This window comes from Extensimonas perlucida (genome assembly GCF_007655255.1).
Lineage (GTDB): Bacteria > Pseudomonadota > Gammaproteobacteria > Burkholderiales > Burkholderiaceae_C > Extensimonas > Extensimonas perlucida.
In genome coordinates this window covers 1-57,011 of the sequence record NZ_VMYE01000012.1, presented here as the reverse complement: position 1 = coordinate 57,011, position 57,011 = coordinate 1, and the positions used below count along the sequence as shown (strand labels likewise).

The following is a 57,011-nucleotide window of genomic DNA, read 5'->3' as shown; positions in this document are numbered from 1 at the left end:
GGCTGCAGCCGCGTGTTGAACAGCGTCCACAGCTCGGGCCGCTGCGCTTTGGGCTGCCACTGGCCGAAGCTGTCGCGGTGGCTGAAGATGCGCTCCTTGGCGCGCGCCTTTTCTTCGTCGCGCCGTGCGCCGCCGAGCAGCGCGTCGAAGCGGAACTCTTCGATGGCTTCGAGCAGCGTGACCGATTGGTGCGCGTTGCGGCTCTCGCCCGGGTGCGCCAGGCGCACGGTGCCGCGCGCCATGCTGTCCTCGACGCTGCGCACGATCAGCGTGGCCTGCAGCTCGGCGGCGCGCCGGTCGCGAAAATCGGTGACCTCGGGGAAGTTGTGCCCCGTGTCTATCATCAATAGCGGAAACGGGATGCGGCTTGCCCCAAAGGCTTTTTCGGCGCAGCGCAGCATCACGAGCGAATCCTTGCCGCCCGAAAACAGCAGCGCGGGGCGCTCGAACGCCGCGGCGGCCTCGCGCAGGATGAAAATGGTTTCTTCCTCGAGCGCGTCCAGGTGCGCGTTGCTCAATGGATGCAGCGCGGGCTGGGTGACGGTTTGCAGCAATTCGGTGTCGGTGCGGGCGTTCATGCTTTGGCTTCCCCTTGTTTCACGTGCAGGCCGCATTCCTTGGCCTGTTCATCCTCCCACCACCAGCGGCCCGCGCGAAAGTCCTCGCCCACGGCAATGGGGCGTGTGCACGGGGCGCAGCCTATGCTGGGGTAAAAGCGGTCGTGCAGCACGTTGGTGGGCACGCCGTGGCTGGCGATGTAGTGCCACACGTCGCCCCAGCTCCAGCCTGCGAGCGGGTTGAACTTGGTCAGGCCCTTGCTGGGCACTTCGGTTTCGTCGATCAGAGCAACGTCGGCGCGCGCGCCCGACTGCTCGCGGCGCAAGCCGGTGATCCAGCCCTTTTGCCCCGCGAGCGCGCGCGCCAGCGGCTCGAGCTTGCGCATGGCGCAGCAGGCTTTGCGCAGCGCGATGCTGCGGTACATGGCGTCCTGCCCTTCGCGTTGCACGAAGGCGGCCACGGCCTGGGCGGCGGGGCGATAGACCGTGAGCGGCGCGTGCGGGTGGCGGGCCTGCTGCGCCTTGAGCTGCGCGAGCAGCGCGAGCGTTTCGGCGTGCAGCGCCCCCGTGTCGAGCACGAAAACGCCCACGGCGAGCGCGTGGCGGTTGATGAGGTCGGTGATGACCATGTCCTCGGCGCCCAGGCTGTTGGCCTGCACCACCGGGCCCTGCGCCGCGGCGCGCTGCAGCGTGCGCACGGCTTCACCCAGCTTGGCGGCAAAGTCGGGCGAGGGGCGCGCGTAGAGCGCGATGGCGCTGCCCGCGGCTTGCGTTTCTTGCACCTCCTGCGTTCCCTGCGTGTGCAAGGGTGCAATCGGAGCAGACGCTATGGAAGAAAAAGCATTGTTCATGCGGCCTCCGTCGTGCTGACACGCGCAAAGCGTGGCGTGGGCGTGCGCGCGTCGGCTTGGTAGAAGCCGGCAAAGCGGCGCAATTGGCGCTCGGCCGCGGCCCAGTCGGTGTCGTCTGGCAGCACCGCGCTGCTGAAGCCGCAGCGCGCCATTTGCAGCAACTGGTCGATCAGCACCTCGCCCGTGGCGCACAAGTCGCCCGCGAAGCGGTAGCGCCGGCGCAACAGCATGGCCTGGCTGAAGGCGCGGCCATCGGTGAATTTGGGGAAATGCAGATCGATGCACTCCACGCCTTCGAACGCGCCCGCCGCGGCCAGTTCGGCGAGCTCGGCGTCGTTCGCGATTTGCAAGGTTTTTAGGCCGTTTGCGCCCGTCTGGTGGGCGCTGGCAGCTATCAATTTGATCATTTTGAGGCTCTGGTCGAGGTTCAATCCAGATGGTTCATCAAGACGCCGGATGATGGCGACGCGGCTGGCGAAGCAGTTTGGCCGTCACACAGACCCTCGTCATTGCGAGCCCCGCAGGGGCGCGGCAATCCAGTGCTGGCTCGGCAAGAGGCGCAGGCGCCGAATCGAAGGCCGCATGGATTGCCACGGGCCTTGCGGCCCTCGCAATGACGGGAAATGTTCATTGCACACATCGCGAAGCGCCACCTTAGGGGCGATTGGGGTTCGGGATTCATGCGGCGCTGGTTTCTGCGGCATGTGCAGCGTGCGTGGCGCGGTGCTCGCCCAAGCGCGCGCCGTTCGCCGCGGCCTTGAAGGGCTCGTGGCCCACGCGGCGCAGCGTGGCGATGAAGGGCTCGGCCGCATGCAGGCGCAGCGCGCGGTAGCTGTCCAAAATCGCCTCGACCACGCCCGGCACCTCGGCCGCGCTGAACGACGGCCCCACCACCTTGCCCGGCGTCGCCGGCCCCGAGAGCGCCGAGCCGTCCGAGCCGCCCAGCGTCACCTGGTACCACTCCTTGCCGTCCTTGTCCACTCCCAGAATGCCGATGTGCCCGCTGTGGTGGTGCCCGCAACTGTTGATGCAGCCGCTGATGTGCAGATCGATGGGCCCGAGGTCGCTGACCTCGTCGATGTCGGCAAACAGTTCGGTGAGCGCCGCGGCGATCGGGATGGCGCGCGCGTTCGCGAGCGAACAAAAATCCCCGCCGGGGCACGCGATCATGTCGGTGAGCAGCCCGATGTTGGGCTGCGCCAGGCCCAGCGCGCGCGCCTCCTCGTACAGCGCGGGCAAATCACTCTGGTGCACCCAGGGCAGCAGCAGGTTTTGCGCGTGCGTGACGCGCGCCTCGCCCGCGCTGAAGCGCTCGGCAAGGTCGGCCAGCGCCGCCAGCGTGTCCGCATCCGCGTCGCCCGGCGCCCAGCCCGCGCGCTTGAACGACAGCGTCACCGCGGCCAGCTGCGGCAGCCGGTGCGCGCGCACGTTTTGCGTGAGCCAGCGCTGGTAGGCGGTGCTGGCCGTGTCGGTGCTGGCCGTGTCGGTGCCGCTGGGCAGATTGGCGGGCGCGAGCGGCGGCACGGCAAAGCCCGCCTGCATGCGCGCGAGCTCGGCGTCCGTGATGGTGTGCGGCGCGCCGTCGCGCGTGACGATGGCTTGGTATTCGGCCTCCACCGCGTCGATGAAGCGCTGGCCCTCGGCCTTGACCAGCATCTTGATGCGCGCCTTCCACTTGTTGTCGCGCCGCCCGTACTGGTTATAGACACGCACCACGGCCTCGGTGTAGTTGAGCAGCTCGCGCCAGGGCAAAAATTCGCGCACCACGGTGCCGATCACGGGCGTGCGCCCCATGCCGCCGCCCACGCTCACCGCAAAGCCCACGCCGCCCGCGTCGCTTTGCACCACACGCAGGCCGATGTCGTACCAGCCGGTTGCGGCGCGGTCTTCGGCGGCGCCGCTGAAGGCGATCTTGAACTTGCGCGGCAAAAAGGCGAACTCGGGGTGCAGCGTGCTCCACTGGCGCAAAATTTCCGCAAACGGCCGCGTGTCGAGGACCTCGTCGGGCGCAATGCCCGCGAGCGCGTCGCAGGTGATGTTGCGAATGGCGTTGCCGCTGGTCTGTATGCCGTGCATCTGCACGCTCGCGAGCAAGTCCATCACGTCGGCCGCGCGCGCCAGGGGAATCCAGTTGAACTGCACGTTGGTGCGCGTGGTGAAGTGCGCGTAGCCCCACTTCAAGGGCGGCGCCGCGAGCGTGAGCCCCGGCTGCGAAGCCTGCAGCGCATCCTGCGTGGCCTGCGCCTGCGCGAGCAAATCCGCATCGGGCTGGTCGAACTCGCGTGCAATGCGTGCCAGCATACGCAGCTGCGTACTGCTGATCTCGCCATATGGCACGGCCACGCGCAGCATGGGCGCATGGCGCTGCACGTACCAGCCGTTTTGCAGGCGCAGCGGCAAAAACTGCTCGTCGCTGAGCTGCCCGGCCTGCCAACGCTGCAACTGGTCGCGAAACTGCGCGGCGCGCAGGCGGATGAATTCTTGGTCGAAAGCGGTGTATGGATACATGGAACGTCTGCACGAAAGCACGGGCTGCGCACGCACGCTGCGGCAGACGCGGGGGCCAAGGCACCCACGACAGGCTCCTAGCTGCGCTGCATCGGGTATGACAGCGAATGTAGGCGGGCTTTTTATGAAAACAAACTACAGTTTTTTCTTGCGTTTATGCGGATAAGCTTATTTCACCGTGAAACATTACGATGGCAATCCCTTGCCACCACCCTCTTCTTAGAACCTGTTCATGCCCTTCACCGCCCTGCCCCTACCCCCTTGCGAACTTGGCGAGTCTCCTTTTTGGCACCCGCTGGAAAAGCGCCTTTACTGGTGCGACATCCATGGGTTTGCCGTGCATGCCTGGGAGCCGCAGACGGGCCGGCATTGGCGCTGGAGCACGCCGTCCGAGCCCGGCTGCTGTGCGCCCATGCTGGGCGGGGGCGTGGCGCTGGGCTTGCGTGACGGCTTTTACGCGCTCGATGTGCAGACCGGCGCGATCACCTGCATCGCCAAGCTGCCGCCAGAGTCGCACGACCCGCAGCGGCTGCGCCTCAACGACGGGCGTTGCGACCGTGCGGGGCGTTTTTGGGCCGGCTCCGTGGTGAGCCCGCGCACGCAGCCCGACGCGGCGCTGTGGCGTCTGGACTGCCGCAGCGCAGCGTGCAGCCTGCGGCGCATGGCGGGCGACAACTACACCGCCAACGGCCTGGCTTTCAGCCCCGACGAGCGCTGGCTCTACTGGGCCAACACGCCCGCGCACCGCATAGACCGCTTTGCCTTCGACGCCGCGAGCGGCAGCCTGGGCGCGCGCACGCCCTGGGTGCAATTTGCGCTGCCGCAAGACGGCGTGCCCTACGGCGGGCGGCCCGACGGCGCAAGTGTGGATGCGCAGGGCAACTACTGGGTGGCGATGTTCGAAGGCGCCTGCGTGCTGCAGCTCTCACCCGCAGGCGAGGTGCTGCAGCGCCTGGCCACGCCTGTGCAGTGCCCCACCATGGTGTGCTTTGGCGACGAAGACCTGCGCACGCTGTACGTGACCTCGGCGCGGCGCGGGCGCCCGCCTGAGGAATGCGCCGCCCCCGTGCCCGCTGGCGCGCTGCTGCGCCTGCGCGTGCGGGTGCCGGGGCTGCCGGTGAATTTTTTTCACCGCGCACCCGCGGCGGCGATGTGACGCGCCGGCCGCTTCACTCGCCCAGGTACGCCGCGCGCACGCGTGCGTCGTCGAGCAGTTCCTTCCCCGGCCCGTGCATGGTGATCAGGCCAGAGTCCATGACGTAGCCGCGGTCGGCCAGCGCGAGCGCGCGGCTCGCGTTTTGTTCGACGAGCAGGATCGTCACGCCGAGCGCATACACGTCGCGCACGACTTCGAAAATCTTGTCCACCATGATGGGCGACAGGCCCATCGAAGGCTCGTCGAGCAGCAGCAGTTTGGGCTGGCTCATGAGCGCGCGCGCCATCGCGAGCATCTGCTGCTCGCCGCCCGACATGGTGCCCGCGAGCTGGTCCTTGCGCTCGCGCAGGCGCGGGAAGATGCTGAACATGCGCTCGATGTCGGCCTTGATGCCGGCCTTGTCCTTGCGCGTGTAGGCGCCCATTTGCAGATTCTCAAGGATGGTCATGCGTGCGAACACGCCGCGCCCCTCGGGCACCATCACCAGGCCTTTGTGCACCAAGTCCCAGGCGCCCTTGCCGCGGATGCTCTCGCCAAGATAGCGGATTTCGCCGTCGAAGGGCAGCGTGCCCGTGACGGCCTTCATGGTGGTGGTCTTGCCCGCGCCGTTGGAGCCGATCAGCGACACCAGTTCGCCCGCGCGCACCTCCAGGTCCACGCCTTTGACGGCCTCGATGCCGCCGTAGGCCACCTTGAGCCCTTGCACCTGCAGCAGGATTTCGTTCGATGGTTCAGCCATGCTCAATGTCCTCCGGTGCCCAGATAGGCTGCTATCACTTTTTCATTCTTCTGCACCATATCGGGCGTGCCTTCGGCGATCTGCTTGCCATAGTCGAGCACCGTGACGCGATCGCACAAGCCCATCACGAGCTTCACGTCGTGCTCGATGAGCAAGATCGTGCGATTGTCCTTGCGGATGCGGTCTATGAGCGCGCGCAGCTGCAGCTTTTCGGTGGCGTTCATGCCCGCAGCGGGCTCGTCGAGCGCAATGAGCTGCGGGTCGGTGGCGAGCGCACGCGCGATCTCGAGGCGCCGCTGGTCGCCGTAGCTCAGCGTGCGCGCCTTGAAGTCGGCGAGCTGCCCAATGCCCACGTAGTCGAGCAGTTCCTGCGCGCGCCGCGCAATCGCGGCCTCTTCGGCCTTGAAGCCCTTGGTGCGCAGCACCGCACCGAGCAAGCCCGAGCGCGTGCGCACGTGGCGGCCGACCATGACGTTTTCAAGCGCGGTCATGTCGGCAAAGAGGCGGATGTTTTGAAAAGTGCGCGCGATGCCGGCCTTGGCGACTTCGTGAACCGCCGTGGGCTCGTAGGGCTTGCCGGCCAGTTCGAACGTGCCGCTGTCGGGCGTGTAAAGCCCGGTGATGACGTTGAAGAAGGTGGTTTTGCCGGCGCCGTTGGGGCCGATCAGGCCGTACACCTGGCCACGGCAAATGGTGATGCCTACGTCCGAGAGCGCCTGCAGGCCGCCGAAGCGCTTGGACACGCCCGTGACTTTGAGCACCACGTCGTTCGATGTTGGTTCCGTCATAGGGGAAATTCTCTTGTGCGGTCGGGTGGGCTCAGGTCTTGTGCAACTGGCTCTTGCCGTGCTCGGGCGCAGGCCACAGGCCGCGCGGGCGCAGCAGCATGACGATGATCATGGCCAGCGCGATCAGCAGCTGGCGCAAAATGGCCGAATCCAGGCGCCCGTCGGTCATGCCTTGCAGCGGGCCTGCCACGTAACGCAGCACTTCAGGCAGGGCCGCGAGCAGCACCGCGCCCAGCACCACACCCGGAATGTGCCCGATGCCGCCGAGCACCACCATGGCGACGATCATCACCGACTCCATCAGGCTGAACGACTCGGGCGAAACGAAGCCCTGAAAGCCCGCGAACATCACCCCCGCCACGCCGCCGAACGAGGCGCCCATGCCAAAGGCCAGCAGTTTCATGTTGCGCGTGTTGATGCCCATGGCCTTGGCGGCGATCTCGTCCTCGCGGATGGCCATCCAGGCACGGCCTATGCGCGAATCCTGCAGGCGGTAGCTCACGATCACGCTGAACACCACGAGCACGAGGAACAGGTAGTAGTACAGCGTGACCGAGGAGATGTCGAAGCCGAACAGCTCCAGGCGCTTGCCCAGGTTCAGGCCAAAGAGCTGGATCGAATCGATCTGGCCCATGCCCTTGGGGCCGTTGGTCAGGTTGATGGGGTGATCGAGGTTGTTCAGGAAGATTCGGATGATCTCGCCGAAGCCCAGCGTCACGATGGCCAGGTAGTCACCGCGCAATTTCAGCGTGGGCGCGCCCAGCAGCACGCCAAACAGCGCCGCAACCAGCGCCGCGAGCGGCACCGCGACCCAGACGGAAAAGTGCAGTCCATTGGGAAACAGCGCCGCGAAGTAGGCGAAGTTGTCGCTGAGCTGCGGCGAGGCGAGGAAGCCGAACAGATAGGCGCCCACGGCATAAAAGGCCACGTAGCCCAGATCGAGCAGGCCGGCGTAGCCGACCACGATATTCAGGCCCAGCGCGAGCATGACGTAGAGCAGCGCCAGATCGGCAATGCGCACCCAGGCATTACCGAAATACTGCAGCACCAAGGGCAGCACCAACACGACGATGGCACCGATGATCCAGTGTGCGGTTTTGCGGTTGTGGTTGTGCATGGCAAGCCTCTCACGCCCGGTCGGCCACGCGCTCGCCCAGCAGGCCCGAGGGGCGCAGCGTGAGGATGATGATGAGCACGATGAAGGCGAAGATGTCGGCATAGTTGCTGCCCAGGATGCCGCCCGTGAACGTGCCTATGTAGCCCGAGCCAATGGCCTCGATCAGGCCGAGCAGGATGCCGCCGACCACGGCGCCGGCAAGGTTGCCTATGCCGCCGAACACCGCCGCCGTGAAGGCCTTGAGCCCCGGCAAAAAGCCCATGGTGTGCTGCGCCGTGCCGTAGTTGGAGGCGTACATGATGCCCGCAATGGCCGCGAGCACCGCGCCGATGATGAAGGTGGCCGAAATCACCATATCGGGCTTCACGCCCATGAGCGCCGCCACGCGCGGGTTCTCGGCCGTGGCGCGCATGGCGCGGCCCAGTTTGGTGTAGTTCACGAGATACACCATGGCCGCGAGCGCGACCACGGTCACGCCCAGGATCAGTATTTGCATGGAGGTGATCACGGCGCCGCCCAGTTCCACGGGCTGCGCAGGCAGCAGCATGGGATAGGGCTTGTAGTTAGGCTTCCAGAGGATCATGGCCAGCGTTTGCAGCAGGATGGACATGCCTATGGCCGTGATCAGCGGCGCCAGCCGCGGGCTGTTGCGCAAGGGGCGGTAGGCCACCTTTTCGATCACGAAATTGAGCAGCGCCGCCACGGTGCAGGCGATCAGCGTCGCCAGCAGCAGGATGAGCCAGCCGGGCGCGTCGGGCATGGCCTGCTGCATCCAGCCGATGCAGCTCCAACTCGTAAGCGCGCCCACCATGAGCACCTCGCCGTGCGCGAAGTTGATGAGCTGGATGATGCCGTACACCATGGTATAGCCCAGGGCTATCAAGGCGTACATGCTGCCCAGAACCAGACCGTTGATGATCTGCTGCAGCAAGATGTCCATAAAGAGTCCTTCGTTGGTAACGTGGGGTGGTCTTGCACCAGGCGCGGGATAGGCGCCTGGGTTCGCAAAAGCTAGCAAAAAACCCGCCAGGTAGGATGCTGCGCGGGTTTGGGTGGGGGCGATTGTAGTCAGAGCGGCGGGGCTGTTACAGCACCATGACACGGGGTTTTCCCCCGCTACGGGCAGTCCCAAAGAAGGGCGCTCACAATTCTTCGCCGCTCTGCGCAGTGCCTTGCGCCTGTGCGGCTGCATCGCGTGCGGCGGTGTTGCGCACGCGCAAGTCGCGCAGCTTGTGTGCGATCTTGATCTCGAGCCCGCGCTCCACGGGCGCGTAAAAATGCGGCTCGGCCATGCCTTCAGGCAGGTAGCGCTCGCCCGCGGCGAAAGCGCCCTCCTCGTCGTGCGCGTAGCGATAGTCCTTGCCGTAATCGAGCTGCTTCATGAGCTTGGTGGGCGCGTTGCGCAAATGCAGCGGCACGGGGCGCGTGCCGTCTTTTTGCACCCAGGCGCGCGCCGCGTTGTAGGCGCGGTACACCGCGTTCGACTTGGGCGCCACGGCCAGGTAGAGCACGCATTCGGCCAGCGCCAGTTCACCCTCGGGGCTGCCCAGGCGCTCATAGACCTCGGTGGCGTCGAGCGCGAGGCGCAGCGCGCGCGGGTCGGCCAGGCCGATGTCCTCGCTTGCCATGCGCACCATGCGCCGCGCGATGTAGCGCGGATCGACGCCGCCGTCGAGCATGCGCACGAGCCAGTACAGCGCCGCGTCGGGGTCGGAGCCGCGCACCGCCTTGTGCAGCGCACTGATGGTGTCGTAGAACTGCTCGCCGCCCTTGTCGTAGCGGCGCAGCTGCTGACCCAGCACCTGCAAGAGCCAGGCGTCGGTGATCTGCGCGCGCTGCTCCTGCGCGGCTGCGATGGCGAGCGTCTCGACCGTGTTGAGCAGACGGCGTGCATCGCCGTCGGCGTAGGCGACGAGACGCTCGATTGCTTCTTCTTCGATAGCTGGTAGCGCTTGCTGCGCCTGGGCTAGGGCCAGAATTTGCTTCAAATCGGCGGGCGTGAGCGGCTGCAGCACATAGACCGTGGCGCGCGACAGCAGCGCCGAGTTGACCTCGAACGAGGGGTTTTCGGTGGTCGCGCCAATGAAGGTGAAGAGGCCGCTTTCGACATGCGGCAAGAAGGCGTCCTGCTGGCTTTTGTTAAAGCGGTGCACCTCATCGACGAACACGATGGTGGCGCGCGGCAGCAGGCCCGCGCGTGCCGCTTCGGCCTGCTGCACGGCGTCGCGGATGTCCTTTACGCCACCGAGCACCGCGCTGATGCTGATGAACTGCGCGTCGAACGCCTCGGCCATGAGCCGCGCGATGGTGGTCTTGCCCACGCCCGGCGGCCCCCAGAAGATGCAGCTGTGCGGCCGCCCCGACTCGAACGCCAGGCGCAGCGGCATGCCCGGCCCGAGCACATGCTGCTGCCCGATCACGTCGGCGAGCCGGCGCGGGCGCAGGCGCTCGGCCAGCGGCTGGTGCATGCGGGGGGCGGCGGCAGGGTGAACGGGAGTGTTGGCAGAAGGGGCGCTCATGGCCTCATCCAGGCGGGCAGTGAACGGCGTTGCGCGGCCTCACTGCCGCAGCACGTCGGCGCCCGCAGGCGGCTTGAAGGCGAAGGTGCCCGGCGGCAGCGCAGGCAGGGTCTGCACGTGGCTGAAGCGGATCAGCGAGCGCTGACCGAAGCTGTCGAGGATGTCCAGCGCCGCGAGTTGCTCGCCCGCGAAACCCACGCGCACGCGCTGCAGCTGCCCGTCCTGGGTTTTGGGCGTGGCCTGCACCCATTCGAGCCCGTCCTGTGCGGGCACGTCTTCGAGCGTGAACTGCGCGCGCAGCGCACCGAGGTCGGCCGCAGACGCCAGCAAAGCCGCGGGCGTGCTGCCCAGCGCGTCGGCCTGCTTGCGCTGCGTGACCTGGTTCAAGTCTGCGTCGTAGAGCCACAGCGTCTGCCCGTCGGCCACGATGGTTTGCGCAAACGGCTTTTGGTAGATGAACTTGAAGCGCCCCGGGCGCTGGAAGGTGAAGCTGCCGCTCGAGGTCTTGCTGCGCGCAGCCTGCCCTTCTTTTGCGGGCATGGTCACGACCTGCGTGAATTCGGCCTGGCCGGCCTGCGTGCCTTGCAGGAATTTTTCCAGGCTTTTGAGGCCGCTAGCGCCCGCCAATTGGGCGCTTGCAGCTATCAAAACAGTAACTATCGCTCTTTTCAACACATCACTCCTCGCGCCCGGGCACGAGCACGTCGCGCTGGCCGCTCGTGGTCAGGCTGCTCACCAGGCCGGCTTTTTCCATGTCTTCGAGCAAGCGCGCCGCGCGGTTGTAGCCTATGCGCAGCTTGCGCTGCACGTACGAGATGCTGGCCTTGCGGTCCTTGAGCACGATGGCCACGGCCTGGTCGTACATGGGGTCTTTTTCGTCGCTTTCACCCCCTTCGCCAAAGGCATCCGCCTCGCCCTCGGCGGCGGCGCCCTCGAGCACGCCGTCGATGTAGTCGGGCTCGCCCTGGCTTTTGAGGTAGCTGACCACGCGGTGCACCTCCTCGTCGCTCACAAAGGCGCCGTGCACGCGGATCGGCAGGCCCGTGCCGCTGGCCATGTAGAGCATGTCGCCCATGCCCAGCAGCGCTTCGGCGCCCATCTGGTCGAGGATGGTGCGGCTGTCGATCTTGCTGCTCACCTGGAAGGCGATGCGCGTGGGGATGTTGGCCTTGATCAGGCCCGTGATCACATCGACGCTGGGGCGCTGCGTGGCCAAAATCAAATGGATACCCGCGGCGCGCGCCTTTTGCGCGAGGCGCGCGATCAGCTCCTCGATCTTCTTGCCCACCACCATCATCAGGTCGGCGAGCTCGTCGATCACCACCACGATGTAAGGCAGGCGCTGCAGCGGCTCGGGCTCCTCGGGCGTGAGGCTGAAAGGGTTGGCAATGGCCTCGCCGCGCGCCTTGGCCTCGTCGATCTTGGCGTTGTAGCCCGCGAGGTTGCGCACGCCCAGCTTGCTCATGAGTTTGTAGCGCCGCTCCATCTCGCCCACGCACCAGTTCAGGCCCTGCGCGGCCTGCTTCATGTCGGTGACCACGGGCGCGAGCAGGTGCGGGATGCCCTCGTACACCGACATTTCGAGCATCTTCGGGTCGATCAGCAGCAGACGCACGTCGCGCGCCTCGGCCTTGTAGAGCAGCGACAGAATCATGGCGTTGAGCCCGACCGACTTGCCCGAGCCCGTGGTGCCGGCCACGAGCACGTGCGGCATTTTGGCCAGATCGGCCACCACGGGCTTGCCCACGATGTCCTTGCCCAGCCCCATGGTGAGCAGCGACTTGGCCTCGTGATAGACCTGCGAGCCCAGAATTTCCGCGAGCCGGATCGACTGGCGCTTGGCATTGGGCAGCTCCAGCGCCATGTAGTTCTTGCCCGGAATCGTCTCGATCACGCGGATCGACACCAGGCTCAGCGAACGCGCCAAGTCCTTGGCCAGACCGACGATCTGCGCGCCCTTCACGCCCGTGGCGGGCTCTATCTCGTAGCGCGTGATCACGGGCCCCGGCATGGCCGCGACCACCTGCACCTCGACGCCAAAGTCGCGCAGCTTTTTCTCGATCAGGCGGCTGGTCATCTCCAGCGTCTCGGGCGCGACGGTTTCCTGGCGCTGCAAGGGCGCATCGAGCAAATCGACCTGCGGCAGCGGGCTGTCGGGCAACTCGGTGAACAAGGGCTTTTGCCGCTCTTTCACCACACGCGCGCTGGGTGGCGCCTGTTCCTGTACGGGCTCGATGATCTGCACGGGCTGCGGATGCGCCCCCTCGACTTCGCTACGCTCTTCGCGCACCACCTCCTCGCGCTCGCGCGCGGCACGCCGGCCCTCGGCCATGTCCTGCGCGGCCTCGCGCGAGCTGCGGCGCGATTGCACCAGGGCATCGATGCGCGCACCCAGTGCCTCGGCCACCGAGCCCCAAGAAAAATCCAGCACCAGCGTCACACAGAGCACCACGGCCACGATGCCCAGCAGTGCCGAGCCCGTGGCGCCGAACCACTGCATCGCCAGCGGGCCGACCACGGCCCCGAGCACGCCGCCGGCGCTCCCCGGCAGCCAGTGCTCCAGCCGGTACAGGCGCGACCACTCGAGCGCCGTGCTCGCGCCCAGCAGCAGTGCCAGCCCGCCCCAAAACACTACGCGGCGCTGCCACGCAGGCGCCTCGCCGGGCGCCGGCGCGCCGCCGCGCATCCAGCGCGCGAGCGCCGCCATCCAGGCGCGCAGCGCAGCGAGCGCGCACCACCAGACCGAAACACCCAGCAAAAAATAGCTGCCATCGGCCAGCCACGCGCCCACGCGCCCGCCCCAATTCGCCACCATGCCATTGCTGCCAGAGCCCGAAGTGGACCAGGCGGCGTCCTGCTGCGAATAGCTCAGCAGCGCCAGCAACCAGAACACCAGCAGCACAAAGCCCACGAAAAGGCCGAATTCGTAACCGAAGCGCGCAGCCCCCGAGCGCGGGGCCGGCCCAGTGCGGGACGAGGCATTCAAGGTGTTGAGCGAGTACGTCATAGGCAGGCAATCAGCAGGCGATGAGCTTACCCGATGCGCAGGCGCCGCCGGTAGCGCCTGGTAACGACGCGGACGGCATCGCCGCGCGCTGCTGCGCAAAGCCCGCCCGCCGGTTTTTACAATCACTGCGATAGGCAAATCTTGCCCCCACGACGCGCACCGCGCCCGCTTTTTGGCCGATACTGGCGCGCATACCATCCACCCCAATTCCACCGCACACACCATGTCCAGCACCCCACACGCACAAGTTCTGATCCTCGGCTCGGGCCCGGCGGGCTACACGGCGGCGATCTATGCCGCGCGCGCCAATCTGCGCCCCATGCTGATCACGGGCATCGCCCAGGGTGGCCAGCTCATGACCACGACCGAGGTGGACAACTGGCCCGCCGACGTGAACGGCGTGCAAGGGCCCGAGCTGATGCAGCGCTTTCAGGCGCACGCCGAGCGCTTTGGCACGCAGATCGTGTTCGACCATATCCACAAGGTCGATTTCAGCCGGCGCCCGTTCACGCTCACGGGCGACAGCGGCACTTACACCTGCGACACACTGGTCATCGCCACGGGCGCCTCGGCCAAGTACCTGGGGCTGCCTTCGGAGCAGGCCTTCATGGGCAAGGGCGTGTCGGGCTGCGCGACCTGCGACGGCTTTTTCTACCGCGACCAGGATGTGTGTGTGGTGGGCGGCGGCAACACCGCCGTCGAAGAGGCCCTGTACCTCTCGAACATCGCGCGCAAGGTCACCGTGGTGCACCGGCGCGACAAGTTCCGTGCCGAGCCCATCATGGTGGACAAGCTGATGGAAAAAGTCGCCGCGGGCAAGATCGAGCTCAAGCTCTTTCACACCCTGGACGAAGTGCTGGGCGACGACAGCGGCGTGACGGGCATTCGCATCAGGAACGTGCAAAACGGCAGCACCGAGGAGATCGCACTGCAAGGCTGCTTCATCGCGATCGGCCACGCGCCCAACACCGGCATTTTCGAGGGCCAGCTCGCCATGGAAAACGGCTACATCCTCACGCAGGGCGGGCACAAGGGCTTTGCCACACAAACCAGCGTGCCCGGCATTTTTGCCGCCGGCGACGTGCAGGACCACGTCTATCGCCAGGCCATCACGAGTGCCGGCACGGGCTGCATGGCGGCGCTCGATGCGCAGCGCTTTCTGGAGCAGCAGGGCTGACAGGGCGGAAAAAAGGCGAGCACCGTGTTTTTGCTGCTACAATTGCGGTTTCCCGAAAAGACCCAGGCGCGTAGCTCAGCTGGTTAGAGCACCACCTTGACATGGTGGGGGTCGTTGGTTCGAGTCCAATCGCGCCTACCACATTCCGCAATCCCGAATCGCGTCGCCAGACGCGCGCGTGCATCAAGGCAACGCATGGCGCGTTGCCAGGTCGCACCCCAAAAAAGCGCTGACCATGCACCACTGCTCTTGAACCGAGCAGCACACCCCCAAGCTAGCAGCCATGAAAATCGCTCAAGAAATCCGTGCCGGCAATGTCATCATGCACGGCAAAGACCCTATGGTCGTGCTCAAGACCGAATACTCGCGCGGCGGCCGCAACTCGGCCACCGTGCGCATGAAGCTCAAGAGCCTGATCGCCAACTTCAACACCGAAGTCGTGTTCAAGGCCGACGACAAAATCGACAACATCGTGCTGGAAAAAAAGGAGTGCACCTACTCCTACTTCGCCGATCCGATGTACGTCTGGATGGACACCGACTACAACCAGTACGAGGTCGAGGCCGAAAACATGGGCGACGCGCTCAACTACCTCGAAGAAGGCATGCCCGCCGAGGTAGTGTTTTATGAAGGCAAGGCCATTTCGGTCGAATTGCCAACTTCGGTGGTGCGCGAAGTGACCTGGACCGAGCCCGCCGTCAAGGGCGACACTTCGGGCAAGGTGCTCAAGCCCGCAAAGATCTCCACGGGTTTCGACGTGCCAGTGCCGATCTTCGTCGAACAAGGCGACAAGATCGAAATCGACACACGCACGGCGGAATACCGCAAGCGCGTTTGAACTGACGCCCCGACCCAACAAAAAGGCTTCCCTCGGGAAGCCTTTTTGTTGGGCGCGCAGCGCTCACAACGCGCCGCCGCACACCCTCACACCGGCTGCGCCACGAGGTCATGCCCCTGCGTGCCTACGATGCGCGCGCGCGTGAATTCGCCCACCTTGAGCGTCTTGCTGATTTTTTCCGGCGGCAGCAGGTGCACCACGCCGTCGATTTCGGGCGCGTCGGCATAGCTGCGGCCCGTGCCGCCTTTCTTGCCCTGGTTGGGCGCCGTATCGACGAGCACCTGCAGGGTCGTGCCCACGCGGCGCTGCAGCTTGGCCACGGAAACCTGCTCGGCCACGGCCATGAAACGCGCGCGGCGCTCCTCGCGCAGTTCGGGCGGCAGCATGCCGGATAAGTCGTTGGCCGCGGCGCCGGCGACATCGCTGTAGGCGAAGCAACCCGCGCGGTCGATCTGCGCGGCGCGCACGAAGTCGAGCAGGTGCGCGAACTCCTCCTCGGTTTCACCGGGAAAACCCGCGATGAAGGTGCTGCGGATCACCAGCTCCGGGCACATTTCACGCCAGCGCGCGATGCGCTCGAGGTTCTTCTCGCCGCTTGCGGGGCGCTTCATGCGCTGCAGCACCGCGGGGTGGCTGTGCTGGAAGGGCACGTCGAGGTAGGGCAGCACCAAGCCTTCGGCCATGAGCGGGATCAGCGCATCGACGCTCGGGTACGGATAGACGTAATGCAGCCGCACCCAGGCGCCGTGCGCCGCGGCCAGTTCGCCGAGCGCCTGCACGAGCTCGAGCGTGCGCGTCTTGATCGGCTTGCCGTCCCAAAAGCCCGTGCGGTAGTGCACATCGACGCCGTAGGCCGAGGTGTCCTGGCTGATCACGAGCAGCTCTTTGACGCCGCCCTCAAACAGCGCGCGCGCCTCGTTCAGCACCTCGCCCACGGGGCGCGACACCAGATCGCCGCGCATCGAGGGGATGATGCAAAAGGTGCAGCGATGGTTGCAGCCCTCGCTGATTTTGAGGTAGGCATAGTGGCGCGGCGTGAGCTTGAGCCCCGCGACGCCGAAGCCGCCGGGCACGAGGTCGGTGAACGGATCGTGCGGCTTGGGCAGGTGCTGATGCACCGCGTCCATGACCTCTTGCGTGGCGTGCGGGCCCGTGACGGCAAGCACGCGCGGGTGCAGCTCGCGCACCAGGTTGTCGCCCTTGCTGTCCGTGCGCGCGCCCAGGCAGCCCGTGACGATGACCTTGCCGTTTTCGGCCAGCGCCTCGCCAATGGTGTCCAGGCTTTCCTGTACGGCCTCGTCGATGAAGCCGCAGGTGTTGACGATCACGAGGTCTGCGCCCGCGAAGGTCTTGGAGGTTTCGTAGCCCTCGGCGCTCAGCTGCGTGAGGATCAGCTCCGAATCCGTGAGCGCCTTGGGGCAGCCGAGGCTCACGAAGCCGATGCGCGGCGCTGCAGAGCTACCGGAAGACGTACTGGAAGAGGAAAGAGAAGAAGTCGAGGAGGCAGCATTCATCCTGGTATTGTCCCCGATGGGGCGCCCCTTGGGGCGTCATTGCGGGGCTCGCAATGACGACGATCTTTCAGGTGCTTCAACGCTTGAGACCGAACGCGCCCAGCATCTGCTCGGTCTGCTTTTGCATTTGTGCGAGCGCTTTTTGCGACTGCTCGACGTAGTTGCCCATCATGCCGGTGAGCATGGGCGACTGCAGGCTCATGAACTGCGTCCACATCTCGGGCGTGAGGTTTTTCGCCTGTTCGGTGAGTTTGGCCTGCAGTTCGGTGAAGGCCTGGATGTTCTTTTCGAGGTAGGCCCCCATGAAGCCCTGCATGGCGTGGCCGTAAAAGCGGATGATGTTTGCGAGCACGGCTTCGGTGAGGATGGGCGCGCCGCCAGCTTCTTCTTCGAGGATGATCTGCAGCAGGATGCTGCGCGTAAGGTCTTCACCCGTTTTGGCGTCGCGCACGACGAAGTCCTCGTGCGCCATGACGAGCTGGCGCACCTCGTCGAGCGTGATGTAGGTCGAAGTGCCCGTGTCGTACAAGCGGCGATTGGGGTATTTTTTGATCACCCGCGCCGCCGGCTTGGCGGTGCGGGCGTCTTTGGCTTCAGGCACGAAGGTGTCCTCCTTGGATACTCGGGTTTTCGCTTTGCAGCCGATTTTAGAAAGCCCACGTCGCCGCAGGAACGAAGGATTACCCTGACGCGCGCGGCCGCCAAAATCAATGCCAAATCGGCCACAGAGGCACTACCATCGGGCGCAAGAAGCTATCCAATAGTGAGCATCTCAGGCCGCACCTATGCTCGGCACGAGGCGCAGCGCCGGCTGGCCCTGGCGCAGCGCCGCGGTGAAGGCCAGCATGCGGTCTATGGGCACGCGCGCGCGCGGGATCAGCGCCGGGTCGACTTGCACCGCGTTTGCGCCCGTTTCGAGCACCTGCGCCACGCCGGCCAGGCTGTTCATCGCCATCCAGGGGCAATGCGCGCAGCTCTTGCAGGTGGCGCTGCGGCCGGCCGTGGGCGCCTCGTAAAACACCTTGCCGGGGTTGAGCGTGCGCAGCTTGTGCAGCATGCCGTTGTCGGTGGCGACGATGAATTCTTGCGCCTCGAGCTCGCGCGCCGCGCGCAGGATGCCCGAGGTCGAACCCACGAAGTCCGCGAGCGCGATGACCTCGGCCGGGCTTTCGGGGTGCACGAGCACCATGGCGCCGGGGTGTTCCTTCTTGAGCGCGGCGAGCTCGAAGGCCTTGAACTCGTCGTGCACGATGCAGGCGCCGTTCCAAAACACCATGTCGGCGCCGGTTTCGGCGCGGATGTAGTCGCCCAGGTGGCGGTCGGGCGCCCAGAGGATTTTGTGGCCCTGGTCTTTGAGCGCACGCACGATGTCGAGCGCGCAGCTCGAGGTGACGAGCCAGTCGGCGCGCGCCTTCACGGCGGCGCTGGTGTTGGCATAGACGACCACGGTGCGGTCAGGGTGCGCGTCGCAAAAGGCGTTGAACGCTTCGATCGGGCAGCCGAGGTCGAGCGAACAGGTCGCGTCGAGGTCGGGCATGAGCACGGTTTTTTCGGGCGAGAGGATTTTGGCCGTCTCACCCATGAAGCGCACCCCAGAGACCACCAGCGTCTGCGCCGGATGGTCGCGCCCGAAGCGCGCCATTTCGAGCGAGTCGCTCACGATGCCGCCGGTCTCCTCGGCCAGGTCTTGCAAGTCGGGGTGCACGTAGTAGTGCGACACCATGACGGCGTTGCGCTCCCGGAGCAGGCGGCGGATTTTGTCCTTGAGTGCGGCGCGCTCGGCGGGGCCGGGCTCGGGCGGCACGCGCGCCCAGGCGTGTTTGGTGGAGCACACCGGCCCGCCTTCGAGGCGATCGACGGGCTGCTCGTACTCGACGTCCTTGAGCGGGGCCGAAACGGGAATCACGGATGTGGTGGTCATGAAAGCTCCTGCAGGCGCATCGAATAGTCGATCGCCTCGATGTCCTTGGTCAAGGTGCCTATGGAGATGCGATCCACGCCGGTTTCGGCCAGCGCGCGCAGGTTCGCGAGCGTAACGCCGCCCGAGATTTCGAGCACGGCGCGGCCCGCGTTGATGCGCACGGCCTCGCGCAGCGTGGGCAAGTCCATATTGTCGAGCAGCACCATGGTGGCGCCCGCGTCCAGCGCCTCGTGCAGCTGCGCGAGCGTCTCGACCTCGATCTGGATGAACTTTGCACGCGCCGCAACCTGCTGCGCTGTTTGTAGCACGGCACGCACGCCACCTGCTGCGGCGATGTGGTTTTCCTTGATGAGTACGGCGTCGTACAAGCCGATGCGGTGGTTGGTGCCGCCGCCCGTGCGCACGGCGTACTTCTGCGCGAGGCGCAGGCCCGGCAAGGTCTTGCGCGTATCGACGATGCGCGCACGCGTGCCCTGCACCGCCTCCACATACCGCGCGGTTTTGGTCGCCACGGCCGAGAGCAGCTGCAAAAAGTTGAGTGCCGTGCGCTCGGCGCTGAGCAGCGCGCGCGCCTGACCTTGCACTTCGAGCACGACCTGCTCGGGCGCGCAGCGCTGGCCCTCGGCCACGTGCCAGGTGATCTGCACGTTGGGGTCGAGCGCGCGCAGCGCCGCCTCGACCCAGGGCGCACCGCAGACCACCGCGGCCTCGCGCGCGAGGATACGCGCGTGCGCCCGGCGCTCGGCAGGAACCAGCGCCGCGGTCAGGTCACCCGGGCCTACATCCTCCGCCAGCGCACGCGCCACATCGGTTTGCGCGAGTGCCTGCACCGCGACAGCGGAAGAAAAGTCGAAGTCGATGTTGGAACTTGTCATGGGGCGAGCATAGCGGCTTCGGCTTGGCATAGACTCTCGCCCAGTTTTTCAACCCCAGACTGGAGCTGCCATGTCCGCTACCGAATCGACCTCCAGCGCTTCCGGCGCCACGCCCTACGGCACCATTCCGCCCGCCTCGCCGCTGCCACAGCGCCGCCCCGTGAGCCTGCCGCGCCTCGCGCAGATGCGCGCCGCGGGCGAAAAAATCACCATGCTCACGGCCTACGACGCCACCTTCGCCGCCGTGGCCGACGCCGCGGGCGTGGAGTGCATCCTCGTGGGCGACTCGCTCGGCATGGTCTGCCAGGGGCTGCCCAGCACCGTGGGCGTGACACTCGCCACCATGGTCTATCACACCGAAAGCGTGGCGCGCGGGCTGCACCGCGTGCAGGGCACCTCCTGGCTGGTGGCCGACCTGCCCTACGGCACCTACGCCGAAAGCCGCGAACAGGCGCTGCGCAGCGCCTGCGCGCTGATGCAGGCGGGTGCGCACATGGTCAAAATCGAGGGCGGTGGCTGGATCACGCCGACGGTGGAATTCCTCGTGCAGCGCGGCATCCCCGTCTGCGGCCACCTGGGCCTGACGCCGCAAACCGTGCATGCGCTCGGCGGCTACCGCGTGCAGGGCAAGTCGGACGCCGCCGCGCGCACGTTGCGCCAGCACGCGCACGAGCTGCAGGAAGCCGGCGCGGCCATGCTCGTGCTCGAAATGGTGCCCGCCGCGCTCGCCGCCGAAATCACCACCGAACTGCAGCACTGCCACACCATAGGCATAGGCGCGGGCAAGGGCACGGCCGGCCAAGTGCTGGTGCTGCACGACATGCTGGGCATGAACCTCGGCAAGATGCCCAAATTCGTGCACAACTTCATGCAGGACGCAGGCAGCGTGCGTGGCGCGATCGAGGCCTACGTGCACGCCGTGAAGGAGGGGCGCTTCCCCGACGACGCAATGCACGCCTGGTGAATACCCCATTCGACCGCTGTACCGCCCTGCTGTACCGCCCTTCCTGCCCCTTCCCTCTCGTATGCTGATCACCCGCTCCATCCCCGAACTGCGCCAAGCCCTGTCCGCCTACCACCGTCCTGCGTTCGTGCCCACCATGGGCAATCTGCACGAAGGGCATCTTTCGCTCGTGCGCCAGGCCAAGCCGCTGGGCGACGTGACAGTGGTGAGCATCTTCGTGAACCGCCTGCAGTTTTTGCCGCACGAAGACTTCGACAGCTACCCGCGTACCTGGGAGGCCGACTGCGACAAGCTGCGCGCCACGGGCTGCGACATCGTCTTTGCGCCGCGCGAGAGCGACATGTACCCCGAGCCGCAGACCTTCAAGGTGCAGCCCGACCCGCGCCTGGCCGACATCCTCGAAGGCCAGTTCCGCCCCGGGTTTTTCACGGGCGTGTGCACCGTGGTGATGAAGCTGTTCCTCGCGGTGTTTTTTGGCCAGCGTGAAGGCGTGGCCGTGTTCGGGCAAAAGGACTACCAGCAACTCATGGTGATCCGCCAGATGGTGCGGCAGTTCGCGCTACCGATTCAGGTGCACGCAGGGCAGACCTGCCGCGCCGAAGATGGCCTCGCGCTGAGCTCGCGCAACCACTACCTGGGCCCCGCCGAGCGCGCGGAGGCGCAGGCCCTCGCGCAGGCGCTGCGGCAGCTCGCCGAGCGCTGGTGCGCGGCACGCACGGCCGGCGCCCTCGACGCCGCCGCACTCGAGCAACAGGCCATGGACGCGTTGCGTGCGCGCGGCTGGCAGCCTGACTACCTCACGGTGCGCCGCCGCTGCGACCTGCAACCCGCCACGGCTGCCGATGCACCGGGCACGCTCGTCGCGCTCGGTGCCGCGCGCCTGGGCAGCACGCGGCTGATCGACAACCTCGAGTTCTGAGAGGCCGACCCGCTGCCGCAGTGAAGGGACGTGGAGGTCCGCACCCGCAAGACAAGGCAAAAGCGCGGCGCACAAGCAGCATTCGCCCGAACGGGCTAGAATTTTTCTGCACTGCTTTTGCACCGGCGCGGTGGCAATAAGCCTGTCGTCCGACAGGCACGCAAACCCGCACACAGCACCCGATTGCCGCGCCTCTCCACCCATGATCCCTTACGCTCCGCGCGAATGGCGGCCCGAAGAGCGGCCGATGATGCCCGGCTCGCCCTCCACGCCGGCGCATCCGCCGCACCTGCGGCTGGCCTACGGCATCGTGGGCTGCCTGATCGCCGTCACGGGGGGCATGAGCAATGCGCTCGTCACGGCCTACCAGCAATATTTGCAAGGCGCGCTCGGCGCCTACAGCGCAGAAATCGCCTGGCTGCCCGCGGCCTACGTCATGACCAACGTGTCGATGAACCTGCTGCTGGTCAAGTTTCGCCAGGAATTCGGCCTGCGGCTGTTCACCGAGATATTTCTGGTCCTCTACGCCCTGGTGGCTTTCGGGCACTTGTTCGTCAACGACCTGAGCTCGGCCCTGGCCGTGCGCGCCGCCCATGGCATGACGGGCGCGGCGCTCAGCTCGCTGGGCATGTACTACACCATGCAGGCTTTTCCCGGCGCGCATCGCATACGCGGTCTGGCGCTGGCCTTGGGCATGTCCTCGCTGGCGCTGCCGCTGGCGCGCATTCTGCCGTTCGAGCTGCTGTCGTTTGCCGAGTGGCGCGGCCTGTACCTGTTCGAGATGGGGCTGTCGCTGATCTGCCTGGGCTGCGTGCTGCTGCTCAAACTGCCGCCCGGCGACCAGTACAAGGTGTATGAGAAGCTCGACTTTCTCACCTTCATCCTGTTCGCGCCGGGCATGGCGCTGCTGTGCGGCGTGCTGTCTCTTGGGCGTACCCTGTGGTGGTTCGAGACGCCGTGGCTGGGCTGGGCGCTCGCGGGCGCCATCGTCTTGCTGACGGCGGCCTTGATCATCGAGCACTTGCGCCGCAACCCCTTGATCAATGTGGGCTGGTGGGGCAGCAGCAACATGATCCGGCTGGCCATGCTCGTGGTCATGGTGCGCTTCGGGCTCTCGGAGCAATCGACCACGGGTGCCGTGGGCCTGATGCAAGCCATGGGCCTGAGCCTGGAGCAGATGCACCCCATGTTCATGGCGATGTTGCTGGGCACGCTTGCGGGCGTCGTCACCAGCGCGCTCACGCTCCAGCGCGAGCACCTGAGCGCGCCCATCATCATCGCGCTGGCCATGATCATGGTGGGCGCGCTGATGGACGCGCATGCCAGTAACCTCACCCGCCCCTATGAAATGGAAACCAGCCAGTTTTTGCTGGCGTTCGGCGGCGCACTGTTTCTGGCGCCGGCCATGCTGCAGGAGCTCGGCGCGGTGCGCACCGAACCGCGCAACCTGGTGAGCTTTTCCGTGCTGTTCAGCATCAGCCAGAACATGGGGGGGCTTTTCGGCTCGGCCCTGCTCGGCACCTTCCAGACCTGGCGCGAAAAATTCCACTCTAGCCACATCGTCGAGCACCTGAGCGCGCTGGAGCCGCAAGTCGCAGCCCGCCTGCAGCAAGGCGCGGCGGCCTACAGGCGCGTCATCACCGACCCCGCACTGGACAACGCCCAAGGTGCCAATGCGCTCGCCGCTGCCGCCACGCGCGAAGCCAACGTGCTGGCCTACAACGACGTGTTCATGCTCGTGGCGGCCATTGCCGCAGCCACGCTGGCATTTTTGCTTGCCCAGGCGCTCCACAAGCGCCTGACCCGGGCCTCACAGTAGTTGCAGATGCGAAGTCGCCCACCTTGGGCAGGCGTGTCGCTTTCGCCATGCAAGTCCTCGCATTTGCGCACATGACAAAGATTGTCTGTGCAACAATCATTGGTTTGCGCATTTTTATCGTTTGATTCTGTGGCCCCATGCTCCGGGAGGGATGTCGAGGAGGCATGGCCGCACCTGGCTTTCGCGTCTCCATGAAAAATCCTTTCGCCCCCCGCCAATGGCTGCCGCACGAACGGCCCATGATGCCCGGCTCGCCCTCGACGCCGCTGCATTCGCCCCCAAAACGCCTGGCCTACGCCGTCGTCGGCTTCATCATCACGCTCACGGGCGGCCTGAGCAATGCGCTCGTCACGGCCAACCAGCAGAATCTGCAAGGCGCCTTGGGCGTTTTCACGGCGGAAATCGCCTGGTTGCCCGCCGCCTACGTGATGACCAACGTGTCCATGAACCTGCTGCTCGTCAAATTCCGCCAGGAATTCGGCCTGCGCCTGTTCACCGAGGTTTTTCTCGTACTTTATGCCCTGATCACCTTCGGCCACCTGTTTGCCAACGATCTGGGTTCTGCCCTGGCCGTGCGTGCGGCCCACGGCATGACGGGTGCGGCGCTCAGTTCGCTGGGCATCTATTACACCTTGCAGGGATTTCCGCCGGCCTGGCGCATGCGCGGCATGGCCTACGGGGTGAGCCTGACGGCGCTGGCGCTGCCGTTCGCGCGCATCCTGCCTGTGGAAATGCTGGAGTTTTCGGAGTGGCGCGGGCTGTATCTGTTCGAGCTCGGCCTGTCGCTGATCTCGCTGGGCTGTGTGCTGCTGCTCAAGCTGCCGCCCGGCGACCGCGTGAAAACCTTCGAAAAGGCCGACTTCATCACCTTTGTGCTGTTTGCCCCCGGCATGGCGCTGCTGTGTGCGGTGCTGTCGCTGGGCCGCACGCTGTGGTGGTTCGACACGCCCTGGATAGGCTGGGCCCTGGCGGGCGGCATCGCCCTCGTGGCCACGGCCATCTACTACGAGCACCACCGCACCAACCCGCTCATCAACCTGCGCTGGTGGGTCAGCCCCGGCATGCTGCGCATGGGTTTGCTGATGGCCCTCGTGCGCTTCGTGCTCGCCGAACAATCGACCACGGGCGCGGTCGGGCTGATGCAGGCCATGGGCCTGGGCGTGGAGCACATGCAGCCCATGTTTCATGCGATGTTCGCCGGCACGGTGGCGGGCATCGTGGTGTGCACCCTGACGCTCAATCCACAACGCCTGATGCTGCCCGTGGTGCTGTCGCTGCTCATGATCATTGTGGGTGCCTGGATGGACTCTCAGGCAACCAACCTCACACGGCCCGCGCAAATGGTGCTGAGCCAGTTCCTGCTGGCCTTTGGCGGCACGTGGTTTCTGGCGCCCGTGATGTTCCTCGAGATCGGCAGCATCCTCGCCCAGCCGCGCAACCTGATCAGCTTCATCGTGCTGTTCGGCATCAGCCAGAACCTGGGCGGATTGCTCGGCTCGGCCATGCTCGGCACCTTCCAGACCTGGCGCGAGAAATTCCACTCGAGCCACATCGTCGAGCACCTGAGCCTGCTGGAGCCGCAAGTCGCCGCACGCATCCACCAGGGCAGCAGCCTCTACAGCCACACCACCACCGATCCGGTGCTGAACAATGTGCAAGGCATGGCCAGCCTGGCCGCGGCGGCCACGCGCGAAGCCCACGTGCGCGCCTACAACGACGTCTTCCTGCTCGTCGCGGCCATTGCCGCACTGGTTCTGTTCTTCGTATTGGCGCAGGCCCTGTGGCTGCGCCTCAGCAAGCCCAAGGCCGTGCCGGCTGCAGCGGCAGCCCGCTGACCTTGGTCAATCCCTTTCCTGCTCGGCCCCACAATCATTTGCACACTACAACCATGAGCAACCCACCCTCCTCTTCTCCCGCTGCGGCCACTGCGCCCACGGCAGCCGGCCCTGCCGCTGCGGCACCACCACCGGCCGTACCTCCCAGCCCATCGACGCCGGTCACGCCCGCAGAAAACCGCAAGCGCCTGGTCATGGCCTTCATTTTTGCGCTCGTCGCCCTTGCGGGCGTACTGGTGGTGCTCTACGCCTGGAGCCTGCCGCCCTTCACCACCCCCATCGAAAGCACGGAAAACGCCCAGGTGCGCGGCCAGGTCACCCTGATCAGCCCCCAGGTGAGCGGCTACGTGGTCGATGTGCCGGTGCAGGACTTTCAGAGCGTGCACCATGGCGAGCTGCTCGTGAAGATCGACGACCGCATCTACCGCCAGCGTGTGGCCCAGGGCGAGGCGCAAGTCGCCACGGCCAAGGCGGCGCTCGCCAACGCCCAGCAGCAGCGCCGCAGTGCCGAGGCCGCGATCGCCCAAGCCAAGGCCGGGGTGCAAAGCGCGCATGCCCAGGCGCTCAAGGCCGAGGCCGACTGGCGCCGCATCAAGGCCCTGGTGGCCGACGGTTCGCTCTCGGAACGCGAGCGCGACCAGACCTTTGCCGCGCACGCCCAGGCCACGGCGGGCGTGACGCAGGCCGACGCCGCGCTGCGCATCGCGCACGAGAATTTGCGCACCGTGGACGTCAACCGCGCCGCGCTCGAAGCCGCCGTCGCGAACGCGCAGGCGGCGCTGCAGCTCGCGCGCATAGACCTTGCCAACACCGAAATCCGTGCCCCGCGCGACGGCCGTCTGGGCCAGGTGACCGTGCGCGTGGGCGCCTACGTCACTGCGGGCACGCAGCTCACCGCGCTCGTGCCGCAGACCTTGTGGGTCATCGCCAACATGAAGGAAACGCAGATGGCCGACGTCGCCGTGGGCCAACCGGCATGGTTCACCGTCGATGCGCTCAACCACGCGCGCATCAACGGGCACATCGAGCGCATCTCGCCCGCGGCGGGCTCGGAGTTCAGCGTATTGCCGCCTGACAACGCCACGGGTAATTTCGTGAAGATCGCGCAGCGGATTCCCGTGCGCATCGCCATCGCCCCCGACCAGCCGCTGGCCGAGCGTCTGCGTCCGGGCATGTCGGTGGTGGTGAGCATAGACACGGCAGCGCGGCCCCAAAAGCCGGCTGGCAGCGCAGCGCAACCCACAGCGCCAGCGGAGCAAAAGCCATGAGCCGCCTCGCCTCTGCGCAGCTGTTCGCATCGGCGCAGCGCCTTGCATCGGGTCTGCTCTGCGCCCTGCTGCTCGCCGGCTGCACCCTGCCGCCGCAGCCGGCGCCGCCAGCGACGCTGCAAATGCCCGGCGGCTGGCGCGCGCCCAACACCACGGGCACCACCACAGGCTCCACGCCTGCCAGCGCGGCGGCGGCCCAGATTTCTGCGCAGTGGTGGCAGACGTTTGGCGACCCCGTGCTCGATGACGTGGTGGCGCGCGCCTTGGCGCAAAACACCGACCTGCGCGTGGCGCGCGCGCGTGTGGCCGAATACCAGGCGCGGCTGGACATCGCGCGCGCGGCCCAGGCGCCCGCTGTGAGCGGCAGCGCCCAGCCCGTGCTGCGCAGCCGCGCACGCACGCCCAGCGGCAGTTTTGCCGACACCACCGTGCACCAGGTCGGCGTGCAGGCCAGCTACGAAGTCGATCTGTGGGGCCGGTTGCGGAGCCTGAGCGATGCTGCGCTCGCCGACCTGCAAGGCCAGCAGGACGCGCTGGACGCCGCCGCGCTGTCGGTGGCCGCGCTGGCCGCGAGCGGCTACCTGAACCTGCGCAGCCTGGACGCGCAACTGCACATTGCACGGGTGACCCTGGCCACACGCAAGGAATCGCTGGACCGCGCCAAGCACCTGCTCGACACGGGCTACAACTCGCGCGCCGAATGGATCCAGTTCCAGTCGGACTACCTTGCCGCCGCCGCCGCCGTGCCCGCGCTCGAGCGCTCGGTCGCATTGCAGGAAAACGCGCTGCACCTGCTGCTGGGCGAAAACCCCGGCGACGTGGCGCGCGGCGCCGAGCTGACCGCGTTGCGCCTGCCCGCCGTCGACAGCGGCGTGCCGTCCGAGCTGCTGCGCCGCCGCCCCGACATCGCCCAGGCCGAGCAGCGCGTGGTGTCCGCCGACGCCAACCTCGCCGCCGCGCGCGACCAGCTGCTGCCGTCGCTGCAGCTCACGGCTGCGGGCACCTTGCAGGGCCTCAGCTGGGACCAGCTGTTCAACGCACCCTATCGGCTCTGGAGCATAGGCGGCAGCATCCTCACGCCCGTGCTGCAAGGCAACCGCCTGCGCGCCAGCACCGAAGTCGCTGCTGCGCAGCGCGACCAGGCGGTGTTCGCCTACGAACAATCCGTGCGCAACGCCTTTGCCGAAGTCGAAAACGCGCTCGCCTCCATCGACGCCCTGCAGCGACAGCTGGTGCAAACCGAAGCGCGCGAGCAGGCCTCGACCGAAGCCCTGCGCGTGGTGCGCAACCGCTACCGCAACGGCTACGCGAGCTACCTTGAAGAGCTCGACGCGCAGCGCACGAATTACGCGGCGCAGCAGGCCGTGGTGCAGACGCGCACCACGCTGCTCACGTCCTACGTCGATCTGTACCGCGCCCTGGGCGGCGGCTGGAGCGATGCCAGGGCCAGCGCCAACAGCAAGCCGAACGACGGCGCAACGCCCCAAACCCAGGCGAAAGCACCGGCCAGCACGGCGCAGCCTTGAGCCGGCACGGCCAAGGCGCCTTGGCTCGCGCACCGGCCTCGGACACGAGTTCCGTACACCTGCCGCGTGCGCCTGCGGCCCGCGAACTTGGCCCGCCCCTTGCGCCGTGCGCCGTGCGCCGTGCGCCGCAAGCCGGCGCGCTATTCGGCCAAGGCGCAGTGCACCGGCGTGGCACTGAGCAGGCGCACGCACACCTGCGGGTCTATACCCACGAGGAAGCCGCGCCGCCCGCCGTTGAGCACGATGCGCGGCAAGTCGAGAATGCTTTGCTCGACATACACCGGCATCCGCCGGCGCGTGCCAAACGGCGAAGTGCCGCCCACGAGGTAGCCGCTGTGGCGCTGCGCGACCTGCGGCTCGCAGGGCTCGACCGCCTTGGCGCCGATCTGGCGTGCGAGCTGCTTGGTGCTGACCGTGCGATTGCCATGCATGAGCACGATCAGCGGCCGCGCATCCTGGTCCTGCATGACCAGCGTCTTGACCACCATGAACGGATCGAGCCCCAGCATCTGCGCACTGTGCATGGCCCCGCCGTGCGGGGCGTAGTCGTAGGCGTGCTCGCTGAACGGCACCCCGTGCGCGCGCAAGAACGCGGTGGCCGGCGTTTCGCAGACATGGACGGTTTTCTTGGGCATGGCGGCTATCGATGGGCGTGAGGCGCTCTCTTTTTCAAAGTATCAAAGCGCTGGGTCACGCAGCTCCCAGCGGATCGCGTCGATCTCCTGCAGCAGCTCGGGCGCCAGCGCGGTGCCCCAGGCGTCGAGATTCTCTTCGAGCTGTGCGCGCGTGGTCACGCCAATGATGGTGCTTGCCACCTGCCACTTGGTGTAGCAAAACGCCAGCGCCATGCGCGTGGGCGTGAGGCCATGCGCACGCGCCAGCGCGTTGTAGCGCCGCGCGGCCTGCACCGCCTCGGGGCGCCCCCAGCGCTGCTTGCGCACCGACTCGTAGCTGGCAATGCGCGCACCCTGCGGCGCCTGCGGCCCCGTGGTGCCGCCGACGTCGTACTTGCCGGTGAGCAAACCGAAGGCAAGCGGCGAATACGCGAGCAGCGACACACCCAGGCGGTGGCAGGTTTCGTCCAGGCCGTTTTCCCAGGTGCGGTTGAGCAGGCAATACGGGTTCTGCGCCGTGGCCACGCGCGGCAAGCCGTGTTCCTCGGCCAGGCGCACGAACTCGTGCACGCCGTACGGCGTCTCGTTCGACAAGCCGATGTGGCGCACCTTGCCTGCGCGCACCAAGCCTGCGAGCGCTTCGAGCTGCTCGCGGATCGGCGTCTGCGAAGTTTCTTTCGCCGGGTCGTAATACAGGGTGCCGAACGCGGGCACGTGGCGCTCGGGCCAGTGAATCTGGTAGAGGTCGATCACATCGGTGCGCAGACGCCGCAGGCTGCCCTCGCACGAGGCTACGATGTCCGCTGCCGTGAGCCCCTTGCCCTCCCGAATCCAGGGCATGCCGCGCGAAGGACCGGCCACTTTGGTCGCAAGCACCACCTTCTGGCGCAAGCCAGGCTGCCGGGCAAACCAACGGCCAATGATGGACTCGGTCGCGCCATACGTTTGCGCACGCGCGGGCACGGCGTACATCTCGGCCGTGTCGATGAAGTTCACGCCACGCTCGAGCGCCCGGTCGAGAATCGCATGTGCTTCGTCCTCGCCGACCTGCTCGCCGAAAGTCATGGTACCCAGGCAAATGGGGGTCACGCGCAGATCACTCTGGCCGAGGGGGATGGTGTTCATGGGGAAAGACTGAGGAAACGAAAGGAGCGACAAGTGTAAGGAACGCCCCACGCCAAGGATGCCCCGCGCTGTTTCCTGTTTGACAGCTGCCAGTGCAGCGATCCGAAATAATCCCCCCATGTACCAAGCCACCCGCCCCTCCCGCAGCGCATTCGTGCGCGTTCGTACCCTCGACTACCACGTGCGCCTGTGGGGCGAGGACGCTGATGCTCAAGCGCCGCCGCTCGTGCTGCTGCACGGCTGGATGGACGTGGCGGCTTCGTACCAGTTCGTGGTCGATGCGTTGGCGCAGGACTTTTTCCGCGCGCGCACCATCATCGCGCCCGACTGGCGGGGCTTTGGCCTGAGCAAGCCGCCTGCGCCCTGCGACCACTATCTGTTCGTCGATTACCTGGCCGATCTGGACTTTCTGCTCGACCATTTCGCGGGTGATCGGCCCGTGGACCTGGTTGGGCACAGCATGGGCGGCAATGTGGCCATGCACTACGCGGGTGCGCGCCCGGGGCGCATCCGACGCCTGATCGACCTCGAAGGCTTCGGCATGCCCGCCACCGACCCGCGCACGGCGCCGGCCCACTATGCAACGTGGATGGACGAGGTCAAGCTGCTGCACCAGGGCAAGATGGCGTTGCAAAGCTACGACGGGCCCGAGGGCGTAGCGCAGCGCCTGAGCAAGACCAATCCGCGCCTCTCCTCCGACAAGGCCGGATGGCTCGCGCGCCACTGGGCGCAGCCGGGCGAGGACGGGCGCTGGCGCATCCTGGGCGACCCGGCGCACAAGGTTGTGGGCGCCTACCGCTCGCGCGTGGAGGAGGTGCTGGCGCTTTATGCCGCCATCAGCGCGCCCACCTTGGTCGTCGAGGCAAGCGACAACGGATTGCACAAGTGGTCGGGCGACACCTACACGCTGGAGGAATTCCACGCGCGCCTGCGCCATGTGCGCGACTGCCGCCGCATGGTGGTGCCGGATGCGGGCCACATGCTGCACCACGACCAGCCCGAGGCCGTGGCGCGCTTGATCGAGCAATTCGTTTTATAGGCCAAATAGGCCACTTGCGTTCTACGAGTCTGCGCAAGCAGCTATCGTTTTTGTAATTATGGCGTGGCGTTTGTTTTGCCTGGCCGAGTGGCCACGGCAGCGGACACGCAAGCCGCCTGCGCGCCCTGCGCTTGCGGTGCGCACCAGTCGCCGCCCAGCGCCTTGACCAGGAACACCGCCGTTTGCAGGCGCTGGCCTTGCACCTGGGCGAGCTGGCGCTCGGCGGCGAGCAGCGATTGCTGGGCCGTGATGACGTCGAGGAAGGTGCTGGCGCCGCCCTCGTAGCGGTAGGCGGCCATGGTGCGCACCTGGCGCGCGGCATCGACGGCGCTTTGCGCCTTGACGCTCGCGCGCTCGAGCGCCGCGAGGCCGGTGATGCCGTCTTCGACCTCCTGCATCGCGGCAAGTACCACGCGCCGGTAGCTCGCGACGGTGCCCTCATACCCGGCCTGCGCGAAATCGACGTTCGCACGGATGCGCCCGCCGTCGAACACGGTCTGCACGGCCGTCACGCCCAGCGACCACAGCATGCTCGGTGCGTCGAACAGCACGGAACTGCGGTTGCTGCTGTCCACACCCAACGCCGCGCCCAGCGTGACGCTGGGGAAAAACGCCGCCTTGGCCACGCCGATCTGCGCGTTCGCCGCGGCCATGGCGCGCTCGGCCGCGGCGACGTCGGGGCGGCGCTCGAGCACGTCCGAAGGCAGACCGAGCGGCACGGCGGGTGGCGTGATGGGCTGCACTGCCGCACCGATGGTGAAGTTGGGCGCGGGCTGGCCGATCAGCGCGGCGATGGCGTGCTCGTATTGCGCGCGTTGCTTTTTCAGCAGATCGACCTGCGCGAGCGTGCCCTCGAGCAGCGCGCGCTGCTGCGCCACGTCGATGCCGGGAACGGCGCCGAGGTCGTGGCGCGCGGTGACGAAGTCGAGCGCGCGGCGCTGCCAGTCGATCGAGCGCTGCACCACGTCGAGCTCGATGTCGGTCGCACGCAGGTTGAAATAGTTGCTCGCCAAGTCGGCCGTGAGCAGCAGGCGCGTATTGCGCAAATCGGCCTCGGACTGCTGCGCCGCGGCCTGCGCGCCTTCGACGGCGCGCTGCACGCGGCCGAACAGGTCGGCCTCGTAGCTCGCGTTGAACTGCAGCAGGTAGTCGTTTTGCGTGGTGGCGTAATTGGGGTTGTTGTAATTGGTCAAGGGCCGGTTGGCCGAGATGCGCTGGCGCGCGTCGCGTGCCGTGAGGCCCACCTGGGGGTAAAGCGCTGCCGAGCTTGCGCCCACGAGTGCACGCGCCTGCGCGAGCCGCGCCGCCGCCAGCGCGAGCGTGGGGTTGCTCGCGAGCGCCTGGTCTTCGAGCGCATCCAGCTCGGTGTCGCCAAAGCGCTGCCACCACGGGCCTTTGTCGAGCGCATCGCCGGGCTGCGCCTCGCGCCAGGGTGCTTCGACCTTCCAGCTTACGGGCACGGTGACGTCGGGTTTGCGGTAGTCGGGCCCCACGGCGCAGGCCGCCAGCAAGGCGCAAGCGCAGGCGAGCGCACCAAAGCGCAGGCCACGCAAACTGCGCAGACGCCCCGCGCGTATGGTGCCGGGCCGCGTTTGCGCGCCCCTCATGCCGGCTCCTTCTTGCCAGGCTTGGCGCCTTCGGGTGCGGCGGCCTTGGGCGGCGCGATGGTCACGGTGTCGCCCTCGGCGAGCGCGTCCGACGGGTTGAGCACGAGCTGTTCATTCCCTTGCAGGCCGCTCAGTACCTCGATGCTGCCGCCATAGTTGCGCCCCAGCGTGACGGGTTGCAGGTGCACCTTGCCCTGCGCATCGACGATGGCCACGCGCGTGCCTTCGGCGCGAAACAGCAGCGCGTTTTCGGGCACGCTGAGCATCTTGCTCGGCGGCAGCGGCACTTCGACCTGCACGTAGGCGCCGGGCAGCAGGCTGCCGTCGGGGTTGGGCAAGGCGATTTCAACCTGCATCTGGCGCGTCGCAATGTCGATCGCGCCTGCCGTGCGCGCGACCTTGCCCTCGAACTTTTGGCCCTGCAGCTCGGCCTGCGTGACGATGACGGGCTGGCCCGGCTGGATGCGGCTGGCGTAGGACTGCGGCACGTTGACGTAGATGCGCAGCGGGTCGGTCTGCGCCATGGTGAAGAGCACGCGCCCGGCACCAGCGTCGATCAAATCGCCTACATCGACGTTGCGCCGCGTGACCACGCCGGCAAACGGCGCAAGCACGCGCTTGAAGCCCTCCATCTGGCGCAGGCGCTGCACGTTGGCCTCGGCGGCTGCGAGGTTGGCCGTGGCCGTGGCGACGGCGTTGCGGCGCTCTTCGAGGTCTTGCTGCGCGACCACGTCTTTTTGGCGCAAGGCCTCCCAGCGCTGCGCGGTGCTGCGCGCGAGCGCGAGGCTCGCGGCGGCCTGCTCGCGCGCGGCGATGGCCTGCGCGAGCTGCTGGTCGATTTCGGGCGTTTCGATTTCGGCGAGCAGCTCGCCTTGCTTGACGCGGCTGCCGATGTCGTGCGTCCAGCGCTTGAGGTAGCCGCTCACGCGCGCGGCGATCGACGCCTGCACATAGCCTTGCAAAGTGCCTGGCAGCGTCAGCGTCTGGCCTTTTTGCGGCAAGGTGGGCGTGGTGGTCAGCACGTACTGCGTGGATTGCTCGGCTGCGACTTTTTCGAGCGCGCTGGCGTTGGCGTGGCGCTGGTAGAGCGTGCGCGCCGCGCCGATCAGCAGCAGCAAGGCGACGACCACGAGGATGGCGCGCGTGCGCCGCACCATCTGCTGGCGCTTGAGCAGATCGTGGTGGCCTGTGCCATCGGTTTCGAGCGGGTGGATGGCCATTGCCGCGTGGCGTTGTTCGGTCATGGTTCAGCTTTCTTATGCGGTAGCGGGCGGCGGCGCTGCGGGGCCCCTGCCGTGGCCTTGGGCACGTTCGGCGCGCCGGGCACGCCAGCTGTGCACGGCGGCGAACACCGCAGGCACGAAAAACAGGGTGGACACGGTGGCGAGCAGCAGGCCGCCGATCACGGCGCGCCCGAGCGGCGCGTTCTGCTCGGCGCCTTCGCCCAGGCCCAACGCCATGGGGATCATGCCGATGATCATGGCCAGCGCCGTCATGAGCACGGGCCGGATGCGCGTGGCGCCAGCTTCGAGCGCCGCCGACAAGGGCGGTATGCCCGCGAGCAGCCGGTCGCGTGCGAACGACACGAGCAAGATACTGTTGGCCGTGGCCACGCCCATGGTCATGATGGCGCCCGTGAGCGCTGGCACGCTGAGCGTGGTGCCGGTGAGGAACAGCATCCACGCGATGCCCGCGAGCGCCGCGGGCAGCGCGGTGATGATGATGGCCGCGTCCAGCCAGGCCTGGAAGGTCACGACGATGAGCAGATACACGAGCACGATCGCCATCGCGAGCCCCACGCCCAGGCCCAGGAACGAGGACTGCATGGTCTGCACCTGACCGCGCGTTTGCACTTGGTTGCCGCGCGCGAGCTTGGGCCGCACGGCATCGACGCGTTTTTGCACCTGCGCGGCCACGCTGGCCAGGTCGGTGCCCTGCACGCTCACGAACACGTCGATCACGGGCGCAATGTTGTAGTGCGACACCACCGCGGGCTGGCGCGCGGGCCGCACATCGACGAGGTTGCCGAGCAGCTGCGGCGCACCGCCACCGGTGTTCACGGGCACGTTGAGCAGCGCGTCGAGCGAACCGATCTGGTACTGCGGCGCCTGCACGGCGAGGTTATAGACCACGCCGTTTTTTGGGTTGAGCCAGAAGGCGGGCGCAGTCTGCGAGCTGCCCGAGAGCGCGATCAGCACGTTCTGCCCCACGTTCGCCGCCGTCAAACCCACCTGCTGCAGGCGCGAGCGGTCCATCTGCAGCCTGAGCGCGGGCGCATCGAGGCGCTGGTGCACATGGGCATCGACCGCGCCGGGGATTTTGCGAATCTCCTTGACCAAGCCGGCCGCCAGCTGCGCGTTGCCTTCCATGTCGTTGCCGCTGAACTGAATGTCGATGGCTGCAGGCAGGCCGAAGTTCAGAATCTGCGTGACGATGTCCGCGGGCTGAAAGAAAAACTCCACGCCCGGAAAGCGCTTGGGCAACTCGGCGCGCAGCAGCGTGACGTATTCCTGCGTGGGCCGGTGGCCCTCGCGCAGCGCCATGAGCAGCTCGGCGTCTATGGTGCCGATCACGCCCGAATTGCTGTACGACAGGTTGATGCCGCTGTTGGGCACGCCCAGGTTGTCGAGGATGGTTTCGAGCTCGGCGGGCGGGATCATGCGGCGGATTTCGGCCTCGACCGCGTCGGCCAGGCGCGCCGTCTCCTCGATGCGTGTGCCGGTGGGCGCGCGCATGTGCAGGCGGATCTGCCCCGCGTCCACGCTGGGGAAGAAGTCACGCCCGAGCACCGGAAACAGCGCACACGAAAGCACGCAAAAGCCCAGAAACAGCGCAATGAAGCGCCCGCGGTGCGAGAGCACCGACGAGAGCACGAGCGCATACGCGCGGCGCACGTGCTCGAAGCGGCTGTCGAACGCGCGGTACACGCGCTGCAGCAGGCTCGCGCGCGGGCCTGCGCCGGCCGCCGCGTCACCGTGCGGCGTGTGCCCCGCGTGGCCCTTCATCATCAACATGACCAGCGTGGGCACCAGGGTGCGCGAGAGCAGGTACGAGGCGAGCATGGCAAACACCACGGCCTCGGCCATGGGCGTGAACAGATAGCGCGCCACGCCCGAGAGGAAAAACAAGGGCACGAACACGATGCAGATGCACAGCGTGGACACCAGCGCCGCCGAGCCGATCTCGCCCGCGCCGTCCATGATCGCGTCATGCAGGGACTTGCCCAGCCCCACGTGGCGCTCGATGTTTTCGATGGTGACGATGGCCTGGTCCACCAAAATGCCCACCGAGAGCGCGAGCCCGCCCAGCGTCATGAGGTTGAGCGTCTCACCGAGCACGTAGAGCAGCAGGATCGACGCGAGGATGGACAGCGGGATCGTCAGCGCGATGATCAGCGTGCTGCGCCAGTTGCCCAGAAATACCAGCACCATGGCCGCGGTGAGCGCCGCCGCGAGCAGCGCCTCGAACACCACGCCCTTGACGGCGGCCTTCACGAACACCGACTGATCGAACAGCGGCGTCACCTTGATGTCGGTCGGCATGGTCTGCACGGCCAGGGGCAGCATGGCGCGCAGGTTGTTCACGATGTCTATGGTCGAGGCGCCGCCGTTTTTCAGAATCGACAGCAGCACGCCGCGCACGCCGTCCTGGCGCACGATGTTGGTCTGCGGCGAGAAGCCGTCACGCACCTGCGCCACGTCGCGCAGGTAGGTCGTGGCGCCGTTGATGGTGCGCACGGGCAGATCGTTGAGCCCCTCGATCACGCCGGGCGAGCTGTTCATCGCCACGTTGTATTCGGTCGCGCCAATCTTGGCCGTGCCCGAGGGCAGGATCAAATTCTGCGAATTCACGGCGTTGACGACGTCGCTGGGCGCCAGGCCGCGCGCCTGCAGCGCCGGGATGTCCAGATCGACCGAAATCAGCCGCGTCTTGCCGCCGTAGGGATAAGGAATCGCCGTGCCCGGAATCGTCACGAGCTGCGGGCGCAGCTGGTTCACGGTGGCGTCGAACAGACGGTTTTCGGGCAGCGTGGGGCTGGAGAGCGCGAGCTGGATCACCGGGATGCTCGAAGCCGAATACTTGATGATGAGCGGCGGCGTGATGCCCGGCGGCAGCTGGCGCAACTGCGACTGCACGGCGGCCGCGGCTTGCGCCATGCCGGTCTGGATGTTCGCCGTGGGCTGGAAAAACATCTTGATCACCGACACCCCCGACAGCGACTGGGACTCGATGTGTTCGATGTCGCTGACCACCGTGGTCAGCGCGCGCTCGGTCTGACCGGCGATGCGCTGACCCACCTCATTCGGTGCGAGGCCGGTGTAATTCCAGATGATGCTGATCACCGGAATGTTGATTTCCGGGAAGATGTCGGTGGCCATCTTCAGTAGCACGAAGGGGGCTGCCAGCACGATCAGCATCGCCATGACGATGAAGGTGTACGGCCGGCGCAGAGCGATCGAGACCATGGGATGGCAGGAAGGAGGATGCGGAAAAAAGATGCGCCCTCCGAGGCAGAGAGCGCGGGCCGATGATAGATGCAAAAAATTTGCAAGCGTTTGCCGGTTATCGCCTATCCGAGCGTGCATCCTGGGCATTGCACAATGTGCGCGCCTTGCTTGCGCAAGGCTGCTGCGTTTTGCAAGCCAAAATAGCCTCTATCGCCCATGGAATAAGCGCTAACAGCTATTATTTTTGAATATTTGCGATTGCGCTGCCAAGCCCCTCACCGCCCGACCTCGAACACAAAAAGGATCGCCCCCATGCCCTCTTCCCGCCTGCCCGCACACATCGCGCGCCGTCTGCGCCTGCCCGTGATTGCCGCGCCCATGCTGCAGGTGTCGGGCATAGAGCTCGTCGTCGCGGCGTGCCGCAGCGGCGTGATCGGCGCCTTTCCCACGGTGAGCGCGCGCAGCCCCGCAGAGCTCGACGCCTGGCTGGCTGAAATCCGCACGCGCCTCGCCGCACACCCAGACGCCGCGCCGCCCTGCCCGAACCTGATCATGCGCTCGCCGCGGCTCGCCCAAGACCTCGCCTGCGTGCTGCGCCACGGCGTGGAAGTCGTCATCACCAGCGTGGGCTCGCCCGCGCCCGTGGTCGATGCGCTGCACGGCATCGGCTGCCTGGTACTGGCCGACGTGGCCACGCTCGCGCACGCGCGCAAAGCCCTCGCGGCCGGCGCCGACGGGCTGGTGCTGCTCACGGCGGGCGCGGGCGGGCAGACCGGCTGGCTCAACCCCTTTGCCTTCGTGCGCGCACTGCGTGCCGAATACGACGGCCCGCTGGTGCTCGCCGGCGGCATCAGCGACGGCGTGGCGCTGCGCGCGGCGCAGGTGCTGGGCTGCGACCTGGCCTCGATGGGCACGCGCTTCATCGCCACACACGAGAGCATGGCCGACGAAGCCTACCGGCAGATGCTCGTCACTTCCACCCTGGACGAAGTGCTGCTCACGCGCGCCTTCAGCGGCCTGCCCACGAACATGCTGATCGACTCCATCGTGCGCATGGGGCTGGACCCGGCCCGGCTCGACGAAACCGTGACGCCCAGCACCGCCGACCAGATGTTCGGCGGCAGCGCCCACGGCAACCACAGCGCCGGCCCGCGCCGCTGGCGCGACATCTGGAGCGCCGGGCACAGCGTCTCGGGCGTGCACGCGGTGCAGTCGGTGCAGGAGCTGGTCGAGGAGCTTGCGCAAGAGTGGTCGCAGGCAGGCTAGCCGCGCGCGGCAAATGGCCGGCATGGCCACTCGCAGCCCCAATTTTGAGAGCACCAAGCGCAGGCCACGCTTGCATTAGTGGCTTTTTTCGCCTGCGTCTTTTACCGGAAGAAAACCCGCTTTTACTTGAACGATAATTGCGCCCCGTGCGTGGTTTATAAGGGTATTTACCAATACCGGTCTGCGTCAGCACATGGAAAGCGGATCTGTCATGAAACGCTACCAGCCACGAGCCCGCACGTCCGCGCCGCAATGTGCGGCTTTTTTATGGCTCGATAGCAATAGCAACAATGAAATACACCCGCTTCATCTCCCAGGGCGCCAAGCTTGCAGGAATACTTGCTGCTGGCACCCTGTCCGCACAGGCCCAGACAGCCCCTGGCGTCACTTTTTACGGCGTCATGGACGCTGGCATCGCCAGCTTTTCACGCAGCGCCAACGTGGACAGCCGCCTGACCAAAGTCAACAGCGATGCCAGCAACTCCTCGGTGTGGGGCCTGCGCGGTAGCGAAGACCTTGGGGGCGGCATGGCAGCCCTCTTTGGCCTCGAGTCCATGGTCAGCCTGAAAACCGGCGACAGCTCGACCCCCAACAGCTCGGGCGCCACCGTGTCCGGCAATCCGGCCGTCTCGAACGTGACGTTTCGCCGCGCGGCCTATGTGGGTATGAAGAGCGAAAGCTATGGCAGCGTGATGTTGGGCCGCAACTACACCGCCACCGCCATGCCCCAACTGGTGAATGCCAACGGCCTGCCCAACAATGCCGTCAACACCGGCCTCGTGACGCTGACCGCCGCGCAGGGCATCAACAACGACTACTGGAACAGCAACATGGTGCGCTACGACAGCCCCGTGTTCAGCGGTTTCAACTTTGCGCTGCAGTACGTGTTTGGCGAAGACCCGCAAAACAACAGCGCCGGCTCGGGCTACGGCGGGCTGCTGAGCTACACCAGCGGGCCGTTCAAGGTCGTGGGCACCTACAACAAGGACAAGGGCGCGGCCAACGCCGCCAACACCGCCAATCCGCGCGCCGACGTGGGCAAAAGCATCGACTGGTGGATGCTTTCGGGCTCGTACGACGTGGGCCAATTCCGCCTGAGCGCCGCCTACGACGAAGTCAAGAACGACGATGGCCGCACCGCCAGCAACAAGGGCGGCGCCGCCAACAACGTCTGGATCGACTCCAAGATGTGGACCGTGGGCGGCAATTACGCCATCACGCCGCAGTTCAGGCTCGGCGCCCAGTACGGCGAAGTCAAGGAAACCTGGACCGACACCAAGAGCAAGCAAACGGTGCTGAGCGCGCACTACGCATTCTCCAAGCGCACCAACGCCTACTTCACCGCGACCCACACGAGCAACGGCAATGCGCCGATTCTGCCGATCTACGGCAATCCGCAAACCAACGTCAGCATCCCGAACCATTCGGTCAACGCATTCGTGCTGGGGATGGTGCACCGGTTCTGACGCCAGCAGCACACCCCGCCCGGGCGCGCAGCTTCGCCCGCGACGCTGCGCGCCCGGGCAACGGGGCACCGTCGGGCATGCCTGGCCAAGCCAGGAACTCACGATCGAGACGGCAAAGACCGCCTCTCCCGCACTCCTGCTTTCGACACCAAAAGTCCGACAGGCTCCTAGTGCAGTGTTCGACGCTATCTGCGACATAAAACCGCGTCTTTTCGTCCCGGGCCGCGTTGCAAATCCTCGCGATACCACCCAGATACCACCCAGTATCGCTGCGGTTTGCGCCTTGCCCAGACCAAAAATCCATCGGTTTTATTTGTCGCATCAAGCATCAAACACTGCACTAGAAGACACAGCACAACCCCTTGCAGAGCTACCAAACGTGTAGCGAAATGGAATTCGCGCTATAGTTCTTGCACTCGATTCCATTCCGCCCGATACCTGCGAGGAGATGCAGCCATGAGCGCCAAAGAAAAACCCGCCATCAGCCAGTTGTTTGACCTGCTCGAATCCCGCTACGCTTTGCGCGTGCTCTGGGCCTTGCGTGATGGCCACCCGCAGACTTTTCGTCTTTTGCAAGACAGCGTGGGCGGCATCACCCCGAATACGCTCAACACCCGCATCAAAGACCTGCGCGAAGCCGGCTTGCTGGACCACGGCAGCGGCGGCTACTTCCTGACCGCTTCGGGTGCAGACCTGGTCAAGCGCCTGAGCGATGTGCAAGCCTTCGCCACCCGGTGGGTGGCGGCACGGGCGAAAAAATAAGGGCCGCGCCCTCAAGAAAGGCGCTACGAGCCACTTCGTGGTCACCCATCACGTGCCGCACAGCGCCGCCGCGGCAAATGCCGCCACCTCAATCGAACAAGGCGCGCGCCAAGGCAGCGTATTTGGCATCGCCCACGGCGTCACGAATTTTGGGTGCCAGCGCCGCCAGATCGGCATAGCCGCTCGCACTCTCCACGGCCAGATTCAAACGGAATCCGCGCAAACCAAGCCCCGCCGTCAACTGGATGGCAATCGGATAGGCCGCCTGATAGCGCTCCATGTCGGAACGGCCGCTTCCCTGGCTGCTCTCTAGTGTGGCCGCTTCATCCGGCACAGCGGCCAGCGTCTCATCCGGCGAAACGGGCACCGCTGCAGCCATGGCCGTTCCGGAAAAGCCCTCGTCCGCACAGAGCAGCCCCTGCTCCAGCATGGTCTGCACATCGGCCTGCGTGATCCCCATGGCCGCCGTGGCCGCCAGCACCTCTTCGGTGCTCCGCTTGCCATCGAACAGGATGAAAGCCGTGCGCTGACGTGGCGTGAGGCTGCCATGCCGGTCCTTGAGTGCCGCCAGACCTGCCGGCGTTTTGCTGAGAGCCATGGTTTTCCCGACGAAAAAGAGAGATGTACGGTGTTGCCGGTATTCCAATGAACGGCACACCGATGTGGCAAGGACTGTCAATGCCCACTGCATGCAGTTTATGACAGGAACGTCATCAAGCCACCGCCGCAACCTCGTGAGACCAGTTTCTCGCCCCCAGTATCCCCCCGTAAATCGGGGCTTTCCATGACCAGTGTGCCATCCCATGGAAGGTACAGCGCCGGCTACCGCCTGACAAACCGGAGCCACCAGCTCCACCCCACGGCCACGACGAAGCCGACCGGCACGCCGAACACCCCTGCCGCCAACGGCTCTATGCCCCCCCACAGGCCATCGGTCAGCAGCCAGCGCGGCAGCACGCCCCCGGCGCGCAGCACGGGCAGCTGTGCAAGCATGTAGTAAGCCGTCAGGCCAAAACCCGCGAGCATGCCAGCCACGGCCCCTTGCCGCGTCATGCCGCGCCAAAACAGGCCCAGGACCAGGGCTGGCACGAAGGCCGACGCGGCGAGCGAAAACGAAGCAGACACCATGGGCAAAATCTCCGCGGGCTTGAGCGAGGCCACCATGGCCGCCGTCAGGGCTACTGCCAGCAGGGCGAATTTGCTCAGGATCACGCGCTGCTCGGGCGAGGTCCGCGCTCCCTTGTCACCATGAAAATACAAGTCGCGCACCAGCGCATTGCTGATGGTCAGCAGCAAACCATCCGCCGTGGACAAGGCAGCCGCCAGGCCGCCCGCAGCAACGAGCCCCGAGACCACATACGGCAAGCCACCGATTTCCGGCGTGGCAAGCATGATGAGGTCGGCGCCCAGATGGATCTCGCCGAACTGCACGATGCCGTCGCCGTTCATGTCTTCGACCGAGAGCAAGGCAGGATCGACATGCGCCCACTGCGCCATCCAGTGCGGCAAGGCGTCGAAGTGACTGCCCACGAGGTTTTGCATCACCTCGAACTTCACCAAAGCCGCGAGCGCGGGCGTACTCAGGTACAGCAAGGCGATGAAAAACAGCGACCAGGCGACCGAAGTGCGCGCCGCGGCGACCGAGGGCACGGTGTAGTAGCGCGTCAGCAGGTGCGGCAGGCCGGCTGTGCCGACCATGAGGCAGAACATCAACGCCAGAAAATTGCGACGCGAAAGTGCGTATTCCTCTTGTTCCTGGGGCGTGCCCTCAGGATTGCCGGCAAAGGCCTGGCTGTGCGGTGGAAGGCCGCCGAGCGGACGCGCACGCTCGAAGCTCTCGCGCATCTCGCGCGTCCAGCGTTCGCGCGCTTGCGCCGCATCGCGCGGCAGCGCCGCAAGCGCCTGGCTCGCGCGCACGATCTGCTCCACGTCGGCATTCTGTGCGCGCAGGGCCTGGATCTGCGCCCTGCCCTTTTCGCGCTCGCGTTGCAGCGCGCCGTCCACGTCGCGCAGGCGCTGCTGCAAGTCCAGGGCGCGCTGCAAATAGGCGCGCGCCACCTCGCGTTCGGCAGGGGAATCAAGAAACTGCCCTTCGAGTTCGGCGATCTTGCCGATCTGCGCGCCATACACCAGCGGCGCCATGGGATTGCCCAATTGCTGGTACGACAACCACGACACGGGTATCAAAAAAGCGAGCAAGAGAACGACGTACTGCGCCACCTGCGTCCAGGTAATGGCCCGCATCCCACCAAGGAACGAACACAGCAGCACGCCGCCGAGCCCGAGCATGATGCCGATCTCGAACTGCACGCCCGTAAGGCGCGAGGCGATCAGCCCCACGCCGTAAATCTGCGCGACCACATAGGTGAACGAACACAGCACCGCGGCCCACGCCGCCAGGATGCGTGGCCAGCGCCCACCGAAACGCAGCTGGAAGAAATCCGGCACGGTGTAGAGCTCCAGCGCACGCAGCTGCGGCGCAATCAGGATGGCCACGAGGCAAAACCCGCCCGTCCAGCCAAGCAGGTACGCAAGGCCGCCAGCCTGCCCCGGCGAGCCCGAAAACCCCTGCAAATACAAGGCGCCCGAGAGGCTGATGAACGAGGCCGCGCTCATCCAGTCGGCCGCAGCCGCCATGCCGTTGAACATGGGCGGAATGCGCCGCCCGGCCACGTAATACTCATCGGCGTCCGTGGTGCGCCCACGCACGCCTATCGCGGCATAGACCATGATGCTGCCGAAGAGGAATACCGGCCCTATCCACTGGCGTGAAAACCCGTGGTGCTCGGCCCATGCCATCAGTGCGAGCACGCCCAGCACGCACAACACATACCAAGCCAGGGCTCGGTGCAGACGCCAGCGACCGTTTTTCCCCCGTTCAGCCATGGCGCGTGCCATCCCCAGAGGCATCGGATGCGGCCTCTGATGCGGCATCCGCTGCGCCAGCGCCCTGGTGCTGGCGCTCGAAGTAGCTCATCGCCCAGGCATAAAAGACCACGATGGCTATGAACATCAGCACGGCCCCCTGGGCCACGAGCCAATAGCCCAGCGGCCACGGCCCCGTCGTCCAGGCCTGCAGCTGGCGCGCAAAGAAAGGCACGCCAAACGCCACCGCAGCCCAAAACAGCAGCAGTGCAGCCTTGAGCCAGGGATGCTGCAGATCGTGCAGCTGCGGCGGCAGCGGCGGCAGCGGGTCTGCAGGCTCGAGATTCGCGTTCACCGACATTTCGTGCAAAGCCCTTGCTGCCGCGCCGCCTCACCTGCTCGCAACGCGGGGGCCCGCAGTGGCATCACGGTGGCATCAGCCAGCCAGCTGCTGCCAGGTGGCGATCACGCTGTCCGGGTTGAGCGAGATCGAGGCAATGCCCTCCTGCATCAACCACTGCGCAAAATCCGGGTGGTCGCTCGGGCCCTGGCCGCAGATGCCTATGTATTTGCCCTGGGCACGGCAAGCCCGGATGGCCTGGTGGATCAGCGCCTGGACAGCAGGGTCACGCTCGTCGAAGTCCTGCGCGAGCAACTCCAGCCCCGAATCCCGGTCCAGGCCCAGCGTGAGCTGGGTCAAGTCGTTGGAGCCGATCGAAAACCCGTCGAAAAACTCCAGAAAACGCTCGGCCAAGATGGCATTGCTCGGAATCTCGCACATCATGATGAGCTTGAGTTCATCCCTGCCGCGCTCCAGGCCGTGCCGCGCAAGCAGCTGCACCACGCGCTCGGCCTGCCCCAGCGTGCGCACGAAGGGCACCATGACCTGCACGTTCGTGAGCCCCATCTCGGTGCGCACACGCCGCAGCGCCTCGCACTCCATCGCAAACGCCTCGCCGAAGTCCGCGCTGAGGTAGCGCGCCGCACCACGGAAGCCCAGCATGGGGTTTTCTTCCTCGGGCTCGTAGCGGCTGCCGCCGATGAGCTTGCGGTACTCGTTGCTCTTGAAGTCGGACAGGCGCACGATGACCGGCTTGGGCCAGAACGCCGCGGCGATCGTGGCCACGCCCTCAGCCACCTTGTCCACGTAAAAGGCGCGCGGACTCGCATGGCCACGGGCCACGGACTCGACGGCCTTCTTCAGGTCGCTGTCGATGTTCGGGTAGTCGAGGATGGCCTTGGGGTGCACGCCGATGTTGTTGTTGATGATGAACTCCAGGCGCGCCAGCCCCACGCCCTCGTTAGGCAGCTGGGCAAAATCGAAGGCGAGCTGCGGGTTGCCCACGTTCATCATGATCTTGGTGGCAATCGCGGGCATGCTGCCGCGCTGCACTTCGGTGACTTCCATCTCGAGCAGGCCGTCGTAGATGCGGCCCGTGTCGCCCTCGGCGCAGCTCACGGTGACCAGCATGCCGTCCTTGAGCCGCTCGGTTGCGTCACCGCAGCCCACCACGGCCGGAATGCCCAGCTCACGCGCAATGATGGCCGCATGGCAGGTGCGCCCGCCGCGGTTCGTGACGATGGCGCTTGCGCGCTTCATCACAGGCTCCCAGTTCGGGTCCGTCATGTCGGTCACGAGGATGTCGCCAGGCTGCACCTTGTCCATCTCGTGCAGGCTGTGCACCACGCGCACCGGGCCGGTGCCAATCTTTTGCCCGATCGCGCGCCCCTCCACCAGCACCGCGCCATGCCCCTTGAGCTTGTAGCGCAACTCCACCTGCCCCTTGGCCTGGCTCTTCACGGTCTCGGGGCGGGCCTGCAAAATGTAGAGCAAGCCATCCACGCCGTCCTTGCCCCATTCAATGTCCATAGGGCGGCCATAGTGCTCCTCGATCAAGAGCGCATAGTGCGCCAGCTGCAACACATCGTCGTCGGTGAGCGAGTAGCGGTTGCGCTGCTCGGCCGGCACTTCCACGGTCTTGATGAGCTTGCCCGTCTGCGCCTTTTCCTCGGGCGTGCAAAACACCATCTGGATCAGCTTGCTGCCCAGGTTGCGCCGGATCAACGCCTTTTTGCCCGCGCGCAACATGGGCTTGTGCACGTAAAACTCATCCGGGTTGACGGCACCTTGCACCACCGTCTCGCCCAGACCATAGCTGCTCGTGATGAACACCACGTCCTCGAAACCAGATTCGGTGTCTATGGTGAACATCACCCCCGAGGCGCCGATGTCCGAGCGCACCATTTGCTGCACACCCGCCGACAGGGCCACTTCGGCATGCGCAAAGCCCTTGTGCACGCGATAGCTGATGGCACGGTCGTTGTAGAGGCTGGCAAACACTTCCTTGATCTTGTGCTTGACTTCGGCCAGGCCGATGACATTGAGAAAGGTCTCCTGCTGCCCGGCAAACGATGCATCCGGCAAGTCTTCCGCCGTGGCCGAGGAGCGCACCGCAAACGATGCACCGGGATGGTCGGCGCTCAGGCGCGCGAATGCGGCATCAATGGCTTTTTCGAGCTCCACAGGAAAGGGCTGCGCCTCGACCATGGCACGGATTTCGGCCCCGGTCTTCGCCAGCGCGCGCACGTCGTCAACGTCCAGCGCGTCCAGCAGCGCATTGATGCGCTGATCCAGGCCCGCATGGCGCAAAAACTCGCGATAGGCGTGCGCCGTGGTGGCAAAGCCCGTGGGCACGCGCACCCCATGGGGCAATTGCGAAATCATCTCGCCAAGGCTGGCATTCTTGCCGCCCACGATGGCGACATCGGTCATCCTGAGGTTTTCAAACGGTACGACCAGGGCCTCCGAGCTGAAACGTGCTGACATGGGAATACTCCAAAGTTGATAAACCGTACCGGGGCCCCGGGCAACGCCGGGGCCGCACGCGCTCGCAGACATCCGCCACCGCTTTGGTTCTTCTTTGGATGGGGAGGCGCATGGGATGTCTGGGCAAAATTCAGGTCGCGACGCACGCACATCGGCACAGCCTTGTCTGCGCGGGTCGATCAGATAATGGGCGCCATTGTAGGTCTGCATCGCAGGCAAGCGCCCCCAAGGAACCATCCATGCACTCTCGCACCGCCTTTTTCGTGTCCGACGGCACCGGCATCACCGCGGAAACCTTCGGCAAAGCCATCCTCGCCCAGTTCGAACTCAAACTGCGCTTCGTGCGCCTGCCATTCATCGACACGGCGGACAAGGCGCACCAGGCGGTGCGGCAAATCAACCACACGGGCGAGTTGGAGGGCAAGCGCCCCATCGTCTTCACCACGCTCGTAAACATGGAGGTGCTCGGGGTCCTCCAGAATCATTGCAAAGGCATGCTGCTGGACATGTTCGGCACCTTCGTCAACCCACTGGAGCAAGAACTGGGCATCAAGTCGCACCACCGCGTGGGCCGCTTCAGCAACGTCAGCCGCAGCCGCGAATACGCCCAGCGCATCGAAGCCATCAACTACAGCCTGGCGCACGACGACGGGCAGAGCAAACGCGATCTCGCGAACGCCGACGTCATCCTCGTAGGCGTCTCCCGCAGCGGCAAAACTCCCACCAGCTTGTACCTCGCGATGCAATACGGCATCAAGGCCGCGAACTATCCGCTGATTCCCGAAGACTTCGAACGCCGCCAGCTTCCCGAAGCGCTTTTGCCCTACCGGAAAAAAATCTTTGGCCTGAGCATCCAGCCCGAACGCCTCGCGGAAGTGCGCAACGAGCGCCGCCCCCACTCCAAATACGCCAGCCTTGCAAACTGCCGCCACGAAGTTTCCGAGGCCGAGGCCATGATGCGCAGGGAAGGCATACGCTGGCTCTCCACTACAACGAAGTCAATCGAGGAAATCGCCACCACCATCTTGCAGGAGATGCACCTCGAGCGCCCGACATTCTGAAGTCCATGATCCATGCCCACTGTTGCACAGCCGCTATTTACTCCTCATTGAACCATGAGGACGCGGGATGATGGCTATGCCGTCAACGCTTGCGTCGATCCACCCTCCACCACCCAATTGATCACCGGCAGCCGATCCACTTCCCTCTCGCTCAACATCACTCTCGCTTGCTCCGTCGCTCATCTCCATCCAACCCGGGAGGACATTTGTAATCGGGGCAAAGGGGACACTACTAATCACAGTCGAGTTGTGCACAAGGCTTTCCGCGGTAAAATTATGGGTTGCGGCCGGGGGATGGTGCTTCGGGTTCCTGCCTCGAATTCCAGCCTTCGTATGTGCTCCCGGCTTTCCAACGACTACCTCCAGAGAGACTGAAAGCCATGGCGATCGTTGTCAACAAACTCCTGCCTGAATTCGAAGCCAACGCCACTGGCGGCATGAAGGTATCCAACACCTCACACCTGGGTCAAATCCTGGTGCTTTATTTTTACCCCAAGGACAACACGCCGGGCTGCACCACCGAGGCCATGCAGTTCCGTGACAAATACAAGGACTTCGTCAAGGCCGGCGCGGCACTCTTTGGCGTGTCGCGCGACAACATGAAGTCGCACGAAGACTTCAAAGCCAAGCTCGAGCTGCCCTTCGAGCTCATCGCCGACACCGAAGAAAAAATGTGCCACATGTTCGGCGTGGTCAAGAACAAGATCATGTACGGCAAAAAGGTCAAGGGCATAGAGCGCAGCACCTTCCTCATCGGCCCCGACGGCGTACTGCTGCAAGAGTGGCGCGGTATCAAGGTGCCCGGCCATGTCGATGAAGTGCTCAAGGCCGTCAAGGCCGTCAAGGCGCTCAACAAGAAAGCCGCCTGAGTCTTTTTTTCTTGCAAGCAAGTTCACGAAGCGTAGGCATAATGGCTCGATGCACTTGAGCATTGCTCTGCGTCCTTTCCTCCTTCCAGCCGCCGGGGTTTCCTGGCGGCTTTTTGTTTTTTGCGCTCTCTCCCTTTTTATCCACCATGCCCCTGCCCCCTGCCCCGCGCCGCCGCGCTGACCGCCTGACCCCTGAAACCCTGGCTGCCCCAGCCCCCGCGGCCGTGCGCGCTACCGCACATGCCGAAAAAATCCCCACCCTGCAACTCGTGCCAGCTACCGCACCAGGAGTGCAACCCGCTGCGCCCGCCACGCCCATTGCAGCCCGCGCGTCTGAAACCGCGCCCACCCCCGCCGCCCCACGTGCACGCGCTGCGCGCCCGAGCAGCCGCAAGCAACCCTCGGCGCATGCCCCCTCCGCCACCAAGGCGCCGACAAGCGCGAGCGCATCCGCACCGAAAAAACGCCGCGCCACGGGTCCGAGCAAGCTCTTCGTGCTCGACACCAACGTGCTGCTGCACGACCCGAGCTGCCTGTTTCGCTTCGAGGAGCACGACATCTTCCTGCCCATGGTCGTGCTCGAGGAGCTGGACGCGCACAAAAAGGGCACGACCGAGGTCGCGCGCAATGGCCGTCAGGCCAGCCGCACGCTGGACGCGCTGGCCGCTTTGCACGCCGGCGACATGGCGCTGGGCTTGCGCCTCGATGCCACGGGCCAGCGCACGGCCAAAGGGCATTTGTTCTTCCAGACCGCGCCGCTCGACTACCCGCTGCCCACCAGCCTGCCGCCGGGCAAGGCTGACAACCAGATCCTCGGCGTGGTCGAGGCGTTGCGCAAGCTGCACGCGCCGCGCGAGGTGGTGCTGGTCTCCAAAGACATCAACATGCGCGTCAAGGCACGCGCGCTGGGCCTGACCGCCGAGGACTACCAGAACGACAAGGTGCTCGAGGACGGTGACCTGCTCTACGCCGGCGTACTCGCGCTGCCGCCCGACTTCTGGAGCCGCGCGGGCAAGCACATCGAGAGCTGGCAAAACGGCGCGCACACCTACTACCGCATCGGCGGGCCGCTGGTGGCGCAGCTGCTCATCAACCAGTTCGTCTATTTCGAGGCTCCGGGCGAGCCCAGCCTGTTCGCGCGCGTGGTCGAGATCCGTGACAAAAGCGCCGTGCTGCAGACGCTCACCGACTACGGCTCGCCCAAAAACGCCGTCTGGGGCGTGACCACGCGCAACCGCGAGCAGAACTTCGCGATGAATCTGCTCATGGACCCGAACATCGACTTCGTCACGCTCGCGGGCACGGCGGGCACGGGCAAGACGCTCATGGCCCTGGCCGCGGGCCTCACGCAGGTGCTCGACGAGCGCCGCTATACCGAGATCATCATGACCCGCGCCACCGTCAGCGTGGGCGAGGACATCGGCTTTCTGCCCGGCACCGAAGAAGAAAAAATGGGCCCGTGGATGGGCGCACTCGACGACAACCTCGAATTCCTCGCCAAGGGCGACGGCGGCAACGCCGGCGAATGGGGGCGCGCCGCCACCAACGAGCTGATCCGCAGCCGCATCAAGATCAAGAGCATGAACTTCATGCGCGGGCGCACCTTTTTGAACAAATACGTAATCATCGACGAGGCGCAGAACCTCACGCCCAAGCAGATGAAGACGCTGGTCACGCGCGCCGGCCCCGGCACCAAGATCATCTGCATGGGCAACCTCGCGCAGATCGACACGCCCTACCTCACCGAAGGCTCGTCGGGCCTGACCTACGCCGTCGATCGGTTCAAGGGCTGGCCGCACAGCGGCCACATCACGCTCGCGCGCGGCGAGCGCTCGCGCCTGGCCGATTTTGCGAGCGAGGTGCTTTGACCGATGCTGCGACCGGTGCTGTGAGGTGGGCCCCGTCTGGGCACGCTGCACAGAGTATGCTCAGGGCCCTCGCCACAAAAGGCGGGGCGCGCCGGCGTCTCTCGATTATTCTTTTTTGATAGCTGCCAGCGCCCGTGGATACTGCTTAAAACGCCTTTTTTGCCTATATTTTCATCATTGAAGGAAGTGAACATGACCCGTGAAGTCGTCATCGTCAGCGCCGTGCGCACCGCCATTGGCACCTTTGGTGGCAGCCTGAAGGACATCCCCACCGTCGATCTGGCCGCCACCGCGCTCAAGGAGGCGCTCGCGCGCGCCCAGGTCGAGGGCAAGGACGTGGGCCACGTGGTGTTCGGCCATGTGGTGAACACCGAGCCGCGCGACATGTACCTCTCGCGCGTGGCTGCGATCAACGGTGGCTGCCCCAAAGAGACGCCCGCGATGAACGTCAACCGCCTGTGCGGCTCGGGCCTGCAGGCCATCGTGAGCGCGAGCCAGGGCATTTTGCTCGGCGAATACGACGTGGCTGTGGGCGGCGGCGCCGAAAACATGAGCCGCGCGCCCTACGCCTCGCTCGCCACGCGCTGGGGCGCGCGCATGGGCGACGCCAAAATGGTGGACATGATGGTCGGCGCGCTGCACGACCCATTTCACACCATCCACATGGGCGTGACGGCCGAAAATGTCGCCAAGGAATTCGGCATCACGCGCGAAGACCAGGACGCGCTGGCGCTCGAGAGCCACCGTCGCGCCGAGCGCGCCTGGGCCGAAAACCGCTTCGCAGGCCAGATCGTGCCCGTGATGGTGAAGAGCAAAAAAGGCGAAGTCGCCTTCGAGAAAGACGAGCACTTCCGCCCCGGCGCCACGCTCGAGGACTTCCAAAAAATGAAGCCCGTGTTCGTGAAGGAAAACGGCACCGTCACCGCCGCCAACGCGAGCGGCATCAATGACGCCGCCTCCGCCGTGGTGCTGATGGAAGCCGGCGCCGCCAAGGCACGCGGCGCCAAGCCGCTCGCGCGCCTCGTGGGCTACGCGCACGCCGGTGTGGAGCCCAAGCTCATGGGCATAGGCCCGGTGCCCGCGACGCAGATGCTGCTGAAAAAGACCGGCCTCAAGCTCGACCAGATCGACGTGATCGAAGCCAACGAAGCCTTTGCCGCGCAGGCCTGCGCCGTCACCAAGGGCCTGGGCGCTGACCCGGCCAAGGTCAACCCGAACGGCTCGGGCATTTCGCTGGGCCACCCGATCGGCGCGACGGGCGCCTTGATCACCGTGAAGGCGCTGTACGAGCTGCAGCGCATCCAAGGCCGCTACGCGCTCGTGACCATGTGCATCGGCGGCGGCCAGGGCATCGCGGCGATTTTCGAGCGCATGTAATCAGGCGCACGCCACACCCAAGGGGCGGCGGCAGCTACCTGCTGCCGCCCTTTTGGTTTGCTGCGTCAACCCGCAGCAGGCTTCAAATAGAGCACGCCCAGCGGCGGCAGCAGCAGCGATAGCGATTGCGCGTAGCCGTGCGCGGGCACGGCCTCGGTGTACGCGCCACCGCCATTGCCCATGCCGCTGCCGCCGTATTCCTTCGCGTCGCTGTTGAGCAGCTCCTGCCAGTAGCCTGCAGACGGCACGCCGACGCGGTAGTGCGCGCGCGGCACGGGCGTGAAGTTGCACACCACAAGCACCACGTCCTGCACTGCGTCCTGTACCTCGCGGCCACGGCGCAGAAAGCTCAGCACCGAAGCCTCCGCGTCGTGAAAATCGACCCAGGCGAAACCCTCGTGCCCAAAGTCCTGCGCATGCAAAGCCGGCTGCGCGCGTTGGCAGCGGTTCAGGTCGCTCACCCAGCGCTGCACGCCCGCGTGCAGCGGATACTGCAGCACATGCCACTCCAGGCTCTCCTCGTGCTGCCATTCGCGCCGCTGGCCGAATTCGCCGCCCATGAACAGCAGCTTTTTGCCCGGGTGCGCCCACATGGTGCCATAGAGCAGGCGCAGATTCGCAAACTGCTGCCATTCGTCGCCAGGCATCTTGCCGATCAGCGCGCCTTTGCCGTGCACCACCTCATCGTGCGACAGCGGCAGGATGAAGTTCTCGTTGAAGGCATACCAGATGCTGAAAGAGATTTGCCCGTGGTGGTGGCGCCTATAGAGCGGGTCACGCTGGAAATAGCGCAGCGTGTCGTGCATCCAGCCCATGTTCCACTTGAGGCCGAAGCCCAGTCCGCCCGCAGCCACGGGCCGCGACACCATGGGCCAGGCCGTCGATTCTTCGGCGTAGGTCTGGACGTCGGGGTGATCGCGATAGACGGACGTGTTGAGCTGGCGCAAAAAGTCTATGGCCTGCAGGTTCTCGCGCCCGCCGTAGTGGTTCGCGATCCATTCGCCTTCGGGGCGGGCGTAGTCGAGGTAGAGCATCGAAGCCACGGCATCGACGCGCAAGCCATCGACGTGGTAGTGCTCAAGCCAGAACATCGCGCTCGACAAGAGGAACGCACGCACCTCGTTGCGGCCATAGTTGAAGATCGCGCTGCTCCATTCGGGGTGAAAGCCCTGGCGCGGGTCGGCGTGCTCGAACAAATGCGTACCGTCGAAAAACGCCAGGCCGTGCGCATCGGTCGGAAAATGCGAGGGCACCCAGTCGAGGATCACGCCTATGCCCGCCTGGTGCAGGTAGTCGATCAGGTACATGAAGTCCTGCGGTGTGCCGTAGCGTGATGTGGGCGCGAAGTAGCCCGTGGTCTGGTAGCCCCAGGAGCCATAAAACGGGTGCTCCATCACGGGCAGCAGCTCCACGTGCGTGAAGCCCAGCGCCTGCACATGCTCGGCCAGCAGCGGCGCGATCTCACGGTAGCTCAAAAAACGCTGCCCCTCTTCGGGCACGCGCCGCCACGAGCCCAGGTGCACCTCATAGACGCTGATGGGCGCGTCGAGCGCGTTGGCGCTGCGCCGGCGGGCCATCCAGTCCTGATCGCCCCAGGCGTAGTCGAGCGACCACACGCGCGAGCCGGTGCGCGGCGGCAGTTCGGCATAGACGGCGAACGGATCAGCCTTGTCCACGGCGTAGCCATGGTGGCTCGACTCGATGTGGAATTTGTAAACGTCGCCCTGCTGCACGCCGGGGATGAAACACTCCCAGATGCCCGAGTGATCGGCGCGCGGCGCACAAGGATGCGCGCCCTTGGCCCAGCCGTTGAAGTCGCCGATCATGCTCACGCGCGCTGCATTGGGCGCCCACACAGCGAACTGCACGCCCGCCACGCCATCGACCACGCACGCGTGGGCGCCGAGCTTTTCGTACAGGCGGCAGTGCGTACCCTCGCGAAACAGGTAAATGTCGTGCGCGGTCAGTAAGCTCGGCGCTTGCGCGCCCCCTGCTGGCACCACGGGCATCAATCGCGCACCACGAGCACGGGGATGTGCACCAGGCTCAAGATGCGCTGCGTCACGCTGCCGAGCATGAGCTTTTCGAGGCCGCGGCGGCCGTGCGAGCCCATGACGATGAGATCGGCGGAGATATTTTTTACCGCATCTACGATGGCGTCGTGCACCACATGCCCTTCGGCAATGACGCCTTCAGCCTGCACACCGGCCTCGGCCATGGCTTTTTTGGCGGCATCGATGGCAATGTTGGCTTCCGCCGTCGCGGCGGTCAGATACTGCTCCTGGCCATACCCGAAGTCCGCCCCCACGCCCGTGAACGGATAAGGGTCGATCACGTACAGCAAAGTGACCTTGCTGCCAAAGGTTTTGGCCAGGCCTGCGGCCTTGGACACCGCGAGCATGGAAGTTTTGGAGCCGTCTATGGGAACCAGGATGTGCTTGAACATGGTATTTCTCCGGGAAAGCGAGAGAGAAGCAGAAAGCAGCGCGAAACCATGATCATGCCTCAATCTGACGCCATCCCAACCCTGTATCCCGGCGCATCTCACAGCAAGGCGCGGCGCTCCTGCACCAGGCTGTCAAAAAGCGTGTGCGTAGCGCAGCTCCAAAAAGGTCTCGCCAGGATTCGGCTTTTTTAATCCAGCATTCGAGACATGCTTGACGTAAAGCCCGAGCTCTTGCTCATGCTGCGCGCCAAACACGCGCCCAACGCCCAAATGGTCGCTGAAATTCCAGCGCGTGCTGAACCTTTTGCCGCCCACCTGGTAGGTCTTGTGCATGTACGATGCCCCAATGCCGCCCTCCATGAACCAGGGCGATGATCCATCATCGAAATGGTAGCGGAACATGGGCACCACGCCTATCTGCGCATAGTATTTGCGCTGCCCTTCGCGCGCGTCGCCATCCCAGCCTCCTAAGTAAAAATTCCAGGCCATGCCGATGCGCCCGCCCCATAGCCTTTGCTGCATGGGCAGGCTCAGGCCCAGCACGGCCGTGCTGGCACTCCCATTGCTCTCCACGCTGCCGCCGGCTTCGACATAGATGGATCGGCGCGCTTCGAACTGCTGGGCCCATGCACTGGAGCCCAGCACTCCGAGGGCAACCGCCACAGCCAAAGTGCGCATGAAGGTCCAAAAGGCGTCTATACGCCGGAGTCGCAAAGAAGTAGGAAACATTGGTTATACGCTCCGTGTTGTTCTTAAAATTCTGGCACTTCTGCGGCCTGGTGCGCATGTTGCAGCGCAATAGTTGAACGCGGCGCAGGTTCAAGACGCCCTTCAAAGCGTCAAAATGACACATCCCGAGTGCGCTCCATGCTACACATTTTTGCGATCTGTCTCGGCGCCTGCGCCGGCGCCCTGTTGCGTTGGCAGCTGGGCTTGTGGCTCAGCCCTGGGGGATTGATTCCCTGGGGAACGCTGGCTGCGAACCTCATCGGTGGCTACCTCGTCGGGCTGTGCGTGGGCGTGTTCCAGGCGCTGCCGCAGCTCGATCCGGTCTGGCGCCTGGCGCTGGTCACGGGATTCCTGGGCGCGCTCACGACCTTCTCGAGCTTTTCTGCCGAAGTCGTGGCCCTGCTGCAGCAGCAGCGCTACACACTGGCGCTGGGCACGGCGGCGCTGCACCTCGGCGGCTCGCTGCTCTTGACGGCGCTGGGCCTGCAAACGGCACGTGTTTGGCTGAACTGGTAGCTCCAGTGCAGCAGGACATCCGCACCGATCCTTCATGTTGGCTCGCCCGCTACAATGCCCCGGCCGACCAGGGAGCTGCCGTGCCCTCGGCTTCCCCCGCGTATTTGTCTGAAAGCCACTTGCGATGCTGCGCCCTCATTCGTCTATCGTCTCTGCCCTGCTGGCCGCCGGCATTTTGGCTGCCTGCTCCAGCACCCCTGCCGACCCGACCGCAGACTGGAGCCCGAACCGCCTCTATTCCGAGGCCAAGGACGAGATGAACGGCGGCGCGTTCGACAAGGCCATAGAGCTTTACGAAAAACTCGAAGGCCGCGCTGCGGGCACCCCGCTGGCGCAGCAAGCCCAGCTCGAGAAGGCCTATGCCCAATACAAGAACGGCGAAAAAGCCCAGGCCATCGCAACGCTGGACCGCTTCATGAAGCTGCACCCGGCGAGCCCAGCGCTCGACTATGCGCTCTATCTCAAAGGCATCATCAACTTCAATGACGATCTCGGGTTGTTTTCCTGGATTTCGCGCCAGGACCTCTCCGAGCGCGATCAAAAGGCGGCGAAAGACTCGTTCGAGGCTTTCCGCGAGCTGGTGACGCGCTTTCCGGACTCCAAATACGCACCCGATGCGCGTCAGCGCATGGTGTATATCGTGAACGCACTGGCCCAGTACGAGGTGCACGTCGCGCGCTACTACTACCAACGCGGCGCCTATGTCGCAGCCATCAACCGGGCGCAAGCCGCATTGGCCGAATACAAAGACGTGCCCGCGCTCGAGGAAGCGCTCTACATTCTGATGCAGTCCTACGACGCGCTGGGCATGACCCAGTTGCGCGACGACACGCGCCGCGTGCTCGAAGCCTCTTACCCGCAGAGCACTTATTTGACACAGGGCCTCAAGCCCAGGTCGAACCCGTGGTGGAAATTGTGGTGAGTGCGCCCGGCGCTGCGCTGCCCCCGCCGTACATCCATGGCTGACGCCTTGCGCCTGCTGGCCGCGACCGGCATCCACAAGGGCGACCGCGAATACCAGCAGGATCAGGTGGCACTGCTGGTGCACCCGCGGCACAAGGGCTGCGTCCTCGCCGTGGTGGCTGATGGCATGGGCGGGCGCAGCGGCGGGCGCAAGGCCTCGGACCAGGTCATGCTCACGGCGCGCCAGCTGTTCGAGCGCTATTCCCCGATCACGGACGACGCGGATATCCTGCTCAAAAACCTGGTGGCGGAATCACACCTGGTGATCCGCCTCACGGCCATGGCGGCCGAGCAGGAGCCGCACAGCACGCTCGCGGCTTTCCTCATCAACCCGGGCGGTGACTGCCATTGGGTGCACTCGGGAGATTCGCGCATCTACCATTTCCGCGGCGGCCAGCTGGCCTTTCGCACCAAGGACCATTCCTACGTGCAGGCATTGGTCGATCGTGGCGAACTGACCGAAGACCAGGCGCAAGTCCATCCGCGCTCCAACATTCTCGTGGGCTGCCTGGGGACGGAAAGCGAGCCTCCGGCCGCCCTGCACACCATCCAGCGCCTGCAGCCGGGCGACGTGCTCATGGTCTGCAGCGACGGGGTCTGGCACTACTTCACCCCTGCGGAGCTCGCCTCGGTGCTCGAGGCCCTGACGCCGCGCGAAGCCAGCGAATTTTTGATAACAAAAGCCCGCAGTCGCGCCTGCGGGGGCGGCGACAACCTGTCGCTGGCCGTGGTCAAGGTGGACGGCGTGCCCGCGCCCTGAACGCCGCTGCGGCTTAGGAGCCTGTCGGGCTTTGGGCGTCGAAAGCGAGAATGTGCCCCAGCGAGGCCAGTTTTTGCCGGATTCGCCGCCCCATAGTGGTGCGGGTGCGATTCAAACTGATGTGCCGATCAAGCCGCGTAGAGGTAAGAAGTCGCCCAGTAGCTGGCCCACTCGCTATTGGCGCGGTTGACGCGAAGGGCGAGCATGTGCTCGGCGTTGGCGGCGAGCCACCAAGAGCCCGGCAGCTTCAAGCGCTGCTGCACGATGTAGCGGTGGGCGCTTTCGATCTCGCCCGAGCCAATGGGCAGGCCCTGGGCGATCGCGCTTTGGTAGTCCAGCTGCTCCAGCCGCTGGCTCAGGTAGCGATGGCACTGGCGCACGGGGGCCTGCGGTTCGTCGGCCTGGGCAGGCTCCAGGTGGGGCTGCAATGCGGCGAGCACGGCGTCGATCTGCTGCGTTTGCAGCCTGTGCTTCTGGGCCTTGAGCCACTCCTGGCTGGACTGGG

47 protein-coding genes, 1 tRNA gene and 1 pseudogene (1 of these 49 running past the window's edge) are annotated in these 57,011 nt (G+C 65.7%); 21 read left to right on the top strand and 28 right to left on the bottom strand.

What is annotated here, in order from left to right; genetic code table 11:
* The 4 genes from cysD to FK527_RS11160 form a co-directional block, all read right to left on the bottom strand.
* Positions 1–578, bottom strand: the 5' portion of a protein-coding gene (gene cysD, locus FK527_RS11175; RefSeq protein WP_144733643.1) for a sulfate adenylyltransferase subunit CysD. 379 nt of this gene lie to the left of the window's left edge; only the first 578 of its 957 coding nucleotides appear in the window; it begins with the start codon at positions 576–578; the stop codon falls past the left edge of the window.
* Entirely contained in the window at positions 575–1,408 is an 834-nt protein-coding gene (locus tag FK527_RS11170; RefSeq protein ID WP_144733640.1) for a phosphoadenylyl-sulfate reductase, read from the bottom strand. Before FK527_RS11170 ends, cysD begins: the two co-directional genes overlap by 4 nt.
* Positions 1,405–1,812: a DUF934 domain-containing protein gene (locus FK527_RS11165; RefSeq protein ID WP_144733772.1), complete on the bottom strand. Its 408-nt coding sequence runs from the start codon at positions 1,810–1,812 to the stop codon at positions 1,405–1,407. Before FK527_RS11165 ends, FK527_RS11170 begins: the two co-directional genes overlap by 4 nt.
* Before the next feature lie 274 nt (positions 1,813–2,086).
* Entirely contained in the window at positions 2,087–3,916 is a 1,830-nt protein-coding gene (locus tag FK527_RS11160; protein WP_144733637.1) for a nitrite/sulfite reductase, read from the bottom strand.
* A gap of 232 nt (positions 3,917–4,148) precedes the next feature.
* Here FK527_RS11160 and FK527_RS11155 point away from each other — a divergent pair, with 232 nt between their 5' ends.
* A complete protein-coding gene (locus tag FK527_RS11155) occupies positions 4,149–5,072 on the top strand; it encodes an SMP-30/gluconolactonase/LRE family protein (RefSeq protein WP_144733632.1) in 924 nt (307 codons plus the stop codon).
* A gap of 13 nt (positions 5,073–5,085) precedes the next feature.
* Here FK527_RS11155 and FK527_RS11150 read toward each other — a convergent pair whose 3' ends face one another.
* From FK527_RS11150 to FK527_RS11120, 7 genes are all read right to left on the bottom strand, one after another.
* Positions 5,086–5,811 (bottom strand): ABC transporter ATP-binding protein, encoded by a 726-nt coding sequence (locus FK527_RS11150; protein WP_144733629.1) that lies wholly within the window; start codon positions 5,809–5,811, stop codon positions 5,086–5,088.
* A gap of 2 nt (positions 5,812–5,813) precedes the next feature.
* Positions 5,814–6,599, bottom strand: a complete 786-nt coding sequence (locus FK527_RS11145) for an ABC transporter ATP-binding protein (protein WP_144733626.1) — start codon at positions 6,597–6,599, stop codon at positions 5,814–5,816.
* Positions 6,600–6,630: 31 nt separating this feature from the next.
* A complete protein-coding gene (locus FK527_RS11140; RefSeq protein ID WP_144733623.1) occupies positions 6,631–7,716 on the bottom strand; it encodes an ABC transporter permease subunit in 1,086 nt (361 codons plus the stop codon).
* A 10-nt stretch (positions 7,717–7,726) separates the two neighbouring features.
* On the bottom strand, positions 7,727–8,656 hold the full coding sequence (locus FK527_RS11135) for a branched-chain amino acid ABC transporter permease (protein WP_144733620.1): 930 nt from the start codon (positions 8,654–8,656) through the stop codon (positions 7,727–7,729).
* A gap of 202 nt (positions 8,657–8,858) precedes the next feature.
* Complete coding sequence (locus tag FK527_RS11130; RefSeq protein ID WP_144733617.1) at positions 8,859–10,235, bottom strand: replication-associated recombination protein A; 1,377 nt, start codon at positions 10,233–10,235, stop codon at positions 8,859–8,861.
* A gap of 39 nt (positions 10,236–10,274) precedes the next feature.
* Positions 10,275–10,907 carry an outer membrane lipoprotein periplasmic chaperone LolA gene (gene lolA / locus FK527_RS11125; RefSeq protein WP_144733615.1) on the bottom strand — a complete coding sequence of 211 codons (633 nt, stop codon included), beginning with the start codon at positions 10,905–10,907 and terminating at the stop codon, positions 10,275–10,277.
* 4 nt (positions 10,908–10,911) lie between these two features.
* Complete coding sequence (locus FK527_RS11120) at positions 10,912–13,242, bottom strand: DNA translocase FtsK (protein WP_144733612.1); 2,331 nt, start codon at positions 13,240–13,242, stop codon at positions 10,912–10,914.
* Between the two features lie 223 nt (positions 13,243–13,465).
* Between FK527_RS11120 and trxB the strand changes: the two genes are divergently transcribed.
* The 3 genes from trxB (at position 13,466) to efp (ending at position 15,257) form a co-directional block, all read left to right on the top strand.
* Positions 13,466–14,419 (top strand): thioredoxin-disulfide reductase, encoded by a 954-nt coding sequence (trxB, locus tag FK527_RS11115; RefSeq protein ID WP_144733609.1) that lies wholly within the window; start codon positions 13,466–13,468, stop codon positions 14,417–14,419.
* A 64-nt stretch (positions 14,420–14,483) separates the two neighbouring features.
* Positions 14,484–14,560 (top strand) — tRNA-Val (locus tag FK527_RS11110).
* 142 nt (positions 14,561–14,702) lie between these two features.
* Positions 14,703–15,257: an elongation factor P gene (gene efp, locus FK527_RS11105; RefSeq protein ID WP_144733606.1), complete on the top strand. Its 555-nt coding sequence runs from the start codon at positions 14,703–14,705 to the stop codon at positions 15,255–15,257.
* 86 nt (positions 15,258–15,343) lie between these two features.
* On the opposite strand, the gene rimO is transcribed toward efp, so the two are convergent.
* From rimO to nadC, 4 genes are all read right to left on the bottom strand, one after another.
* The gene (gene rimO, locus FK527_RS11100; RefSeq protein ID WP_144733603.1) at positions 15,344–16,771 is read right to left on the bottom strand and encodes a 30S ribosomal protein S12 methylthiotransferase RimO; all 1,428 of its coding nucleotides are present in this window, start codon (positions 16,769–16,771) and stop codon (positions 15,344–15,346) included.
* A 76-nt stretch (positions 16,772–16,847) separates the two neighbouring features.
* Complete coding sequence (gene phaR, locus FK527_RS11095; RefSeq protein ID WP_144733600.1) at positions 16,848–17,372, bottom strand: polyhydroxyalkanoate synthesis repressor PhaR; 525 nt, start codon at positions 17,370–17,372, stop codon at positions 16,848–16,850.
* 171 nt (positions 17,373–17,543) lie between these two features.
* Positions 17,544–18,692 (bottom strand): quinolinate synthase NadA, encoded by a 1,149-nt coding sequence (gene nadA / locus FK527_RS11090; RefSeq protein WP_144733597.1) that lies wholly within the window; start codon positions 18,690–18,692, stop codon positions 17,544–17,546.
* Entirely contained in the window at positions 18,689–19,567 is an 879-nt protein-coding gene (gene nadC / locus FK527_RS11085) for a carboxylating nicotinate-nucleotide diphosphorylase (RefSeq protein ID WP_144733594.1), read from the bottom strand. The genes nadA and nadC overlap by 4 nt, the downstream gene beginning before the upstream one ends.
* Positions 19,568–19,637: 70 nt before the next feature.
* Here nadC and panB point away from each other — a divergent pair, with 70 nt between their 5' ends.
* The 6 genes from panB to FK527_RS11055 all read left to right on the top strand — a co-directional run bounded on the left by panB (position 19,638) and on the right by FK527_RS11055 (position 27,898).
* The gene (gene panB, locus FK527_RS11080; RefSeq protein WP_144733591.1) at positions 19,638–20,531 is read left to right on the top strand and encodes a 3-methyl-2-oxobutanoate hydroxymethyltransferase; all 894 of its coding nucleotides are present in this window, start codon (positions 19,638–19,640) and stop codon (positions 20,529–20,531) included.
* A gap of 61 nt (positions 20,532–20,592) precedes the next feature.
* Entirely contained in the window at positions 20,593–21,450 is an 858-nt protein-coding gene (gene panC / locus FK527_RS11075; protein WP_144733588.1) for a pantoate--beta-alanine ligase, read from the top strand.
* Positions 21,451–21,652: 202 nt separating this feature from the next.
* The gene (locus FK527_RS11070; protein WP_144733585.1) at positions 21,653–23,269 is read left to right on the top strand and encodes an MFS transporter; all 1,617 of its coding nucleotides are present in this window, start codon (positions 21,653–21,655) and stop codon (positions 23,267–23,269) included.
* A gap of 191 nt (positions 23,270–23,460) precedes the next feature.
* The gene (locus FK527_RS11065) at positions 23,461–25,104 is read left to right on the top strand and encodes an MFS transporter (RefSeq protein WP_144733582.1); all 1,644 of its coding nucleotides are present in this window, start codon (positions 23,461–23,463) and stop codon (positions 25,102–25,104) included.
* 53 nt (positions 25,105–25,157) lie between these two features.
* Positions 25,158–26,372 carry an HlyD family secretion protein gene (locus tag FK527_RS11060; protein WP_144733579.1) on the top strand — a complete coding sequence of 405 codons (1,215 nt, stop codon included), beginning with the start codon at positions 25,158–25,160 and terminating at the stop codon, positions 26,370–26,372.
* Entirely contained in the window at positions 26,369–27,898 is a 1,530-nt protein-coding gene (locus FK527_RS11055) for an efflux transporter outer membrane subunit (RefSeq protein WP_144733576.1), read from the top strand. The genes FK527_RS11060 and FK527_RS11055 overlap by 4 nt, the downstream gene beginning before the upstream one ends.
* Before the next feature lie 140 nt (positions 27,899–28,038).
* Here the strand turns inward: FK527_RS11055 and FK527_RS11050 are convergent, their stop codons facing one another.
* Both FK527_RS11050 and FK527_RS11045 read right to left on the bottom strand, forming a co-directional pair.
* Positions 28,039–28,533, bottom strand: a complete 495-nt coding sequence (locus tag FK527_RS11050) for an aminoacyl-tRNA deacylase (RefSeq protein WP_144733573.1) — start codon at positions 28,531–28,533, stop codon at positions 28,039–28,041.
* A gap of 42 nt (positions 28,534–28,575) precedes the next feature.
* Entirely contained in the window at positions 28,576–29,637 is a 1,062-nt protein-coding gene (locus FK527_RS11045; RefSeq protein WP_144733570.1) for an aldo/keto reductase, read from the bottom strand.
* A 118-nt stretch (positions 29,638–29,755) separates the two neighbouring features.
* On the opposite strand from FK527_RS11045, the gene FK527_RS11040 reads away from it, so the two are divergent.
* Positions 29,756–30,676 (top strand): alpha/beta fold hydrolase, encoded by a 921-nt coding sequence (locus FK527_RS11040; RefSeq protein WP_144733567.1) that lies wholly within the window; start codon positions 29,756–29,758, stop codon positions 30,674–30,676.
* A 56-nt stretch (positions 30,677–30,732) separates the two neighbouring features.
* On the opposite strand, the gene FK527_RS11035 is transcribed toward FK527_RS11040, so the two are convergent.
* Genes FK527_RS11035 through FK527_RS11025 form a run of 3 tightly spaced genes read right to left on the bottom strand, consistent with a single transcriptional unit; the run spans position 30,733 to position 36,749 of the window.
* Entirely contained in the window at positions 30,733–32,283 is a 1,551-nt protein-coding gene (locus tag FK527_RS11035) for an efflux transporter outer membrane subunit (protein ID WP_144733563.1), read from the bottom strand.
* Positions 32,280–33,527 carry an efflux RND transporter periplasmic adaptor subunit gene (locus tag FK527_RS11030; RefSeq protein WP_144733560.1) on the bottom strand — a complete coding sequence of 416 codons (1,248 nt, stop codon included), beginning with the start codon at positions 33,525–33,527 and terminating at the stop codon, positions 32,280–32,282. The genes FK527_RS11035 and FK527_RS11030 overlap by 4 nt, the downstream gene beginning before the upstream one ends.
* Positions 33,528–33,539: 12 nt before the next feature.
* Positions 33,540–36,749 (bottom strand): efflux RND transporter permease subunit, encoded by a 3,210-nt coding sequence (locus tag FK527_RS11025; protein WP_144733557.1) that lies wholly within the window; start codon positions 36,747–36,749, stop codon positions 33,540–33,542.
* 294 nt (positions 36,750–37,043) lie between these two features.
* Between FK527_RS11025 and FK527_RS11020 the strand changes: the two genes are divergently transcribed.
* The 3 genes from FK527_RS11020 to FK527_RS11010 all read left to right on the top strand — a co-directional run bounded on the left by FK527_RS11020 (position 37,044) and on the right by FK527_RS11010 (position 40,225).
* Entirely contained in the window at positions 37,044–37,997 is a 954-nt protein-coding gene (locus tag FK527_RS11020) for an NAD(P)H-dependent flavin oxidoreductase (RefSeq protein WP_144733554.1), read from the top strand.
* 290 nt (positions 37,998–38,287) lie between these two features.
* The gene (locus tag FK527_RS11015; RefSeq protein WP_144733551.1) at positions 38,288–39,463 is read left to right on the top strand and encodes a porin; all 1,176 of its coding nucleotides are present in this window, start codon (positions 38,288–38,290) and stop codon (positions 39,461–39,463) included.
* Between the two features lie 456 nt (positions 39,464–39,919).
* Positions 39,920–40,225: a winged helix-turn-helix transcriptional regulator gene (locus tag FK527_RS11010; RefSeq protein ID WP_144733548.1), complete on the top strand. Its 306-nt coding sequence runs from the start codon at positions 39,920–39,922 to the stop codon at positions 40,223–40,225.
* Positions 40,226–40,313: 88 nt separating this feature from the next.
* On the opposite strand, the gene FK527_RS11005 is transcribed toward FK527_RS11010, so the two are convergent.
* The 4 genes from FK527_RS11005 to ppsA all read right to left on the bottom strand — a co-directional run bounded on the left by FK527_RS11005 (position 40,314) and on the right by ppsA (position 45,917).
* Positions 40,314–40,823 (bottom strand): hypothetical protein, encoded by a 510-nt coding sequence (locus tag FK527_RS11005; RefSeq protein ID WP_144733769.1) that lies wholly within the window; start codon positions 40,821–40,823, stop codon positions 40,314–40,316.
* A gap of 224 nt (positions 40,824–41,047) precedes the next feature.
* The gene (locus FK527_RS11000; protein ID WP_144733545.1) at positions 41,048–43,111 is read right to left on the bottom strand and encodes a VC_2705 family sodium/solute symporter; all 2,064 of its coding nucleotides are present in this window, start codon (positions 43,109–43,111) and stop codon (positions 41,048–41,050) included.
* Entirely contained in the window at positions 43,104–43,445 is a 342-nt protein-coding gene (locus tag FK527_RS10995) for a DUF4212 domain-containing protein (protein ID WP_246072756.1), read from the bottom strand. Before FK527_RS10995 ends, FK527_RS11000 begins: the two co-directional genes overlap by 8 nt.
* Positions 43,446–43,526: 81 nt before the next feature.
* Positions 43,527–45,917: a phosphoenolpyruvate synthase gene (gene ppsA, locus FK527_RS10990; RefSeq protein WP_144733542.1), complete on the bottom strand. Its 2,391-nt coding sequence runs from the start codon at positions 45,915–45,917 to the stop codon at positions 43,527–43,529.
* A gap of 239 nt (positions 45,918–46,156) precedes the next feature.
* Here ppsA and ppsR point away from each other — a divergent pair, with 239 nt between their 5' ends.
* The 4 genes from ppsR (at position 46,157) to bktB (ending at position 51,092) form a co-directional block, all read left to right on the top strand.
* A complete protein-coding gene (ppsR, locus tag FK527_RS10985) occupies positions 46,157–46,978 on the top strand; it encodes a posphoenolpyruvate synthetase regulatory kinase/phosphorylase PpsR (protein ID WP_144733539.1) in 822 nt (273 codons plus the stop codon).
* Positions 46,979–47,358: 380 nt separating this feature from the next.
* A complete protein-coding gene (locus FK527_RS10980) occupies positions 47,359–47,847 on the top strand; it encodes a peroxiredoxin (protein ID WP_144733536.1) in 489 nt (162 codons plus the stop codon).
* 146 nt (positions 47,848–47,993) lie between these two features.
* Positions 47,994–49,715: a PhoH family protein gene (locus FK527_RS10975; protein ID WP_144733533.1), complete on the top strand. Its 1,722-nt coding sequence runs from the start codon at positions 47,994–47,996 to the stop codon at positions 49,713–49,715.
* Between the two features lie 192 nt (positions 49,716–49,907).
* Positions 49,908–51,092 carry a beta-ketothiolase BktB gene (gene bktB, locus FK527_RS10970; protein ID WP_144733530.1) on the top strand — a complete coding sequence of 395 codons (1,185 nt, stop codon included), beginning with the start codon at positions 49,908–49,910 and terminating at the stop codon, positions 51,090–51,092.
* A 65-nt stretch (positions 51,093–51,157) separates the two neighbouring features.
* On the opposite strand, the gene glgB is transcribed toward bktB, so the two are convergent.
* The 3 genes from glgB to FK527_RS10955 all read right to left on the bottom strand — a co-directional run bounded on the left by glgB (position 51,158) and on the right by FK527_RS10955 (position 54,216).
* A complete protein-coding gene (gene glgB, locus FK527_RS10965) occupies positions 51,158–53,101 on the bottom strand; it encodes a 1,4-alpha-glucan branching protein GlgB (RefSeq protein ID WP_144733527.1) in 1,944 nt (647 codons plus the stop codon).
* Positions 53,101–53,538 carry a universal stress protein gene (locus tag FK527_RS10960; RefSeq protein ID WP_144733524.1) on the bottom strand — a complete coding sequence of 146 codons (438 nt, stop codon included), beginning with the start codon at positions 53,536–53,538 and terminating at the stop codon, positions 53,101–53,103. The genes glgB and FK527_RS10960 overlap by 1 nt, the downstream gene beginning before the upstream one ends.
* A 132-nt stretch (positions 53,539–53,670) precedes the next feature.
* Positions 53,671–54,216 carry an acyloxyacyl hydrolase gene (locus tag FK527_RS10955; RefSeq protein WP_186298431.1) on the bottom strand — a complete coding sequence of 182 codons (546 nt, stop codon included), beginning with the start codon at positions 54,214–54,216 and terminating at the stop codon, positions 53,671–53,673.
* A gap of 189 nt (positions 54,217–54,405) precedes the next feature.
* Here FK527_RS10955 and crcB point away from each other — a divergent pair, with 189 nt between their 5' ends.
* The 3 genes from crcB to FK527_RS10940 all read left to right on the top strand — a co-directional run bounded on the left by crcB (position 54,406) and on the right by FK527_RS10940 (position 56,506).
* Positions 54,406–54,783: a fluoride efflux transporter CrcB gene (gene crcB / locus FK527_RS10950; RefSeq protein ID WP_144733514.1), complete on the top strand. Its 378-nt coding sequence runs from the start codon at positions 54,406–54,408 to the stop codon at positions 54,781–54,783.
* 124 nt (positions 54,784–54,907) lie between these two features.
* Complete coding sequence (locus tag FK527_RS10945) at positions 54,908–55,705, top strand: outer membrane protein assembly factor BamD (protein ID WP_144733511.1); 798 nt, start codon at positions 54,908–54,910, stop codon at positions 55,703–55,705.
* A gap of 36 nt (positions 55,706–55,741) precedes the next feature.
* Positions 55,742–56,506 (top strand): PP2C family protein-serine/threonine phosphatase, encoded by a 765-nt coding sequence (locus FK527_RS10940; protein WP_144733508.1) that lies wholly within the window; start codon positions 55,742–55,744, stop codon positions 56,504–56,506.
* A 128-nt stretch (positions 56,507–56,634) separates the two neighbouring features.
* Here FK527_RS10940 and FK527_RS17265 read toward each other — a convergent pair.
* Positions 56,635–57,011 (bottom strand): annotated as a pseudogene (locus tag FK527_RS17265) (hypothetical protein); the annotation flags it as partial.

Excerpts from the sequence above, each read along its gene's own strand:
- FK527_RS11170 (WP_144733640.1), bottom strand. The coding sequence starts at position 1,408 with ATGAACAATGCTTTTTCTTCCATAGCGTCTGCTCCGATTGCACCCTTG.
- FK527_RS11160 (WP_144733637.1), bottom strand. The coding sequence starts at position 3,916 with ATGTATCCATACACCGCTTTCGACCAAGAATTCATCCGCCTGCGCGCC.
- FK527_RS11155 (WP_144733632.1), top strand. The coding sequence starts at position 4,149 with ATGCCCTTCACCGCCCTGCCCCTACCCCCTTGCGAACTTGGCGAGTCT.
- FK527_RS11150 (WP_144733629.1), bottom strand. The coding sequence starts at position 5,811 with ATGGCTGAACCATCGAACGAAATCCTGCTGCAGGTGCAAGGGCTCAAG.
- FK527_RS11145 (WP_144733626.1), bottom strand. The coding sequence starts at position 6,599 with ATGACGGAACCAACATCGAACGACGTGGTGCTCAAAGTCACGGGCGTG.
- FK527_RS11140 (WP_144733623.1), bottom strand. The coding sequence starts at position 7,716 with ATGCACAACCACAACCGCAAAACCGCACACTGGATCATCGGTGCCATC.
- FK527_RS11135 (WP_144733620.1), bottom strand. The coding sequence starts at position 8,656 with ATGGACATCTTGCTGCAGCAGATCATCAACGGTCTGGTTCTGGGCAGC.
- FK527_RS11130 (WP_144733617.1), bottom strand. The coding sequence starts at position 10,235 with ATGAGCGCCCCTTCTGCCAACACTCCCGTTCACCCTGCCGCCGCCCCC.
- FK527_RS11120 (WP_144733612.1), bottom strand. The coding sequence starts at position 13,242 with ATGACGTACTCGCTCAACACCTTGAATGCCTCGTCCCGCACTGGGCCG.
- trxB (WP_144733609.1), top strand. The coding sequence starts at position 13,466 with ATGTCCAGCACCCCACACGCACAAGTTCTGATCCTCGGCTCGGGCCCG.
- efp (WP_144733606.1), top strand. The coding sequence starts at position 14,703 with ATGAAAATCGCTCAAGAAATCCGTGCCGGCAATGTCATCATGCACGGC.
- rimO (WP_144733603.1), bottom strand. The coding sequence starts at position 16,771 with ATGAATGCTGCCTCCTCGACTTCTTCTCTTTCCTCTTCCAGTACGTCT.
- nadA (WP_144733597.1), bottom strand. The coding sequence starts at position 18,692 with ATGACCACCACATCCGTGATTCCCGTTTCGGCCCCGCTCAAGGACGTC.
- nadC (WP_144733594.1), bottom strand. The coding sequence starts at position 19,567 with ATGACAAGTTCCAACATCGACTTCGACTTTTCTTCCGCTGTCGCGGTG.
- panB (WP_144733591.1), top strand. The coding sequence starts at position 19,638 with ATGTCCGCTACCGAATCGACCTCCAGCGCTTCCGGCGCCACGCCCTAC.
- panC (WP_144733588.1), top strand. The coding sequence starts at position 20,593 with ATGCTGATCACCCGCTCCATCCCCGAACTGCGCCAAGCCCTGTCCGCC.
- FK527_RS11070 (WP_144733585.1), top strand. The coding sequence starts at position 21,653 with ATGATCCCTTACGCTCCGCGCGAATGGCGGCCCGAAGAGCGGCCGATG.
- FK527_RS11065 (WP_144733582.1), top strand. The coding sequence starts at position 23,461 with ATGAAAAATCCTTTCGCCCCCCGCCAATGGCTGCCGCACGAACGGCCC.
- FK527_RS11060 (WP_144733579.1), top strand. The coding sequence starts at position 25,158 with ATGAGCAACCCACCCTCCTCTTCTCCCGCTGCGGCCACTGCGCCCACG.
- FK527_RS11055 (WP_144733576.1), top strand. The coding sequence starts at position 26,369 with ATGAGCCGCCTCGCCTCTGCGCAGCTGTTCGCATCGGCGCAGCGCCTT.
- FK527_RS11050 (WP_144733573.1), bottom strand. The coding sequence starts at position 28,533 with ATGCCCAAGAAAACCGTCCATGTCTGCGAAACGCCGGCCACCGCGTTC.
- FK527_RS11045 (WP_144733570.1), bottom strand. The coding sequence starts at position 29,637 with ATGAACACCATCCCCCTCGGCCAGAGTGATCTGCGCGTGACCCCCATT.
- FK527_RS11040 (WP_144733567.1), top strand. The coding sequence starts at position 29,756 with ATGTACCAAGCCACCCGCCCCTCCCGCAGCGCATTCGTGCGCGTTCGT.
- FK527_RS11035 (WP_144733563.1), bottom strand. The coding sequence starts at position 32,283 with ATGAGGGGCGCGCAAACGCGGCCCGGCACCATACGCGCGGGGCGTCTG.
- FK527_RS11030 (WP_144733560.1), bottom strand. The coding sequence starts at position 33,527 with ATGACCGAACAACGCCACGCGGCAATGGCCATCCACCCGCTCGAAACC.
- FK527_RS11025 (WP_144733557.1), bottom strand. The coding sequence starts at position 36,749 with ATGGTCTCGATCGCTCTGCGCCGGCCGTACACCTTCATCGTCATGGCG.
- FK527_RS11020 (WP_144733554.1), top strand. The coding sequence starts at position 37,044 with ATGCCCTCTTCCCGCCTGCCCGCACACATCGCGCGCCGTCTGCGCCTG.
- FK527_RS11015 (WP_144733551.1), top strand. The coding sequence starts at position 38,288 with ATGAAATACACCCGCTTCATCTCCCAGGGCGCCAAGCTTGCAGGAATA.
- FK527_RS11010 (WP_144733548.1), top strand. The coding sequence starts at position 39,920 with ATGAGCGCCAAAGAAAAACCCGCCATCAGCCAGTTGTTTGACCTGCTC.
- FK527_RS11005 (WP_144733769.1), bottom strand. The coding sequence starts at position 40,823 with ATGGCTCTCAGCAAAACGCCGGCAGGTCTGGCGGCACTCAAGGACCGG.
- FK527_RS11000 (WP_144733545.1), bottom strand. The coding sequence starts at position 43,111 with ATGGCTGAACGGGGGAAAAACGGTCGCTGGCGTCTGCACCGAGCCCTG.
- ppsA (WP_144733542.1), bottom strand. The coding sequence starts at position 45,917 with ATGTCAGCACGTTTCAGCTCGGAGGCCCTGGTCGTACCGTTTGAAAAC.
- ppsR (WP_144733539.1), top strand. The coding sequence starts at position 46,157 with ATGCACTCTCGCACCGCCTTTTTCGTGTCCGACGGCACCGGCATCACC.
- FK527_RS10980 (WP_144733536.1), top strand. The coding sequence starts at position 47,359 with ATGGCGATCGTTGTCAACAAACTCCTGCCTGAATTCGAAGCCAACGCC.
- FK527_RS10975 (WP_144733533.1), top strand. The coding sequence starts at position 47,994 with ATGCCCCTGCCCCCTGCCCCGCGCCGCCGCGCTGACCGCCTGACCCCT.
- bktB (WP_144733530.1), top strand. The coding sequence starts at position 49,908 with ATGACCCGTGAAGTCGTCATCGTCAGCGCCGTGCGCACCGCCATTGGC.
- glgB (WP_144733527.1), bottom strand. The coding sequence starts at position 53,101 with ATGCCCGTGGTGCCAGCAGGGGGCGCGCAAGCGCCGAGCTTACTGACC.
- FK527_RS10960 (WP_144733524.1), bottom strand. The coding sequence starts at position 53,538 with ATGTTCAAGCACATCCTGGTTCCCATAGACGGCTCCAAAACTTCCATG.
- FK527_RS10955 (WP_186298431.1), bottom strand. The coding sequence starts at position 54,216 with ATGCGCACTTTGGCTGTGGCGGTTGCCCTCGGAGTGCTGGGCTCCAGT.
- crcB (WP_144733514.1), top strand. The coding sequence starts at position 54,406 with ATGCTACACATTTTTGCGATCTGTCTCGGCGCCTGCGCCGGCGCCCTG.
- FK527_RS10945 (WP_144733511.1), top strand. The coding sequence starts at position 54,908 with ATGCTGCGCCCTCATTCGTCTATCGTCTCTGCCCTGCTGGCCGCCGGC.
- FK527_RS10940 (WP_144733508.1), top strand. The coding sequence starts at position 55,742 with ATGGCTGACGCCTTGCGCCTGCTGGCCGCGACCGGCATCCACAAGGGC.